This window comes from [Flexibacter] sp. ATCC 35208, assembly GCF_001975825.1.
Lineage (GTDB): Bacteria > Bacteroidota > Bacteroidia > Chitinophagales > Chitinophagaceae > Chitinophaga.
The window spans coordinates 1-57671 of record NZ_MTKN01000048.1 but is presented as its reverse complement, the minus strand read 5'-3'; the positions used below and the strand labels follow the sequence as shown (position 1 = coordinate 57671).

The 57671-nt window shown below is 44.9% G+C and carries 41 protein-coding genes (1 of these 41 running past the window's edge); 15 read left to right on the top strand and 26 right to left on the bottom strand.

Features of this window, described 5'->3' with window-relative positions; genetic code table 11:
* Positions 1-862, bottom strand: the start of a protein-coding gene (locus tag BW716_RS25135; protein WP_083727252.1) for a malto-oligosyltrehalose synthase. The gene continues 1949 nt to the left of window position 1, outside the view; only the first 862 of its 2811 coding nucleotides appear in the window; its start codon is at positions 860-862; its stop codon lies off the left edge, out of view.
* Positions 849-2669, bottom strand: a complete 1821-nt coding sequence (gene treZ, locus BW716_RS25130) for a malto-oligosyltrehalose trehalohydrolase (RefSeq protein WP_083727250.1) — start codon at positions 2667-2669, stop codon at positions 849-851. Before treZ ends, BW716_RS25135 begins: the two co-directional genes overlap by 14 nt.
* A 113-nt stretch (positions 2670-2782) precedes the next feature.
* On the opposite strand from treZ, the gene BW716_RS25125 reads away from it, so the two are divergent.
* Positions 2783-4522 carry an alpha-glucosidase gene (locus BW716_RS25125; RefSeq protein WP_235643944.1) on the top strand — a complete coding sequence of 580 codons (1740 nt, stop codon included), beginning with the start codon at positions 2783-2785 and terminating at the stop codon, positions 4520-4522.
* 66 nt (positions 4523-4588) lie between these two features.
* On the opposite strand, the gene BW716_RS25120 is transcribed toward BW716_RS25125, so the two are convergent.
* Positions 4589-4999, bottom strand: a complete 411-nt coding sequence (locus BW716_RS25120) for a hypothetical protein (protein ID WP_083727246.1) — start codon at positions 4997-4999, stop codon at positions 4589-4591.
* A 149-nt stretch (positions 5000-5148) separates the two neighbouring features.
* On the bottom strand, positions 5149-5649 hold the full coding sequence (locus tag BW716_RS25115) for a GNAT family N-acetyltransferase (protein ID WP_083727244.1): 501 nt from the start codon (positions 5647-5649) through the stop codon (positions 5149-5151).
* Positions 5650-5742: 93 nt separating this feature from the next.
* Between BW716_RS25115 and BW716_RS25110 the strand changes: the two genes are divergently transcribed.
* Both BW716_RS25110 and BW716_RS25105 read left to right on the top strand, forming a co-directional pair.
* Entirely contained in the window at positions 5743-8019 is a 2277-nt protein-coding gene (locus tag BW716_RS25110) for a GH92 family glycosyl hydrolase (protein WP_083727242.1), read from the top strand.
* Between the two features lie 131 nt (positions 8020-8150).
* Complete coding sequence (locus BW716_RS25105) at positions 8151-8660, top strand: YdeI/OmpD-associated family protein (protein ID WP_083727266.1); 510 nt, start codon at positions 8151-8153, stop codon at positions 8658-8660.
* A gap of 30 nt (positions 8661-8690) precedes the next feature.
* Here the strand turns inward: BW716_RS25105 and BW716_RS25100 are convergent, their stop codons facing one another.
* Positions 8691-9677 (bottom strand): ion channel, encoded by a 987-nt coding sequence (locus BW716_RS25100; RefSeq protein WP_083727240.1) that lies wholly within the window; start codon positions 9675-9677, stop codon positions 8691-8693.
* A 58-nt stretch (positions 9678-9735) separates the two neighbouring features.
* Between BW716_RS25100 and BW716_RS25095 the strand changes: the two genes are divergently transcribed.
* The 3 genes from BW716_RS25095 to BW716_RS25085 all read left to right on the top strand — a co-directional run bounded on the left by BW716_RS25095 (position 9736) and on the right by BW716_RS25085 (position 14722).
* Positions 9736-10572 (top strand): S1 RNA-binding domain-containing protein, encoded by an 837-nt coding sequence (locus tag BW716_RS25095; RefSeq protein ID WP_083727238.1) that lies wholly within the window; start codon positions 9736-9738, stop codon positions 10570-10572.
* Positions 10573-10819: 247 nt separating this feature from the next.
* Positions 10820-13222, top strand: a complete 2403-nt coding sequence (locus BW716_RS25090) for a cellulase family glycosylhydrolase (protein WP_083727236.1) — start codon at positions 10820-10822, stop codon at positions 13220-13222.
* Between the two features lie 87 nt (positions 13223-13309).
* The gene (locus tag BW716_RS25085) at positions 13310-14722 is read left to right on the top strand and encodes a T9SS type A sorting domain-containing protein (RefSeq protein ID WP_083727234.1); all 1413 of its coding nucleotides are present in this window, start codon (positions 13310-13312) and stop codon (positions 14720-14722) included.
* Positions 14723-14964: 242 nt separating this feature from the next.
* On the opposite strand, the gene BW716_RS25080 is transcribed toward BW716_RS25085, so the two are convergent.
* The 10 genes from BW716_RS25080 to BW716_RS25035 all read right to left on the bottom strand — a co-directional run bounded on the left by BW716_RS25080 (position 14965) and on the right by BW716_RS25035 (position 29653).
* The gene (locus BW716_RS25080) at positions 14965-16083 is read right to left on the bottom strand and encodes an efflux RND transporter periplasmic adaptor subunit (protein ID WP_235643943.1); all 1119 of its coding nucleotides are present in this window, start codon (positions 16081-16083) and stop codon (positions 14965-14967) included.
* Positions 16084-16087: 4 nt separating this feature from the next.
* Positions 16088-19327, bottom strand: coding sequence for an efflux RND transporter permease subunit (locus tag BW716_RS25075; RefSeq protein ID WP_083727230.1), 3240 nt, complete (start codon positions 19325-19327; stop codon positions 16088-16090).
* Between the two features lie 4 nt (positions 19328-19331).
* Positions 19332-20720: a TolC family protein gene (locus tag BW716_RS25070; RefSeq protein ID WP_083727228.1), complete on the bottom strand. Its 1389-nt coding sequence runs from the start codon at positions 20718-20720 to the stop codon at positions 19332-19334.
* 27 nt (positions 20721-20747) lie between these two features.
* Positions 20748-22088 carry a HAMP domain-containing sensor histidine kinase gene (locus tag BW716_RS25065; RefSeq protein WP_083727226.1) on the bottom strand — a complete coding sequence of 447 codons (1341 nt, stop codon included), beginning with the start codon at positions 22086-22088 and terminating at the stop codon, positions 20748-20750.
* A gap of 8 nt (positions 22089-22096) precedes the next feature.
* Positions 22097-22780 carry a response regulator transcription factor gene (locus BW716_RS25060; protein ID WP_083727224.1) on the bottom strand — a complete coding sequence of 228 codons (684 nt, stop codon included), beginning with the start codon at positions 22778-22780 and terminating at the stop codon, positions 22097-22099.
* A 386-nt stretch (positions 22781-23166) separates the two neighbouring features.
* Positions 23167-24210: an NAD(P)-dependent alcohol dehydrogenase gene (locus BW716_RS25055; RefSeq protein WP_083727222.1), complete on the bottom strand. Its 1044-nt coding sequence runs from the start codon at positions 24208-24210 to the stop codon at positions 23167-23169.
* Positions 24211-24411: 201 nt separating this feature from the next.
* A complete protein-coding gene (locus BW716_RS25050; protein WP_083727220.1) occupies positions 24412-26361 on the bottom strand; it encodes a gliding motility-associated C-terminal domain-containing protein in 1950 nt (649 codons plus the stop codon).
* A 31-nt stretch (positions 26362-26392) separates the two neighbouring features.
* Positions 26393-28840, bottom strand: coding sequence for a PKD domain-containing protein (locus tag BW716_RS25045; protein ID WP_083727218.1), 2448 nt, complete (start codon positions 28838-28840; stop codon positions 26393-26395).
* A gap of 135 nt (positions 28841-28975) precedes the next feature.
* A complete protein-coding gene (locus BW716_RS25040; protein WP_083727216.1) occupies positions 28976-29281 on the bottom strand; it encodes a protease inhibitor I42 family protein in 306 nt (101 codons plus the stop codon).
* A 63-nt stretch (positions 29282-29344) separates the two neighbouring features.
* A complete protein-coding gene (locus BW716_RS25035; protein WP_083727214.1) occupies positions 29345-29653 on the bottom strand; it encodes a hypothetical protein in 309 nt (102 codons plus the stop codon).
* A 426-nt stretch (positions 29654-30079) separates the two neighbouring features.
* Here BW716_RS25035 and BW716_RS25030 point away from each other — a divergent pair, with 426 nt between their 5' ends.
* From BW716_RS25030 to BW716_RS24995, 8 genes are all read left to right on the top strand, one after another.
* Positions 30080-30655 carry an RNA polymerase sigma factor gene (locus BW716_RS25030; RefSeq protein ID WP_179091261.1) on the top strand — a complete coding sequence of 192 codons (576 nt, stop codon included), beginning with the start codon at positions 30080-30082 and terminating at the stop codon, positions 30653-30655.
* A 91-nt stretch (positions 30656-30746) separates the two neighbouring features.
* Positions 30747-31742: a FecR family protein gene (locus BW716_RS25025; RefSeq protein ID WP_083727210.1), complete on the top strand. Its 996-nt coding sequence runs from the start codon at positions 30747-30749 to the stop codon at positions 31740-31742.
* 86 nt (positions 31743-31828) lie between these two features.
* The gene (locus BW716_RS25020) at positions 31829-35464 is read left to right on the top strand and encodes a SusC/RagA family TonB-linked outer membrane protein (RefSeq protein WP_083727208.1); all 3636 of its coding nucleotides are present in this window, start codon (positions 31829-31831) and stop codon (positions 35462-35464) included.
* Positions 35465-35482: 18 nt separating this feature from the next.
* A complete protein-coding gene (locus tag BW716_RS25015; protein ID WP_083727206.1) occupies positions 35483-36859 on the top strand; it encodes a RagB/SusD family nutrient uptake outer membrane protein in 1377 nt (458 codons plus the stop codon).
* A gap of 7 nt (positions 36860-36866) precedes the next feature.
* Positions 36867-38825, top strand: a complete 1959-nt coding sequence (locus BW716_RS25010; RefSeq protein ID WP_083727204.1) for a TlpA disulfide reductase family protein — start codon at positions 36867-36869, stop codon at positions 38823-38825.
* Positions 38826-38918: 93 nt separating this feature from the next.
* A complete protein-coding gene (locus tag BW716_RS25005) occupies positions 38919-39995 on the top strand; it encodes an alpha/beta fold hydrolase (RefSeq protein ID WP_083727202.1) in 1077 nt (358 codons plus the stop codon).
* Between the two features lie 8 nt (positions 39996-40003).
* On the top strand, positions 40004-40519 hold the full coding sequence (locus tag BW716_RS25000; RefSeq protein ID WP_143709018.1) for a hypothetical protein: 516 nt from the start codon (positions 40004-40006) through the stop codon (positions 40517-40519).
* A 282-nt stretch (positions 40520-40801) separates the two neighbouring features.
* Positions 40802-41026, top strand: coding sequence for a hypothetical protein (locus tag BW716_RS24995; RefSeq protein ID WP_083727198.1), 225 nt, complete (start codon positions 40802-40804; stop codon positions 41024-41026).
* Between the two features lie 179 nt (positions 41027-41205).
* Here the strand turns inward: BW716_RS24995 and BW716_RS24990 are convergent, their stop codons facing one another.
* Entirely contained in the window at positions 41206-41844 is a 639-nt protein-coding gene (locus BW716_RS24990) for an RloB family protein (protein WP_083727196.1), read from the bottom strand.
* 4 nt (positions 41845-41848) lie between these two features.
* Entirely contained in the window at positions 41849-43024 is a 1176-nt protein-coding gene (locus tag BW716_RS24985) for an ATP/GTP-binding protein (protein ID WP_143709017.1), read from the bottom strand.
* A 189-nt stretch (positions 43025-43213) separates the two neighbouring features.
* Between BW716_RS24985 and BW716_RS24980 the strand changes: the two genes are divergently transcribed.
* Positions 43214-45583, top strand: coding sequence for an ABC transporter permease (locus BW716_RS24980; RefSeq protein WP_083727192.1), 2370 nt, complete (start codon positions 43214-43216; stop codon positions 45581-45583).
* Between the two features lie 49 nt (positions 45584-45632).
* Here the strand turns inward: BW716_RS24980 and BW716_RS24975 are convergent, their stop codons facing one another.
* The 9 genes from BW716_RS24975 to BW716_RS24940 form a co-directional block, all read right to left on the bottom strand.
* Positions 45633-46580, bottom strand: a complete 948-nt coding sequence (locus BW716_RS24975; protein ID WP_083727190.1) for a zinc-binding alcohol dehydrogenase family protein — start codon at positions 46578-46580, stop codon at positions 45633-45635.
* A gap of 71 nt (positions 46581-46651) precedes the next feature.
* Complete coding sequence (locus BW716_RS24970) at positions 46652-47236, bottom strand: Crp/Fnr family transcriptional regulator (RefSeq protein WP_083727188.1); 585 nt, start codon at positions 47234-47236, stop codon at positions 46652-46654.
* A gap of 336 nt (positions 47237-47572) precedes the next feature.
* A complete protein-coding gene (locus tag BW716_RS24965) occupies positions 47573-49522 on the bottom strand; it encodes an FAD-dependent oxidoreductase (RefSeq protein WP_083727186.1) in 1950 nt (649 codons plus the stop codon).
* On the bottom strand, positions 49522-50961 hold the full coding sequence (locus BW716_RS24960; protein ID WP_083727184.1) for a RagB/SusD family nutrient uptake outer membrane protein: 1440 nt from the start codon (positions 50959-50961) through the stop codon (positions 49522-49524). Before BW716_RS24960 ends, BW716_RS24965 begins: the two co-directional genes overlap by 1 nt.
* 21 nt (positions 50962-50982) lie before the next feature.
* Positions 50983-54237: a TonB-dependent receptor gene (locus BW716_RS24955; protein WP_083727264.1), complete on the bottom strand. Its 3255-nt coding sequence runs from the start codon at positions 54235-54237 to the stop codon at positions 50983-50985.
* 289 nt (positions 54238-54526) lie between these two features.
* Entirely contained in the window at positions 54527-55702 is a 1176-nt protein-coding gene (locus tag BW716_RS24950; RefSeq protein ID WP_083727182.1) for a FecR family protein, read from the bottom strand.
* Positions 55703-55756: 54 nt separating this feature from the next.
* Entirely contained in the window at positions 55757-56353 is a 597-nt protein-coding gene (locus tag BW716_RS24945; RefSeq protein ID WP_083727180.1) for an RNA polymerase sigma factor, read from the bottom strand.
* A gap of 392 nt (positions 56354-56745) precedes the next feature.
* Positions 56746-56985, bottom strand: a complete 240-nt coding sequence (locus BW716_RS36260) for a hypothetical protein (protein ID WP_143709016.1) — start codon at positions 56983-56985, stop codon at positions 56746-56748.
* Positions 56986-57343: 358 nt separating this feature from the next.
* Positions 57344-57529: a hypothetical protein gene (locus BW716_RS24940; RefSeq protein ID WP_083727178.1), complete on the bottom strand. Its 186-nt coding sequence runs from the start codon at positions 57527-57529 to the stop codon at positions 57344-57346.
* Positions 57530-57671 lie beyond the last annotated feature (142 nt).

Sequence of the window (57671 nt, the reverse complement as noted above, 5' to 3'; positions counted from 1 at the left end):
CATTAAACACCTCAGGCGTCTCCATCCTCAACGTAATCAACTCATTCACCGTAAAGAACCGCCTGTAATTGATCGCCTGATCCGCATCCCCCCAATACGTCAGCCGGTAATATTGTTTCCCTAAAATTTTACCCAATAGCCCCAGGTTATTATTCACCTTATCCATCAATGCCTGCAACATCGAAAGATCCCGTACCTCCGCCATCAATGCCAACTTCTGATTGCTCCAGTCATCAAGTGACGTTCCCGCCGTAGCCCGCTGATACAATGATGAAAACAACTTAATCAACGGCAATGCATCGCTGTCAGCAAGCTGCTCACTAATCAGATCATACGCCGTCACCGATAACGGAAACACTTGTTCAAAATACTTCACCGTAAACCCTGCCGAAGATACCCCCAACTTTATCTCTCCATCACGAATACAATCCTCTAAAGGCTTTCCCAAAAAAGGTGTCATCAGCTTGCCCGCAAAATCAGGATGATGCCAGTCAATATCAAAATAAGCGTAGTAAGGAGAAAGCGGCCCTCGCTCCATCACATCATACAATCGCGTATTCTCTGCATGAAAAGCCATGTGATTCGGCACTATATCCTGCAGCCAGGTCATACCATGCTCCCGCAAAAGCACATGAATTTCACGTAACTCATCTATCGTTCCGATAGCCGGATTGATACAATGCGGATTCGTCACATCATACCCATGCTCACTACCCGGCGCCGCTTTGAAGATAGGGGACGCATATATGGTCGAGATACCCAGCGCATGCAAATACGGTATGATCTCTTTCAATTGCTTAAATGTAAACCCCGCATGAAACTGAATACGATACGTAGCGGTTGGCGGATTATACGATCTCATAAATTATAGCTGAGTATGGTTGTAAAGTAATAGCAATACCCTCCTTAACTTCATCCGGCGCCGTAGGCCCAGGCCCCTGCCAGATAGCAACTGAAGAATCAAACTTTTTATGTAATAAATGAGGACGATTATGCACAAACACTGCCTGCTCTTCACTGCAATTAAACAGTAACAACAAACGGTCATCATTGCCCGCTCGTTCTACTGATAATATAACATCTCCGGGTTGCGGCATGTTCACCCATATATTATCTCTTTCTGTATTCAACAATGCCCTTCTCGTCTTCCGCAACGCGATCAGATAACGATAATATTCTAATAGCGGCCCCGGCGCTGGCCACGAAAGAATGGACTGCGAGAATGTATGATTTGACTGTGGATCAGGTACATCGCCCGCCCATGAAAATGCTTTAAATTCATTTTTACGCCCCTCACTCACCGCCCTGGAAAGATCCTCATCCCCATGACTCGTGAAATACAAAAACGGCCGCTTCTCCCCATATTCCTCCCCCATAAACAACATCGGCGTATGCGGAGATAACAGCAACATCGCTGCCGCCAGTTTATTCGCTTCCAATGGTAATTTTGCTGCCAACCGGTCTCCTGACATTCTATTACCTACCTGATCATGATTTTGTGTAAACACAATAAACCTGTCATAAGGTATCGCATGTGGCACCACACCAAACTTCCGCTTTCTGTGTGGAGAATATTGCCCCGTATACACATAACTATCTCTCCATGCTTTCGCCAGCGAAGGCAATCCATCAAAGTCTTCATAATACCCATCCTTCTCTTTCGTTAGCACCACATGCAGCGCATGATGAAACTCATCTACCCATTGCCCATGCATGCCATATCCACATTGATCTGTTGGCGTGATATACCTTGGATTGTTGAAATCTATTTCTGCTATTAGAATTTTTTTCCTGCCTGTGGCATGCGACAATGCCGTCACTGCCTCACCCAGTTCTTCTGTAAAATGCTTCGCACTGCTATCCCAGATGGCATGCACCGCATCCAGCCGCAATCCATCTATATGATACTCTTCCAGCCACATCAGCGCATTGCGGATGAAGTAAGCCCTCACCGCATCTGAATACTGATCATCAAAGTTGATCGCTGCACCCCACGGTGTTATGTATTTCTCCGTATACCACGGACCAAAATCTGAAAAATACGCTCCCTCCGGCCCCAGATGATTATATACTACATCAAGTATCACTGCAATCCCATATTGATGTGCAGCGTTTACCAGCGCCTTCAGTTCATTCGGTGTACCATATGTATTATGCACTGCATAAGGATATACACCATCATACCCCCAGTTACGATGACCGGGGAACTGAGCAATGGGCATGATCTCGATGGCATTTATCCCCAATGAGCGGAGATAACTGAGCTTTGAAAGCACGCCCTTGAAATTCTGCAACGGTGTGAAGGTGCCTGTATGCAATTCGTAGATAATCATCTCGTTCAGGTCGCGTCCTTTCCACCCTTCGTCGGACCATTTGAAATTGTCCTCTACCAATGCTGACGGCCCATGTACACCTTCAGGCTGATAACGCGATGCAGGGTCAGGACGTTTCAGCTGTCCATCCAGTATATAGTTGTAAGTCATACCCGGTGAAACCGAAGGCACCACTACCTGCCAATAGCCATCGTCATCCCGCTGCATGGGGATTGTGGCGGACTCCGGTGTTATCACAGACAATGCAACAGACTCTCTGAATGGCGCCCAAACACTAAATAACCCGGCTCCATTGTCAAGAATAGTAGATCCGGTAAATGTATATGCTGTTCTCAATTAAGTCAGTTTTAACAACTTACTGAAAATAATATGCCAGCGGGTTTACGATGTTATATTTCTACAGTATGACCGGCTTAAAAATTGCATCTTCATTAGGAAAAATAATTTCTATGTGGTGGAAAGAAAGTATCATTTACCAAATATATCCCCGTAGCTTTAAAGACAGTAACAATGACGGAATTGGTGATCTGGCGGGTATTATATCGAAACTGGATTATCTTGAAAGCCTGGGTATAGACACCGTATGGCTCAACCCGATTTTCGGTTCTCCTAACGATGACAATGGCTATGATATCAGCGACTATTATGATATCATGAAAGAGTATGGCACCATGCAGGAGTTCGATATCTTATTGCAAGGACTGCATCAACGAAAAATAAAATTGCTGTTGGACCTGGTCGTAAATCATACCAGTGATGAACATCCATGGTTCAAAGAAGCCCGTCTGTCAAGAGAAAATCCTTATTACAACTATTACCACTGGTGGCCCGCTGAAAAAGGAAAACCACCTTTCCGGTTCAGTCATTTTGATCCATCAGGCCAGGCATGGACTTACAACAAAGCGACTGATAGCTATTACCTTCATTACTTCTCTGCAAAAATGCCGGACCTGAACTGGGAAAATCCACAGGTGCGAAAAGAAGTATACGATATTATGCGCTTCTGGATCAAAAAAGGGGTTGATGGCTTCAGACTGGATGCTATTTGCTACATTAGTAAAGATACCACCTGGCCTGAGATCAAGACCCACGACTGGGGAGCGTACTACGCACATGGACCTCATCTGCATGACTACCTGCAGGAGATGAATAAGGAAGTGCTTGAAGGTACTGATATCACTACCCTCGCCGAAGCCGCAGGTATCACGATTGACGAAGCTTTACACTTCGTTGAAGAACACAGGAAAGAACTCCACATGCTCTACCATTTTGAAGGCATGAACCTGGGCTATCTCAAAGATGCCTACAAACGTCCTGATCCCAAAGGTATTGACCTGGTAGCACTGAAAAGCCTCTACACAAGCTGGGACAACATCTACGAAACAGGTGGATGGGGTACTATTTACCTTACGAATCATGACCAGCCAAGAATGGTGAGCCGCTGGGGTAGCGATATCGAAACTTATAGAGAGATCTCCGCGAAAATGCTGATTACTTTTTTGCTCACTATGCGCGCTACGCCCATCTTTTACAACGGCGATGAGATTGGCATGACGAATATCCGATTTGAATCTATCGATGACTACAAGGATATCGATACCATCAATATGTACAAATACCTGCAAAGCAAAGGGGAGGATACCACCCGCTTTTTACTGGATCAGCAAATGGCGGCCAGGGATAACAGCCGTACGCCTTTTCAGTGGGATGATAGTAAATACGCAGGCTTTACGGATGGCACGCCGTGGATCAAAGTAAACGACAATCATACCTTCATTAATGAAGCTGCGCAGGAAAAAGACGAACGGTCTATATTACAGTTTTTTAAACAGGTCGTTCTGCTGCGCAAACACCAACCGGTATTGGTTTATGGGAAATATCAGTTGTATGATGCGGAGCATCCCCAGGTATATACGTATACGCGCACGCTGGACAAGACAATGTTTTTAATGGTGCTTAATTTTTCAAAAGAAACCATTGTGTACAAGCTGCCATTCCTGATGGAGACGGATATAGAACCTTTAGTAAATAATATGCTGACTTTTGAACTGGAAGGTGGGAACTTAACCCTGGCGCCTTATCAGGCGCTGATATTCGGACCTTTGCCACCAGTAATGCCCACTGCCGCGGCAGCGGAGGTAAAAGCAGCTGTATTGCCACTTGAAGAATCCGGAGAGCTGGCTGTTTAAACAAATCCAATAAATACATAGCCGTTCACAAGATCTGCTAATAAAGCACATCCAATGGATGCATAGCTATTCAAAAAATCTGCTATTAAGGCAAACCCAATGAATGCTCAGCCGTTCAAAAAATCTATTATTAAAAGCACATCCAATGAATACATAGCTATGCAGAAAATCTGTTATTAAGACAAATCCAATGAATACATAGCCGTTCAAAAGATCTGCTAATAAAGCACATCCAATGAATACATAGCTATTCAAAAAATCTGCTATTAAGACACATCCAATGAATACATAGCTATTCAAAAAATCTGCTATTAAGGCAAACCCAATGAATGCACAGCCATTCACAAGATCTGCTATTAAAGCACATCCAATGAATGCACAGCCATTCAAAAGATCTGCTATTAAAGCACATCCAATGAATACATAGCCGTTCAAAAGATCTGCTATCAAAAGCACATCCAATGAATGCACAGCCATTCCCAAAATCTGCTATTAAAAGCACATCCAATGAATGCACAGCCATTCCCAAAATCTGCTAATAAAGCACATCGAATGAATGCACAGCCATTCAAAAGATCTGCTATCAAAAGCAAACCCAATGAATACACAGCCATTCAAACCATCCACTATTTAAACAAACTCAATGGATGCTCAATCTCCGCCAACATAACCGTATCAGAAAATTTCAACCCTAATTTCGCCAACAACGCCAGCGAATGCTTATTATCCGCTCTCGCTATTGCCACAATATGTGGTAGCTGCAGCGTATTATATCCATAATCCATTACCGCTTTCGTAGCCTCGTACGCGTATCCATGTCCCATATATTCCGGCAGCAACGCAAAACCTACATCTACATATTCCAACCCATCCCTTTTTATTAATCCACTCATCCCAATGGGCACTCCACTATCCTTCATCGCCACCAAATACAATCCAAACCCTCTTAGTGCATAACTGGCCAACGGGCCATTGGTCAGGTATTGCTGGGCATCTGCCAATGTCTGAATATTCCTGTCACCCAAAAACTGAATCCAGGTCGGAGAATTGAGCAACGACCAGATAAATGGAGCGTCGTCAATAGTAAACTTGCGTACAATCAGGCGTGCTGTTTCGCAGATTAACATATTTTGCTGATTATTTTATTATTTTTGGCAATAGTCACGTTTTGAAAGCTATTTGCCAACTTATTTTATAAACAGGTCTAAATTTAATGTGAATTGAAGAAGAATTGCACAGTTTCAACGTTATTTTCAACTATTGTACTGGCATCCAGCCTGTTGCCACTGGCAGGCCATGCACAGGATAAACCACTTACTCAATACGTTAATCCGTATATCGGCTCGCAGGGCCATGGACACGTGTTCGTAGGTGCAAACGTGCCTTATGGCGCCGTGCAGCTCGGACCCAGCCAAACCATGCAGACCTGGGATCAGTTCAATGGATGGGATTGGTGCAGTGGTTACAATTACATCAGTGAAGATATTCTTGGATTTACTCATACCCACCTGAGTGGTACCGGTATCGGAGATCTCAATGACCTGATGATCGTACCTGCCAGCGGTCACCTGGAATTACAACCCGCTCACCGCCTGGATATGAACACCGGTTATGGCTCCAATTTCAAAAAGGCCAGCGAGGTGGTAAAACCGGGTTACTACGCTGTATACCTCGACAAATACAAGGTGAAGGCGGAGCTCACAGCGACTACCAGAGTAGGTTTTCACCATTACCATTACGATAATACTGATAGTGCTCACCTGCTGATTGACCTGGAATTTGCCATGTGTTGGGATGCTCCGGTAGAAACAACTATTAAAAAAGTAAATGATACCACTTTTGTAGGTTATCGCTTCTCCAAAGGATGGGCTAATGATCAACGCCTGTTCTTCGCAATCAAAACATCTCAGCCTATCACACAATTAAATCTTTACGACCTTAACAACGGAGTAGCCGGAGGAGCTGTAAAAGGTAAAGGTGTCAAGGCCGTGATGTATTTTGATGCAGCTAAAAATGCTGACATTTATCTGAAAGTAGGTATTTCTCCGGTGAGTGAAGAGAATGCACTGGGCAACATCGCTGCCGAAATACCAGGATGGAACTTTGAACAGGTAAAAACAGCTGCTGATCTGGCATGGAATAAAGATCTGAACAAGATCGATTTCTCTGCAGATGATGCAACGAAAACAACCTTCTATACTGCGCTGTACCACAGCCATTTCTTCCCCTCTGTGTTCAACGATCACAATGGTGATTACCGTGGCACCGATAAAAAAGTGTACACCAACCAGCAATTCACAAATTACACCGGCATGTCTCTGTGGGATACCTATCGCGGTCTGCATCCTTTGATGTCCGTGATCGATCCTTCACTGGTAAAAGATATAGTGCACTCCATGTTGATGATTTACCAACAGCAGGGACGCCTGCCGGTATGGCCACTGGAAGGTTGCGAAACTGATTGTATGATTGGTAATCCTGCTATTCCGATTATTACAGATGCTTACCTGAAAGGTCTGATTGATCCTGCGGACGTAGCACTGGCATATGAAGCTGTAAGGAACACTGCCATGAGAAAAGTAAGCGGCTTACAGTTTGTACAGGAATTGAAATACATTCCTGCTGATAGTATGACGATTGAATCCGTTGCCTGGGGACTGGAATATGCGATCGCTGATTTCGGTGTGGCACAGATGGCCAGGAAACTGGGTAAAACAAAAGACGCTGCATACTTCACCAAAAGAGCGGGTTTGTATAAGCAATACTGGGACGCTTCAGAAGGTCATTTCGTAGGTAGACTGGCAAATGGTAGTTTTAAAAGACCATTTGATCCGCTGGAAGCAAAACACCGTTCAAATGACTTCTGCGAGGGGAATGGCTGGCAGTATACCTGGCTTGTACCACAGGATGCAAAAGGGCTGGTAAACCTGTTTGGTGAAAAGAAATTTCAAACTACACTGGATTCTTTCTTTAATATGTCTTCTTCCCTGGGACAAGGTAGCTCTCCTGATATCTCTGGTATGGTTGGCCAGTATGCACAGGGTAATGAGCCTAGTCATCACGTAAGCTACCTGTATGCGGCGGTTGGCAGGCCCTGGAGAACTGCGGAAATTGTGAGAGAGGTAATGTCGAAATATTATACCAATGCGCCTGATGGATTGTGTGGTAATGAAGATGCAGGGCAGATGAGTGCATGGTATGTATTGTCTGCAATGGGCTTCTATCCGATGAACCCAATGAACGGTACGTTTGTATTCGGTTCTCCATTGATGGATGAAGCAGTGATTAAATTAGCAGGGAATAAGAAATTTGATATTGTGGTAAAAGACAATAGTAAAGAGAACAAGTATATCCAGAAAGTAGTGCTGAATGGTATCAACTATAATAAGTCTTTCTTCCTGTATAAAGATGTAATGAAAGGTGGTAAGATGGAAATTTATATGGGCAGCCAACCTTCCGCTACATTTGGTGTGAAGAAAACTGACAGAGCAATATAAACTAATTGGCCTACGGCAGCAGGGAAGGTCTCTTTCTTTTGGCTAGCGCCATTGAACGTTTTTATTTTCAACAGGAATGTTTTTTAAACGGTTTTGCCACATGGCAAAACCGTTTTTTTTATATTTACCTTATGATAAAATTCAAAGCCACCATCAAAAAGTTCGAACAAATGGGGGAGAAGACTGGCTGGTCGTATATCGAGATCCCCATTGAGTTGTCGGAAAAACTGAAGCCCGGGTACAAGCAGTCCTTCAGGGTAAAAGGCAAGCTCGATAAATTTGAGATAGCAGGTATCGCGTTGATACCTATGGGTGAGGGGCATTTTATCATGGCAATGAATGCCGATCTGAGAAAAGGTGTGGGCAAGCGCGCGGGTGCAGAGTTGCAGGTGCAGATCCAGGTAGATGATAATCCTGATCCGGTGAGCTCTCCTGAATTTATGGAATGCTTGTCAGATGAACCGGATGCATTGGCCTTTTTTAATACGCTTCCTAAGGGCCATAGGAATTATTTTATGAAATGGATTGAAAGTGCCAAAACCCCAGGAACCAAAGCCAAAAGGATTGCGATGGCAGTGACCGGACTGGCCAGAAAAATGGGGTACTCTGAAATGATCAGGGCGAATAAAAATGTTGGCTAACTGAATTCACGGGCATATCCATCCATCTTCTCAGCTCACCGCACTCACCGCCATCATCCCCCCATTCACCTCCACTTCCACCGTATCATGTATCTTATTCATCTCCAGCACCGTCCCCCTCGCCGTCTCCCTATACATTGGCACAAACTTATGATTATACTTTATCTCCTGAAAAGTATACGAAGTCCTTTGCTGCACCACATTTGAATAAATATCATTAAACCCTCTGATCAACACATACAATTCCAGATCCGCCACCTTAATATCTTCCGCTGTAAACCCTAACAACGGACTTTGATCATCTATCACATGCACCACCGTCCAGTTCATCGGCAAACTTTGTATCTTATGCCTTTCCAGCGGTAACTCATAATACCGATACGTTTGTTTTCCATCCTCATGTATCCGCATTGCCGCATTTACCTGCACCGTCACGTCAGTAAGCGTATGACCATCTTTATAACAGGCAAACCGGAACATCAATGCATTACCACCCTTAAATGGTGTAATAAGCGCATGATCACTAAAAGCCAGATGCGCCTTCGGCCGGGCAAAACGTCCATAAATCAACCCCGTTACCACCGCAAAAGACAGAAACCCACTCATCGCCTCAATTGAAGCCACAAAATTAGCCCCGTCACCTACCGGGTTGACACGGCCATAACCCACTGTCGTAAACGTTTCTGTACTGAAATAATAAACCTCCCTGAATATCCCCCACGTATGATGTGAACTAATCCCCTGTAACTCCGCCGCCCCGATCAGCAGGTAAATACCCGTATAAATAAGATTTACCACAATAAATGCCCCCACTATTACCAGCACAAAAGCCCAGATTGGCAGGTTTAGCATAATATGGAAAAGGGAATACCTGTCCCATATACGATTACCCTCTTTCCGGAGGTTGAAACTCCCGTCTTTATTGATAAAACGATCCCCATAACTACTGATCGTAGCGCTGAACCCGGTATCTTCATTTGTTTTCGAGAAAGGATTGATATGTTTGAGTAAGGCCATAAACCTGCGTTTGACCACAAATCTACTTACCTTTGCGAATATCCAAATATTATATTACATGTATAAGGTAGGTGAATTTAACCTTTTAAGAGTGAAGAAGGAGAGTGAGTTCGGCTTGTTCCTCGATGGCGTGGAGCAGGAGATACTGATGCCAAAACGTTTTGTTCCGGAAGGCGCAAAGCGGGGGGATGAGCTCAGGGTGTTTATTTATCATGATTCGGAGAATCGCCTTACAGCCACGAATCAGGAGCCTTATGGTATAGTGGGGGATATTGTGAACCTGAAGTGTACAGGATTGACCGAACAGGGTGCTTTCCTGGATTGGGGACTGATGAAAGACTTGTTTGTACCGGCGAGTAAACAGATGACCAAAATGGTGATTGGACAGGATTACCTGGTCAAAATTTGCCTGGATGAACGTACCGGCAGAGTCGCGGCTACAGAAAAATTAGATCCGTACCTGAGTAATGAGGAACTGACGGTAAAAGAGCAGGATCCGGTGGAACTGATTATATATAGAAGAACGGATCTTGGTTTTGTATGTATTGTAAATCAGAAACATACAGGACTATTACATTATGGAGATGTGTTTGGCACAGTGGATATCGGCGATAAACTGAAAGGTTTTGTAAAGGCGGTAAAAGAGGAGAATAAGCTGGATGTTTCTGCGGGTGAGATGGGGTATAAAAGAGTAGAGAATGAAGGGGAGAAGATCTTAAGATTACTCAAAGAAAACAACGGCTATCTGCCTTATCATGATAAGTCGGATCCGGAGGAGATCTACTCGTTTTTTAGTATGAGTAAAAAAACGTTTAAGATGACCACAGGAAGTCTTTACAAAGCAAGAAAGATTGAGTTTACAAAAACAGGTATCAAGTTAATAGAAGAAGAATAGGATATTGCCCTGCGGCAGCAAGGCAGTCATCTCTCTTTCGGCTGGCGCCGGAGGTATTATCCTTCTAAATCATTGAAGTATCATCCTTCTCAATCATTCAAAAAGCCGGATCGCCCAACGATCCGGCTTTTTATTATATTAAAGAAATTTTCCTCCTGACTGGTACTATATTCCCTCCCAAACGACTCCTTATCTGACCTAAGCGCTGTACCATTTTTTATTCAAAAAACCATTTAACAAACCCTCTATGATGATCCATTACAAAGACCGGTTGTACGGGCTACTCCGCCGTGTACAGCATTCCTTTCTCGTTATGGTCTGTCTGTTAGCATGTCTGAAGCTAACACCAGCCACCGCCCAACTTTCCCGCCTCCATGCCGATGGCAAACGAATCGTCAACGCCTCCAACCAGGAAGTGATCCTGAAAGGCGTCGGCCTCGGTGCCTGGCTCCTTCAAGAAGGCTATATGATGAAAGAAGGCGGCGATGGCCCTCAGTGGTCCGTCAAAAAGTATCTTTACGACCAGGGGCAAACCGATGCCCAGGTAGAAGCCTTCTACCAGTCCTGGCGTGACAATTTTATCACCAAAGCCGACATCGATTACATCGCCTCCCTCGGTTTTAACTGTGTGCGGCTCCCCATGCACTACGAACTCTTTCTCACGGCTGCCCAGAGGGCAGAACGCCTGAAAGTGATCCATGCCAATGCCAGCGCCAGTTCTGTATCCACGTACATCAGTGCACTCACCACATGGTATAACAACAATACCCTGTTCACAGACACGAACACCGAAGGTTTCCGGTTGGCAGACAGTCTGCTGAAATGGACGGCTGCCAACAACATGTACGTCATCCTCGATCTCCACGCCGCCCCCGGCTCACAAGGCCTGGACCACAACATCAACGATGGCTTTGTCGGCAATGACCTGTACAACCAGGCCATCTATGGCAACATGACCGTTCGTTTATGGCAGGCGCTTTCCCGCCATTACATTAATAACGATGGCGTGGCTTTTTATGACCTGATCAATGAACCTCACAAGGTACCCAGCAACACAACCGTACATGACATTTTCGAAAGACTGATCAACGCGGTGCGTGCCGAAGGCGATACCCACCTCCTCATGGTAGAAGGGAACGGCTATGGTAATAACTATGGTAGTATGCAGCCGTATACTTTTACCAACCCCACTAACCTCGTGTATAACTCACACCGTTACTGGAATTCCACCGACGTTACTGTAGGTAACACCGATCCTAACCAGATCTCTGACCTCGCCAATATCGTTGCCTGGAGAAATACCTACAATGTACCGGTATGGGTAGGCGAAACCGGGGAAAACAGCAACGACTGGCTCTCCGCCAATATCGCTGCTATGAACAGTATCGGTGTAGGCTGGTGTCACTGGACGTACAAACGACTCACAGCTGGTGAAAACGCTGCACTGCTAAGGCTCACAGGCCCTTCTGTACTGGATGGGGCGGGTAATATGGCTGCTGTGCTGAACAACATCAAATTTGCTAATAATATCAAAAACACAAACACAATTGCCGCCGTAGCTCCCGGACAAGCTGCCAACGGGCCTGTCGGCAAAACGATCTGGCTGAAAGGCTTTAATGGGAAATACGTGAGTTCCAGAGGGGGCAGCGGTGCAATATGGTGTGATAGTAACTCAGTAGGCACCTATAATAAATTCTACGTAGTAGATGCCGGAAATGGCAAGATAGCATTGAGGAACAGTGCACTGTTTGTCTCTTCCGAAAACGGTACACAGGCGATGACGTGCAATCGGAATGTATACCAGGGATGGGAAAAGTTCGACTGGATCGTAAATACAGATGGAACGATCTTTTTAAAAGCCAGCAATGGGTTGTACGTTTCTTCTGAAAACGGTACACAGGCTATGACCTGCAACCGGCCTACCGCTAGTGGGTGGGAAGCTTTCTCCTGGGGAGAAGTGAGCAGCGCAGCGCCTATAGGGCAAACGGTGTGGTTACAGGGAAATAACGGTCAGTACGTAAGTTCCAAAGGTAATGTGAATCCGATGTATTGCAATGCTACGGTGGTACAAAGCTGGAACCAGTTCCTGATAGGTGATGGCGGAAATGGCAAAGTGACCCTCAATAATGGTGGGTATTTTGTTTCTTCTGAAGATGGTACAACGTCTATGAATTGTAACAGGGCGACAGCACAGGATTGGGAGAAATTTGACTGGATAGTAAATGATAATGGTACAGTATCATTAAGGAGTAGTAATGCGTTGTATGTTTCTTCTGAAAATGGTGCGGCAGAGATGACCTGTAGCAGAACGTATCCGCAGGGATGGGAAGCCTTCTCATGGGGAGAGGTATCCACTGCAAGAATAACAGCAAGTGCAGATAGTGTGGTAAGTTTGAAAACCGAAAAGGGATTGGTCGTATACCCCAATCCTGTCAGCAAGGGTACCGAACTGACCATAAACGTAGCAGGATATGACGGAAAAACCCCCTTGCAGGTATTCGTAAAAGATATCTATCAACGAACTTTAATTAATAAGAAAGCGGGAACTGCCCGCGTTAATATTTCCACTGGTAACCTGGTCCCCGGGATGTATGTAGTTGTGATCACCTATGGCAATCAGATATTTACAAAACAGGTCCTGATACTGTAAAAGGTATCCTTACAGGACCGGTCATTGCGCATATGACCGGTCCTGTGTTTCCACGAATTTTTTATCACCCCCTTATAAACAATAACCATGAAAAGAAAAGTACTGTATGCGCTTTTATTGATGGGCTGCTCAGCCTTTAACCGGGTAGAAGCACAGACGCCACCTGCTACCTGGCAGGAGCACTGGTTTGAGCACAATCAATTATTGACACGGGTATTTTACGACAACGATGTCGCTGTGTATTACGACAGTGACGTAAGCACTGCTGTTACCTGGCCCTACCAGTACATGGGCGATGTATGGCGGTACACCAGGAAGACCTATGGCTGGTTTGGCTCCGATCCGCATTTATTTGCCATACTGCATACCAACAAGTACAGTGGTGGGCATCCTTCCGGTTATTTCGATGCCAGTCATGACAACCGCGACGTGGCGGACGTAGGTCCTGGTCCATGGACAAGTGCCTCTGGCGGCGATCATGACCTGCTCACACACGAAGTAGGTCATATCGTAGAAGGTGATTCCAAAAATGCGCATAACTCTCCTGCATTCGGCATATGGGGAGATAGCAAGTGGGCGGAAATCTACATCTACGACGTATACAATGGTCTGGGTATGACCAGCGATGCGGCCAGAGTTTATACCACATTTACCAATACGACTGACAACTTCCCTGTTGCCGGTACACATTGGTTCCGCGATTGGTTTTACCCTATTTACAGCCAGTATGGTGGCAGCAAAGTACTGAACAGGTATTTTGTATTATTATCTTCTTATTTCCCAAAGAGCGGTAGCGATTATGCCCGTTCACTCAACATGGGTGAGTTTATTCATTTTTGGAGCGCTGCGGCTGGCGTAAGTCTGAAATCACAGGCGACCACCGCATTCGGCTGGAATTCCACGTACGAAAGCCAATTTAACCAGGCACAGATTGATTTTCCAATCACATATGCACCAGTGACGATCGCTGCGTACATGTACCAGGACATCAATTATGGCGGTTATGGTATCTCATTGCCAGTTGGTAGTTATAACCTGACGGCTTTAAAAGCATATGGTGCTATCAATGACGACATTACATCTGTAAAAGTAACAGCTGGTTATAAGGTGACTCTTTATGCAGATGACAATTTCTCCGGTGCATCCCTGGTACTTACATCAGATGTATCATTGCTGGATGTAAGCACCTGGAATGACAAGGTAAGTTCAGTAAAAGTAGAAGCGGTGACTACAGCGGCGGCAGAAAAAGAGAGTGCAGATGTGACGGTATATCCGAATCCTGTATTGAAAGGAGGTATGCTGACAGTGAATGTGGGTAAGTATGATGGGAAGGAACCGGTATATGTGTCAGTTGTAGATGTGAATAAGAAAGTGGTGGCAGAGCGGAAAGATAATGCGGCCAGGATTGCGCTGGAGGTGAAGGATTTGCCTGCTGGGGTGTATGTGGTGATTATCACGAATGGCAGGAAGAGTTATACGAAGAAGATAGTGATTCAGTAAATTTTTACTTTTAGTAAAAAGAGGGTGCTCCGATTTTTCGGGGCACCCTCTTTTTTATCCCGATTGATTCATTCAAAAAAAGAAAGCATCTCAATTGAGATGCTTCCCTTTCCGATGCTTTTTCCTGTCTTTCGTTCCTTATATTCTTTCTACTATTCCCCGATGGTTTCCGTTTATCAATATCATAACCTGTTGAGTATTTATTCCTTTATAGTCATCTTAACCAATCGGTACCTATCTAATTATTTATCCTTCTGTAATTCTGTCTTCTTTATTTCCTGACCATCCCTGTTCTCTTCTGTCGCTGTCGCCACAATAATATCACCTGCCTTCAGATCGCCAAACACCTCTATCTTACCATCTACTTCACGACCCGTAGATACCGGTACATGTACCGCCTTGTTATTTTCTACCTTCACTACAAACACCTGCACTGTAGAATTCACCACCGCTGTCTTAGGCAGAATAAAAGCGCTATCCGCTGTATTCATCGGGATGTTCACTTCTGCAATCATACCCGGCAACAACTTCTTGTCATTATTCGTCACATCCATTTCTATACGTTGTGAACGCAGTCTTGCATCCAGCGCACCGGCCAGACGGTTCACCTTAGCGGTGAACTGCTTACCCTGGAACGCTTTTACTGTGAAATTCACTTCACTGTTGCTACCCAGATAGCTGGTGTAAGACTCAGGCACTGAGATAACGAGACGCAGTTTTCGCTGTTCCTGCAATGTTACGATAGGTAATTCAGAACCTTTACCGGTAGGACCTACATACGCACCCGCACTCACATTACGCGCCGTAATGATACCTGCAAATGGTGCACGGATCTCCAGGTAATTTCTGGTATCAGACACTTCTCTGTAAGAAGACTTGGCTGCTTCCAGGTTAGCAAGGTCTGAATTCATCTTCGCCTTTGCCTGATCCAGGTCGTTTTTAGACACTGTACCTGGTGTAAGACTGGTCGTATATAAACGATCATAATTCGCTTTGCTGGCCAGGTAAATCGCCTCCTGTGATTTCAGCCGGGAATCAGCCGCATTCAGCTGAGCCGTCATTTCAGGTGCTTCCATGGTCACCAGCAGATCGCCGGTGTTTACTTCGGAGCCTACATCCACATTCAGCTTCTTTACAAAGCTGCTCACCTTTGCATAGATATCTACCTGCTGAAAAGCAATCAGCTCTCCCGGCAGCTTCAGGGTAGATGAGAGCTTTCCTTTCTGAATGGCTACTACTGGTGTAGCCGGAGCTTCAGTTGCGGCACTTTCTTTTTCTGATTCACCTTTTGTGTGTCCGCAACTGTTCAACAGCAGCATCGCGGGTAAGCTGCACAGTAATATTATTATATTCTTTTTCATATGACTATTCATACAAGGATGGTACATAGTTTTTACTTTCTTTATCTTCCGGATCCAGTGATACGGACTTAGTGCTTGCCTTACCCTGTGCCCATGCGAATACCAGTGGTAGTAAGAAGAGGGTGCTAAAGGTAGAGGCTATCAAACCACCAATTACCGCACGACCCAGCGGAGATGTCTGGTCACCGGTTTCTCCCAGGCCACTCGCCATTGGGATCATACCCGCCACCATCGCCAAACTCGTCATCAGGATCGGACGCAGACGCAGTGCAACAGCTTCTTTTGCAGAGAGCAATGCGTCGCCATTATGACGGCGTAACTGCTCTGCATTCGTGACCATCAATACCGCGTTGGATATCGATACACCCACTGACATGATGATACCCATATAGGACTGAAGGTTCAGCGTTGAACCTGTTATTATAAGCAGGGAGAGCGAACCTAATAGTACTGCAGGTACGGAAGCCAGTACCACCGCCGATACCTTGAAGGACTGGAAGTTGGCCGCCAGCATCAGGAAGATCACGATGATCGCTATTACCAACCCATTCTGCAAACTATCCAGCGTATCTGTCAGCGTTGATGTCAGACCTATCAGGTCTACGTTCAGACCACGTGGCATTTCGCCCAGTGATTTGATCGCTTTGTTCACCTCTGTAGTCGCAGTACCCAGGTCAATGTTATTGAGGTTGGCTGTTACTGACAGGGTAGGCATCGCACCAAGGTTATCTGCTTCACCCAGTGTGGTATCAGGTGTGATGGTCGCTACATCGCCCAATACCGGGCGTGCACTGTTTGGCAGTAATGGTAATTCCTCGATGGCATGAATGTCTGTCATTTTATTTTCCGGGATCTCTACCTGTACGTTGTAGCTCAGGTTCTGCTTTTCATCTACCCATACGTTTTTCTCTGTATAGCGGGAAGATGATGTAGAAGCCGTGATGGTACGGGAGATGGTTGCCAGGTCAATACCCAGTTGCGATGCTCTTAAACGGTCAATCTCTATCTTCAGGGAAGGATACTTGGTAGATTGTCCCAGTTGTACGTCGCGGAGGAAAGGAATTTCTTTCAGACGCGCGATCATTTTATTTGCATATTGTTCCGCCTGTTTCCTGTTTCTGCCAGAGAACCGTACCTCGATCGGGGTAGGTGAACCCTGGCTCAGGATCTTTTCAGTCAGTTCAATTGGTTCGAATGATGGCTTCACATCTGGCTCTACCTGTTTCAGTTTTGCCCTGATCTTATCTTTCAGTTCATCTATGTTCGTTTTATACTCTTCTTTCAGGGCTACCTGGATAACTGCTTCCTGCGGACCTGCCATCCACAGGTAGATAGGTGCAGTAGAGAAGAGACCCGGGTGCTGACCGATATAAGCAGAGGTGATAGACACATTCTCAGGACCCACCAGGTCTCTGATCATATTGATCGTCTTCAGTGTTTTAGCTTCTGTTACTTCGGCACGGGTACCATCCGGTGCCCGCAAACGAAGCTGGAACTGACCACCATTACTATGTGGCAATACATCACGACCAATGTGGTTCAGTAACAATACAACCAGACCCAGACCGCCAATAATATATACGGTAACAATCAGCTTACGCGCCGGGAAGATACGCTCCATGAAACGCATAAAGCGGTTGCGGAATTTATCGAATTTAGTCAGCGGTGCATCGTGACCACCATGCGGATGTTCAACAAGCATTTTCTTTTCATCCCATGTATCTTCTTCCAGACCATCAGGTTTGTAATCCTGTGGAGTGCCATGACCATGTTCTTTCATAAGCCAGTTGGCCATTACAGGTACAAAGGTCTGCGCCAGGAAGTAAGAAACGATCATCGCAAAACCAATCGCAAGCGCCAGTGGCAGGAACAATGAACCTGGGATACCCCCCATGGTAAATGCTGGTGCAAACACGGCTAGAATACAGAAGAGGATGAGGAGTTTCGGGAAGGCGATCTCCTTACACGCATCCCAGATCGCGAGGCCCTTCGGCTTACCCATATCCAGGTGCTGGTGTATGTTCTCTATCGTCACCGTGCTTTCATCCACCAATATACCGATGGCCAGCGCAAGCCCACTCAGTGTCATAATGTTGATCGTCTGCCCTGCTAACTTGAGACAGAGTACTGCCGCAATGATAGAGGTGGGAATCGTGAGGATTACAATGAGTGCACCGCGTGGATCACCCAGGAAGAGTAATACCATCAGACCAGTGAGCACTGCACCAATTGTACCTTCACTGATCAGACTCTTTACAGCGTTGATCACATATACGGACTGGTCAAACTCAAAAGACAGCTTTACATCATCTGGCAACTGTGCCTGGAATCTTGGAATAGCTGCTTTCAGTTTTTGTACCACATCCCATGTAGAGGCGTCACCATTCTTTGCTACGGAGAGGTAGATAGAACGACGGCCGTTTACCAGTGCATAACCGGCAGTGATGTCCGCACCATCTTCTACCGTCGCAACGTCGCGAAGGAAGAGTGTTTGTGCACCACCTCTGAAGAGCGGAATGTCTTCGAAATCTTTTATAGTATGGATGGTCGTGTTTACGGGTGTGATAAAGTTCTTATCACCTATACGCACGTTACCGGAAGGAGACACCTGGTTGTTGAGGCGAAGGGCTTCAACTACCTGGTCAGGTGTCATATTGTGAGAGCGGAGCAAAGTAGGATCCACTTTGATCACCACGGTACGGATATTACCACCAAAAGGAGGGGCGGACAAGAGACCTGGGATCTGTGTAAAGGACGAACGCACATAAGTATTTGCGAGGTCCAGCAGTTCGTTGTTATTACGCTTGTCGCTGCTCAATACCAGGTTACCTACAGGCAGGGTAGAGGCGTCAAAGCGAAGAATAAACGGCGGTTGCGACCCAGGTGGAAAGATGGCCTGGGCCCGGTTACAGAAGGCTGCGAGCTCCGCCTGTGCCTGTGCCATGTTAGTACCCGGATAAAAACTCACTTTCAGGAGTGAGAGACCCTGTATATTTTTCGTCTCTATGGTTTTGATACCATTTACATAGAGGAGGATGTTTACATATTGTTTACCAAAGAATGCTTCCATCTGGGTAGGTGTGTAACCACCAAACGGGTGCGATATATACATCACCGGAAGGTCCAGCTTTGGAAAGATATCCACCTTGATGGTCCTAACCGCGCCTACGCCGAAGAAGAACAGGGCGGCCACGATCACCAGGATGGTGATGGGTTTGCGTAATGCTGATCTTATCAGGTTCATCTAATTAGAATTCATTTATGAAAAGAGAAAAATTACCACTGGCGGCTGCTTTCAGGAGCAATGCCTGCCATACGTTCGTGTACGCGATGTCACGGTCTGTTTCTGCACGGTTCAGTGTGTATAACACCTGTGTCACATCCACGATCGTATTCAGCCCGTTTTTGTACAATACAGTGCGCTGGTTGTAAGCATCAGATGCTGATGCTACCTGGATAGGCGCTTCCATGTAATTGTTCAGTGCATTCTTCATCCTGGTTTCTGACAGTTTTAACTGCGCGGTGAGCTGTTGCTTTACGAGATCATATTGATCCTGTATACCTGATGCAGTAAATTGCTGGGCAGATACCTGTTTATTGACCCTGAGTATAGAAGTTAAGTTCCATGTTACGCCGATACCCAGCAGATAGTTGCTACGGCTGGGCTTCACACCATCCCAGTAAGCATGTGTATAATCTGACTGATCTGCGGCGTAGTTGGTACCAAACCCGGAACCTCTCGTTTGCATCGTACCGAAGAAGGAGAAGGTTGGGTAGTATAGTCTTTGCAAATACTTAGCCTGTTCCTGGTTCACCCTGAGTTGTTGCTCATAGTACTTTAGGGTAGGGTTGTTCGCGATGTCTGCAGAATCTGCAACAGAAGAAGGGATCTGCTTGATGAACACTGTATCGAGTACGAACTCCTGTACCGGCACTCCCATGAGCACTGCCAGGTTGTTGGCCTGTGTCTGCTCATTGTCTTTTGCATTTGTATAGGCGATACGTGCATTGGATACTTCTGCATTGGCGAGAGAGGAATCTACGCCGGCAATCAGCCCATTGGTCACACGTGTCACGACTACAGCGCGGAAGGTATCCGCCCTGTCAAGGTTGTTCTTCCAGCTACGGGTGAGGCGTTGTGCAGCGAGTAGGTTCAGATAAGCGGCAGCTACTCTTACTTCGTGCTGAAATTTTTCCTGTGTCAGGTCAGCAGAGTCTCTCTGAACAGTAGCCTGCGCGGTTTTGATCTTTTCCTTGATACGACCAAAGGAGAAGAAATCCCAGTTTACATTGGCCAGGTACAATCCACCAAAAGCGGAGTTCCAGTTGTTCTGTGCCAGGGTAGGACCTGAAGATGCTACGGCAAGACCATTCAAACCGTAGGAGGGACCATAGATACCGTTGATAGTACCGTAATCCTGCTGTCCGGCCACGTTCACGTTAGGCAGGTATTCCCGCTTCACGGATTGCGCTGTTGACTGGGACGCTTTTAAGTAGTTGGCTTTAGCCTTGATGGTCCCGTAGTTGGCGAGGGCAGTCTGCACTGCATCCTTTAGCGTCAACACCTGTGCGTGCGCCATCTTCGCTGGTCCGTACAGGAGCAGGAGAAAGAGACAGACGAGTTTTTTTCTTTGCATGATAATTGAACATTAGACCATAGTACTTCAATGTAGGAGTTTGGGACGTGGTGTGAGCACTTCCCCGGTGGTCGCTGACTTTAAAGTACTTATTGATTCATCGAAAATAATTTGAATAATGTGCCATCCATGGGCATAGTCATACTGGATGGTAAAGTGGTTGAGATCGCAGATCTGTTTTACGATTGCAAGGCCAATACCGATGGAATCACTTCTTCTGTTGCCTTTTTTGAAGCGGTGGAAGAGTTCACTGGTAGGGACTTCAGGAGTGACACCTGTATTACTGATCACAAATTTTTCCCTGGTGAGGTCGACGGTTATCTTTCCATTAGCGATATTATGACGGATGGCATTGCTCATCAGGTTGCCCAGGAGAATGTCTGCAAGGGCGGGGTGCAGCTGAAGTGCGATACCTTTATATATATTGGAGGACAATGAAATGGATTTCATATCCAGCAATTCCGAAAAGCTGTTTAATGTTTCTGTTACAAGGCCGGAGAAGGATATGGTGCGTTTATCATCATATTCATTATTCTCCATTTTGGCCAGCAGTGTCAGGGAGCTATTGATCCTTGATAATTTCTCGATGGCATTCTGCATATCACTGATGAGTGACATGACGGTGTCTACGTCTTTGCCATGCAGGTATGATTCTGTGAGCAGTTCCAGTTTGCTGCGCAATATAGCCAGTGGAGTCTGCAATTCATGGGAGGCGTTCTCTGTAAACTCTTTCAGTGCACGGTAGTCATCCAGTGCTTTGTCTGTCATGTTATTTAAGAAACTATTGAGGGCTTTCAGCTCTTTGGCATTGGGTACCGGCAATGAAAGTCTTTGTTTCTGTTTTACATTAAAGCGCTGTATTTTTTTCAGCGTTCTGTTGAATGGTGCCAGAATGATACGGGATACGAACCTGGCAGACAATGCTGTGAGCAGGAACAGGATGGAGAAGATCCAGATAAAGGAGCTGGCCAGTCCTGTAAGAATTTCGTTTGCCTTCGTAATATAATTATAGGAGCAGATGCTATAGTAGGTGCCATTTATATTATAATAAGAGGTAACCGTGAGGCGACATTCCCTGTGTTTAAGCAGCGTGTTGTAGAAGGTATGTTCGTATACTTCATACTTATTTACAGGCACTTCGTTTTTATTCAGCATTTTGATTTCGGCGGGTCTGCCACGGAGATAAGTATCCGGACTCACACCGTTGCGCATAGTCTGGGCCATGAGGTCATTGTAGACCTTCAGACGGCTTATTTCCGCCTCATCTATCTCTGCTTTCACCTTATAGTAGGCAATGCCTATACCTGCCAGCATTGCGGCCAGCGTGATACATAGATACCATAAAGTAAATTTGTTGACGAGTTTCATGACCTTTGTTATGATGCGGTTGTATTGAACTTATAGCCTAATCCGTACACTGTGTTGATGTAATCACCTCCATTTGCTGCATGAATCTTTTTACGTAAGTTTTTCACGTGCTGATACACAAAATCAAAATTTGAAAGGTTGTCGGTATAATCACCCCACAGGTGTGCTGCTATTGATTGCCTGGAAAGTACTCTGTTCTTATTGACAAGGAAATACAACAACAGGTCGAACTCTTTGGGGGTTACGTCGAGTGCTGTATCATTAACCAACGCTTCCAGTGTATCTGTATTCAGCCGGATCTCATTATAAGTGACAATATTACTGCCTTGTAGTTTCTTCCTTCGGTATACTGCTCTTAGTCTTGCGTGTAATTCAGGAAGGTGGAACGGCTTAGTCAGATAGTCGTCGGCACCTCCCTCCAGTCCATTGATCTTGTCATCCAGTGAATTCTTTGCGGAGATGATGACCACACAGCTGTCGAGCTTTTCGGCATGGATCAGTTGTAAGAGGTCAAGACCATTTCCATCCGGCAAAGTGATATCGAGCAGGATGCAGTCGTATTGAAATGAGATTAATTTATTGTGCGCGTCATTGCTGGTGTAGCTTACCTCACACAGATATCCTTCTTTTTCAAGGAAATTGGTGATGCTGGCAGCCAGCTCTATATTATCTTCAATGAGCAGTACTTTCATACAGCTGCAAGATTCGTTTTAAAATTTGAAGCAATTTTGAAGGTGGGTAGAAAACAAAAAGGACCCAGTTGAGAAACGTGGATCCTTTTTGCCTTATACTTTTTGAAAATTGCAATCATGACGCAAAGATGGTAAGAATCCTGGCGATTTTTATTGTGCTATTCAAACAAAAAATTGTAAAATTCAAAGATTTTGAAAATAGTTAAGTCACTTTGTTAAAATCCCGTGACAATTCGGCCAGAATTAATGTTTCCTTAAAAAGCGATTAAAATTTCGGGAGGGGTTGGGTTGTAAAAAAGGAATATATGGGTGGCGGAATGGGTGGATGAGTGGTAGGGTGTTTGGAAATTAAAATAAGCAGGCTAAAAGCCTGCTTATTTTAATTTTTATAGTGTTGCCATATCAATTACAAAACGATAACGTACATCGCCTTTCAGCATTCTGTCGTACGCATTTTGTATATAAGGCATCTCAATCAGTTCGATATCAGACACAATGTTGTGTTCGGCGCAATAGTCCAGCATTTCCTGTGTTTCCTGAATACCACCGATCATAGAACCTGCGATCGACTTACGGCCTGCAATCAAAGCAAAAGCATGCACAGAAGCCGGTGTTGGAGGTGCACCCACACAAATATGTACACCATTAGTCTTGAGCAGACCCAGGTACATCCCATAATCATGTTCTGCAGAAACGGTATCGATAATGAAATCAAATTTGCCTCTGGCTGCATTTACCTGTTCCTGGTCGCTGGTGAGCAGGAAGTGATGGGCGCCCAGGCGCTCAGCATCTGCTTTCTTGGATGGAGAGGTGCTCAGCATGGTCACTTCTGCGCCAAAAGACACGGCAAATTTCACCGCCATGTGGCCGAGGCCGCCTAGACCCAATACACCTACTTTATGGCCTTTACCGACCTTCCAGTGGCGAAGTGGTGACCAGGTAGTGATGCCTGCACATAATAATGGAGCGACTGCAGGCAGGTGCAGTTTGTCCGATACCAGTAATACGAAGTCTTCGCTTACCACGATCTTGTTGGAATAACCACCGTAGGTAATGGTTTTCTTATCCTGCTCATAGCTGTTGTAAGTGCCGGAAGAACCATTCAGGCAGTACTGCTCCTGGCCATCTGCGCAGTTTTCACACTCACGGCAGGAGTCTACCAGGCAACCTACGCCTACGAGATCACCGGTTTTGAATTTCTTTACATGTGCACCTACCGCAGTGATACGGCCTACGATTTCATGGCCGGGTACCATTGGGTAGATGGAATTTCCCCACTCGTTTTTGATCTGATGTAGATCTGAGTGACATACACCACAATATAAGATGTCGAATTGTACGTCGTGAGGGCCTGGTTCTCTTCTTTCAAAATTGAAAGGTCCTAGCTGCGCCTGGGCGTCAAACGCAGCATATCCTTTAGCTGGAATCATTTCTTTGTAATTAATAAACGTGAGGAAATAGAAGTTGCTTCTCTACGAGCGCGAAGTTACGGGGGATGGGGGGATTAAAAAGGGGGGGGAGGACTATTAAAAAAGATAGCGGAGAAGGATCCCTTCCGCCGAAGGCAGAAGTGATCCTTCTCCGCAGGAAAATTAATTTTGTGGGTCATGGCCTACAAAATTAATTTTTATTTATCTCAACAGATTGATTGCACCTTTCTTCGTGATGATCGTTTTATCGTTTTGTATCACCCGGATGGTATACATATACACCCCCGTCGGTTGTTTCTTCCCATTATAAGTCCCATCCCAGCCAGTGCCTGACGTTGTAGTATGGAAAATCAATTCTCCCCACTGATTGAACACCATCATATCCAATGCGGCAATCGTATTGCCTTCTGCTTTGAATATATCATTCAATCCATCTCCATTTGGCGTAAAGGCATTTGGCACATAAATCGGGTCTGCTTTCAGCTTTACTGTCAGACTATTCGCATTGTTCTCACAATTCAGTGCACCCAGTGCTACTACTGTGAGTGTCACACTATCTATCATCTGTGCAGTGATGGTATGTGTAGTGCCTGTAGACCCTGAACTTGGATCGGTATATGCACCGCCATTTACAGATACGAGATAACCGGTAGCATCCGGTACCGGATCCCAGGTAAATGTGATCGTACTGCCGGATGTATTATCTGCTTTTATTTTCGGCGCATCTACTTTTTCAAATGGGGTCACTGTCACTTGCGTACGCTGACTCACACAGGAACCATTCACCGCTTCTACAAAATAAGATGTGTTGCCAATAATAGCAGGTGTTGTAAAGCTTTCACCTGAACCGAGGTTATCCCCACCAGAGATCATGGGATACCAGTTATATGTGAGACTATCTACAGGATTAGTGACCAGTAATGTTGCTGTGCTATCCGGACATACTGAAGGCGCTGTAGCAACAGGCGCATCTGGTTGTGCATTCACCTTGATTTCAACACTGTCTTTTACAATACAACCAAAAGCATCTTCTGCCGTCACTGTATATTGTGTAGATGCGACAGGTGTGATGATCGTGCTGGAATCACCAATGGCCCCGGGTTCCCAGGTGTACTTTACAATCTGGCCACCTGTAGGTACTGCATATATCGTAGTAGATGCCCCCGCACAAATTGCCGCAGGTCTTGCCTTCGCCGCAATCGTGATCGGTGAGTTCTGCGAGAGGGTGGTATCAAACTGCGTTACACAACCATTCCCATCCATGATACTTACTGTGTACGCACCGGCAGCCAGATCTGTGGCTGTATTGGTAAACTGGGCTGGATTTGTATTCCATGCCAGCGTTATTGGCGAAGTACCTCCACTTACTGCTACTGTAATACTACCATTGGAATACCCACAGGTAGCAGGCACCATGCTCGCTGTCGCTGTCAACGGTACAAATGGCACCGCAGAGATAGCCGCTATCACAGCACGTGAATCCACACTATTGCCAACGATATAATCAAAGGTAACAGACGATAAAAACTGTGATTGATTATCACATGGAACAGGAATATCCACTGCATACATGCGCGGATCATTGCTGCTTAATCCCTCTACAGTATAAGGAGGCGCCGTCAATCTTGGTATACGACCAATGGCATTGATCATAGGGTTACTACCACCAAACCAGTCCGCCACTGTGAATGTACCCACATTGATATCAGGTGCATTCACAAAGTGGAGCGTCACATTGAACGTACTGGATTGCTCTGTAGACCATGCCAGTATACTGATCTTGGAATAAGCCGCAGGTGTGAGCAACGTATAGGTACCTGTAGTGGTACTACCCGGTGCAGTCGCATTGGCAGAAAGAAATATTGCATTCAAACTATCATAGTTCTTCAGCTGGTAAGTACGCGTACCGTTTACAATCGTCCCGTTATCCGGTAACCCGGCTGCAAGACTATTGGTGGCTGCGAAGGTAGCTGTATACAATACCTTTAGCTGGAGGTCAAGTCCGACAGTGGTCACTGCCGATGCATCGGTGCCTGTTTCTGCAAAGGCATCGATGGCATACCCGGTAATCGGTACGGGGGTATACGTTTGCCCATAGGATTTGCATAGGCAGAGTAGTAAGAGAAGAGAGGCGAAGTAGATTCGTGTCATGGAAATATATTATTATAATTATGGACTAACATCAACGAAGCAGGGTCACCCATCCTGAATAGGTCTTTTCCCCGGGGGCTGGTTTTATGATATAGTAATACGTACCAAATGGCATCAACTGTCCTTTCCAGGTACCGTCCCATTGTGAGTAACCAATACCTTTGAATACAATCTGGCCATAGCGGTTAAAGATTTCGGTTGTCGCATTCGGGCGGGCTTTGAGCCCATCTACTTCCCAGCGGTCATTGATGCCATCGCCGTTCGGACTGAAAGCATTGGGGATCTCAAGCACCAGGTCAGGGATCACTTTGTAGTAAGCGCGGCTGATGCTGTCTGTACAGCCGATATCATTGGTCACATAGAGGGTAACACGAAAGTCGCCGGTCATTTCATATTTATGTTCAGGTGAAAAATCAGTTGAACCGGTTCCATCTCCAAAGTCCCATTCATAACTGCCGCCATTCTGAGAATTGTTTGTGAAGAAGAAATCCGCATCCTTGAATTCGACCGTGATGTTTTGCCCCGGTGCTGAGCTAAACAATGCAATGGGCATGGGAACAATGCTGATGAGCGATGTCTTTGTAATGGTGATCGGGCATTGGCCCTGTGCGGTAGCAGTGAGTGTGACAGTATATACGCCTGTATTATTATAAGTATGCGAAGGATCTTCCATCACAGAGGTCGCACCATCACCGAATGTCCACTGGTAACTATCTGCATTGCTAGATGTGTTGTTAAAGGTAATGGCAGCAGGTGCACAGCCTTGTGTGATGTCAGGTGTGAATGCAGGCACGGGTAGTTGAATCACCTTGACAGTATCAGGTATGGCGGTCGCTGTACACGCACCATCCACAACGGTCAGGTTGATAAAACCTGTGTTCGCATATTTTACATCATAAGGCCCAAAGCCTGTACCTGTTTGTACAGTTCCACCTCCCCAGTCCCATGTGGGTACAGCATCAGCAGAAGTAGTACCAGTAAAGGAAATGGTCGTCGTTTCTCCTGCGCAGATGGGTGATTTACTTACAGTGATATTTAATTGTGGTGGGGCAGATACGGTCACCGGTTGTGTAGTAACGGTAGATACACAACCATCATCTGTGACCTGTAATTGCAGATTGAAATCACCTGCACCTGGAAAAGAGATCTGGTAAGGTCCGCTATCTGCACCGCTTTGTACAGTGGCGCCGGCAAAGTTATTCCAGTTGTAGGTTGCCGCCGTAGTCGCCGTGCCATCGAATGTTACTGTGTTTGTACCACCCAGACAAATAATAGCAGGTGTGACTGTAAACGATGATGTAGGCGTCGGCTTTACCACTACATCTACCGTATCTTTTATGATACAGCCAAAAGCATCTTTTGCCGATACAATATAAGAGGTGGTATCCGTTGGATTGTCCGTAACTGTTTGTCCGGTGAGGGTTCCAGGCGCCCAGGAATAATCGGTGACCGTGCCGCTGACAGGTGTGGCAGTCAATGTAACAGGATCTCCTGCACAAATAGCCGCTGCACTGGCACTCGCTGTAATAGTTGCGGAGGAAATTAATGCCACTGTATCATTCACCGTGAATACACAACCATTCGCATCGGTCAGTGTGCCTATGTATGCGCCTGCGGGTACATTTGTAGCAGTCGCTGTAGTTTGTGCAGGCGTGGTATTCCACCTGAATGTATAAGGGGTAGAACCATTCGTTGCCGTCAGGGTAAGTGTACCATTGGCACCACCACAGATGGCATTTGTATGCGTGCTGCTGTAAACAATAGGTGTGTATTGCACACCTGCCAATGCGAGGATGAGTGCTCTCGAAGTACCACCAGTGGCGGCTGACTGCGTAAACGTAACGGATGCCAGTGACTTACCCAATACCGCACAGGGGATGTTGAAATCAAAACCATAAAAGCGTGGATTAGTAGTCAATCCATCCACGGTCATAGGGGCATTGGTACGTGTGATGCGCCCATAGCCGGTCACTACAGCGGGTGTACCATTGAACCAGTCTTTGATAGTGATGGTGCCTGCATTGGAAGTAGTACCATCCGTAAAGGTGAGCAATACGGATACCGTAGCGGTACCTTCTGTAGCAAATGCGAGCAGACTTAATTTACTGTAGATGGCTGGTGTAGTGAGTGTTAGTGTTCCTGTTCCAACAGTATTAGGTACAGCATTCGAGGGTACCGCCATATACAAAGCATTGTTTGCGTTGAAGGCGGCCATCTGCCATGTTTTGGTACCATTTACAAAATTCCCGGTAGGTGTAATCCCTCCGGATACGCCGTTAGCTGTAGCGAAAGCTGTAGTATGAATCACGTGATTGCTACCATCAATGACTGTAGACGTTGCAGCCAGTGCGCTGTTCCCGGCTTCTGCTACAATGTCTGCATTAAAGCCGGAGACAGGAATGGGGACAAAGGTCTGGGCAAATAGGGACTGCCAACCGGTTAACGCGGTCAACAGTATCAGGGTAAAGAAGTGCTTCATGAATGGTCATTATAGGTTAGCTATAAATGAAAATATGCGACGGCATAGGCCGTAGCAGGAAATAGATATAGTGCGTCTAAATAAATACTGTGCGAGAAGGAAAAAGGGTGGGGAGGCTTAAATATATTTTTTATTCTAATGATTAACTACGGTTATATCGAGTTGTTTGGTATTGAGGGGTGGGTTCATTTTTTCCCATATTCTTTTTTGTTCGAATAAGATGGTGGTCTGACCGGGTGCTTTGGAGTGGATCATGAATACAACGTCTAGACTATTACCAGCTTCCATGCGCATGGTATCGACGGTATAGTTGTAGCGCACGACTTCTACACAGTCAGGATTGGAGACTGTAACAAACCATTGAAAGCCGGCAGTGCCGAGGCCTGGAAGCACAACAGGGAGGGAAGTACCAAGGGTGAGTTCTTTGATTTCAGCGTTCATCGGATATAATTTAGGAAAAAATCGCTTCCGCCCTGAGGCAGAAGCGATTTATGGGGAGGTATTTTATACATACCATTTGTGGTACATCTGAGAGTCGGTGCCTTCCACAAAGCAGTCCAATCTGCCAGCGGCCCAGGAGGAAACGCCCACATCGGAGGAGAGCACACCACCAAGGTTCTCGTCGCCACTCCAGTTGTGACCATCCCACCATTTGTGCATCATATTGTAGGTTTGGCCAGGGTAGAATACGTCTATGCGGTTTGGACCCCATGATACGGCAGGCAGTTGAGAGACGGTGGTTTCTCTTGCCTGCCACTGGGTGCTGGATTTTTGTAAATCAGCTACCAGATCTGAAATCTTAATGTTAGACATTTCCTGTGGTGATTTTTTGGGAGTGAACGAAAAATATGCGTCTTAATATTCAGGGTGAATTCAATTGGGACAGCAAGGTATCGCGGCATTGATCGGAACCGCTGTCAGGAAACGAAAAGATATGGAAGTGAATAATGCCTTAGCTAGTGGATCAGTGTTTGGGGTGATGTATAATTAGTGCCATTCACAGTGACAAAATTGGTATTGCATGCATGCAATTTAAAGGTATAAATATGTTGGTAATCAACAAAATAAATTGTGAACGCAATTGATTGCAAGGGGAAAAAAAGGTATTTGTACGTATAATATGTTAATTTTGAATGGGCTGGTTTGAATCGAATTTGGCCTGCGGCAGCAAGGGGAAAAATCTTTTATATTTTTTTTATAATCAGATAAAAAAAATACAATCATAAAAATCTGCTCAGTTTGTCAGGAGAACAATCATTATGGGATGGCATTCGTGAAAGTCATGTAAACAGTCTTGAAGCGTTATACCTTCAATATAACGATGAGTTGTACAGTTATGGCAGGAAATTTACCAGTGATATGCACCTGGTAGAAGACGCTGTGCAGGAGACTTTCATCTCCCTGTGGAAATACAGGCAGTCTTTGCAGGTAAAAAGCGGTTATAGCTTCTACCTTCTTAAATCATTCAGAAACCACCTCTTCCGCTTACTTAAATCCAGAGCGAATACAACTTATACGGATGAACAGCCGGAATTTCATTTCGAAATCGGCGTAGACACTCACCTGATCGCCGGAGAAGAACAGGCCATCCTGCAAAAGAAAGTACAGGAAGCCCTCCTCCAACTCACCAGCAAGCAAAGGGAAATCATCTACCTCCGCTTTTTTGAAAACCTCTCCTTCGAGGAAATCGCGGATCTGATGAACATGCAGGTAAGAGGTACCTACAAGCTTACCGCCCGTGCACTGGCTGCGCTGAAAGAGCTGATGGGTGGGGCCGCAGGCACCGCACTGCTGCTGACTATCCTGAAAGGATAAAAAAAATTTAAAAAAAAGTTAAAGAACGTGGGGCACAATTGACCCTTTTTTGTCTTTATATATTCAAAGGGCCTTAAAACAGAACGAACGGATGCACCATTCCATATATAGTTATCGTAATTATACCAGCCACCAACTGGCTACATCACCTTACTTCCTGGAGTGGGTTAAGTTCCCTGACGCAGCTAATACCGCATTCTGGCAATCATTCGTGACTGCCTACCCGGACAAAGCTGCCGATGTGGATGCCGCCGTGTCTATCGCCCGTAGCCTGTACGTTGTGCATGAGCGCCCAACGCCGCTGCAACAACGTGAAATGTGGGATGAGATCTATAATAATATAGGTAATAATAAGATCTATGTGCGCAAAAGTCCGCTGGTATACATTGCCCGTGCCGCTGTCGCCGTAGGCGTTATTGCCGCCGCTTCCTGGCTGATCTTCCGCCCGGGAAACAAAGAGGTGAACATAGCCTCCAACTTTGGAGAAATTAAAACCATATACCTGCCAGATAGTACTGAAGTGACATTGAATGGGCACTCTGCTATCACGTACAAAAAAGAATGGACCAACCGGGAAGTGTGGATTGAAGGAGAAGCTTTTTTCAATGTCAGAAAGAGTGTACACCAGCAGTTTGACGTACACAGCAATGGCGTGGACGTACATGTACTGGGAACATCTTTCAACATTCGCAACCGTAGAGGGGTTACCGCTGTTGTATTAAATACAGGCAAAATAATGGTAGCTGCTTCTGCGGAGAAAAAGCTGATCCTGTCCCAACCGGGTGATATGGCCCGCTATGACAATGAACAAAAGGATTTAGTACAAAAGAAAGTACCCGTGTCCAAAGTAACGGGCTGGCAGCAGCACAAACTGCAACTGGACCAGACCCCTGTAGCCGACTTTTTTGGTGTACTGGAAGACGACTGGGGATACCAGATTCAGGCAACTGATTCTTCGCTCTTAAAAAAGACCATCAGCGGAGAAATCGAAATGACCGACAAAGAAGTTCTTATGAACGCGCTTGCTGTAATATTAGATGCAAAAGTGACACAGCAGGGATCAACCATCATAGTAACACCCAACTAATTTTAAGGACAAGGGACAGCCGAACTGAAGTTTCGAAACAGGTACGCTACCATTTTATTTTTTGTAAATCAAAATTGCTTACAGGCATGATCAATCTGAAAAAGGTTGCGGCCTTCTGTTGTCTGATGCTTGCCATCAGCCTGCAGATGTTTGCTGCCGTAGCCAGCCAAAATCAACCAACACTCACATTGAAAGAAGCGTTGAACAAAGCTTCAAGGCAATTTCATGTTTCCTTTATCTATGAAGATGAACTGATCAGTAATAAGCGGGTGGATAACCCTGCCGATGACAGTTTTAAGAAGGTAGAAGATTACCTATCTGTTGTATTGAAGCCATACAATCTGAAGTTCAGGAAACTGGGCGGCTCACAGTATGCTATTTACGGCACTTCTGATAAAACTAAAGAAAAGGATAAAACCAACCATGTGGCTCCTGAAGAAGCTGTCTCTGATCAGGCAGCTTCCCAGAAGCCTGCTGTACAGATGATACAGGTGCAGATTAACAGATCTGTTGATACCAGTGGTGCAGATTTGAGAGTGCTGGTAGGTGTAGTGACCGATGAATCTATGGCCCCTGTTTCTTCTGCAACTATCATGGTGCCTGGTACAAAGTACATGACCGTAACAGGCCGTGGTGGGGATTTTGCCATAAAGGTGCCAGTGAACGCTACTAAGATCCAGGTATCCTGCATCGCATATGAGAGCCAGGTGCTGCCTGTGAACAATGCAGTGTATTACAGAGTGGCATTGAAAGATAAAACGGGTTACCTGAAGCCGGTTGAAGTAGTATCTACCGGTTATGTAAACCTGCCTAAAGAGCGTGCAACTGGTTCCTTCGGCGTAGTCACGGCGAAGGAGCTGGAAAAAATTCCTTCAGCAAATGTGATTAACCGCCTGGAAGGTATGGTACCTGGTTTACAGATGCAGCTTACCGCGGGGGATAACTCCTTTGTGTACGACAACGTCACCCCTGCTCCTGCAAGTAATACCCGTACCATCGGCGCAAATAACTACAATTTTAATATCCGTGGTACAACTACCCTGCAGAGTGAAACCTCTCCACTGGTAGTCGTAGACGGTTTCCCAACTGAGTTCGATCTAAAGACCCTGAATCCTAACGATATTGAACAGATCACTTTTCTGCGCGATGCTGCTGCCGCTTCTATCTGGGGTGCACGTGCTGCCAACGGTGTAATCGTGATTCAAACAAAGAAAGGCCGTTTACGTACACCGGTTGTGAACTTCGGTGTAGCATACAGCACGCAGGCACGCCCTGATATTGGTTACCTTAAACTGATGAACAGTGCACAGGCGCTGGCATTCGACAAGGAGCTGGTCGATAAAGGTATCGTGACTGCGGCGTCTTACAATCCCTATACTTCCGGTATTAAATATTATGTAGACAAAGGTGTGGACCTGGCGTTTCAGCTGAAGTCCGGTCGTATTACACAGAGTGAATATGATACAAAGGTCGCTGAGCTGAGCAAAAGAAATAACTATAGCCAGCTGAGTGATTACCTCATGCAGTCTGCCAATGCACAAAACTATAACCTGTCAGTAAGCGGTGGTACAGATGTACATACCTATTACCTGTCAGGGGCCTATTCCAAAGAAAATACCAGCACTGTTGGTAACTATGGAGAACGTATCAACCTGGTTGCTAATCAGGAATTTAAGATCCTGAAAAAAATCACACTTGGCGTAAGTCTGAAGGGTGCGTTTTTTAACTATGCAAATAATGGTATTGGTCTGACCCCACTGGCGAATGGATCGAATACTTTTATGCCCTACGATGATATCCACGACAACTTCTATTATTCCATTGGAGAGCACTACGCAGATTCATTGGAAAACCTGGGCTACAGGAATTGGTCTTACAACTACCTTGATGAGCTGAAGATGAATAGTAAGTATACCCATGATAACAATTATTCAGGTACCATCACGCTGGACATTCCGATATATAAAGGTGTAGGCTTCAATGCTGCTTATATGCAGGAACGTGATTTCTTCACGATCCGAAATATGCAGAACGTGAATAGCTTTTATGTCAGGAACCTTTACAACAAAGGAACGGTGATGGATGGTACGACGCTTACAAATAATTTCCCTGATGGAGGTATACTACAGGCGACCAACAATAATATGAATAACTATAGTGTGCGTGGTCAGTTTACGTATAACAGGTCTATTAAAGAAGATCACCAGATTAGTGCGCTGGCAGGTATGGAGGCCAGACAGACACTAAATTCGGCCAATAGCTATACGATTTATGGATACAACCCGCAGACTGGTATAGGTGTTACTACAGCATACGGTACCTATTATGAAACCATGGACTATTCAGGTGGTTACCTGGGTGGCTATCCTACCCAGACAGATTACCTGAAGCGTTATTTATCTTACTATGGCAATGCTGCATATACCTACAAGGGTAAATATACATTGTCTGGTAGCGTACGCTATGATGATTATAACAATTTTGGGCTGGATAAAAAATATCGTGCGCGGCCTTTCTGGTCTTCTGGCCTGAGCTGGAATGTAGGAAAAGAAGGATTTATGCAGGATGTGACCTGGGTCAATTCTCTGCGTGTGCGTGGTACATTTGGTGTGAATGGCAATATCAACCAGGATCTCCGTCCATTTACAAATATTGCTTTACTGGGGTCTGATGATCAGACAGGTTTGCCATATGCTACTGTTACTTCTCCGGCTAATCCGGCACTGAAATGGGAGAATACGTATGTTACGAACTTTGGTATCGATTATGGTTTGTTGAATGGCCGCCTGAGTGGTACAATAGATTTGTATAATAAGAAAGGATCAGACATTATTTATTACCTGGAGGTAAACCCTGCTTTGCTGGGCGCTAGCAATTCAGTATATAGAAATGGGGTAACCATGAGCAACAGGGGAATTGATCTGGGCGTAAGCGGTGCGATTGTAGATACAAAGAATTTGGGCTGGAATATGGGAATCAACTTCTCTTATAATATAAACAAAGTAACGAGCAACTTGCTGAAACCTACAAGCTCGTTTTATTCCAGTTTTTCCGGTGTGATAGTAGGATATGCATCTGATGCGGTATTTGCCTATAGGAATGCAGGCCTTGACAGTTTAGGCTGGACCAGGATCTATGACCAGAATGGGAATAAAGTACGTGCCAATTCGACGGTGACAGATATGGGTGCTGTTAAATATATGGGTCGCAGATCAGCGCCTGTATATGGTTCCCTTCAGAATACTTTCCGGTATAAGAACTGGTCGATGTTTGTACTGGCTACTTATAGTTTTGGTTCGGTATTCCGTGCGCCGGTTGCCACCCAATATCCTACTTCCAGGAAGCTGTACTACAATACCTCTGCAGATATTGCCAAAAGATGGCAGAAAGCAGGGGATGAAGCCAATACGATCGTTCCGGGTATAGCGGGTTCTTATGCAGCTGTTTCCGTATTCCGATATGCTTATTCTGATGTAAATATTCAGCCTGGTGATTATATTCGTCTGCGGGAGATCTCCCTGTCTTACCAGTTGCCTTCGGAGATGGCCGGAAAAGTGTTTGCAAAAAATATCAAAATCAGTGGTGCAGTGCGTAACCTGGGATTGATCTGGAAGAAGAACAAGCTGGGCCTTGATCCTGATTATGTACCGGCATTGGCGAGTACGGTGCTGCACCTGCCAGCTACACCGCAATACAACCTGATGTTGAATGTAGGCTTCTAACCAAAATTTAAAATTACAATGAACAATAAATATCTCTCAATGCTGTTGTTAAGTGGTCTTGCGCTGACCAGCAGCTGTAGTAAATATACGGATGTAAAAACACAGGGTAGCCTGATACCGAGTGCCATTGATAATTATCGTTACCTTTTGAACGGTACCTCCACTTTTGAACCGGGGGGTATGATGACGGACCTGGCAGCAGCGGACGTGGCCATTGTGGATAGTGCACAGCAGGAGACAATAGAAGGATACAGTGACTATTTATTTATCAGGAATGTTTATACCTGGAAGGCACCGATCTTTGAAGTGACCACCAGCCATGATCCAGACTGGGATACTTATTACGGGCGTATTTATAATTGTAATATAATTGTCAACGAAGTTCCTACTAGTACGGGGGGAACTGATTCTGCAAAAGCGGAGCTGATAGCAGAGGCGCTGACACATCGTGCAGATGCTTATCTTAACCTGGTGAATGAATACGCTAAACCGTACGGTACCACTTCATCATCAGATCTTGGTGTGCCGCTTGTGCTGACACCGGATCTGAACCAGAAACTGAATCGTGCTACGGTCGCTACTGTGTACAACAAGATTGAGGCAGACCTGAAAATTGCCCTACAATCCCTGCCTACAGCAAGCAGTTATAACACCTTGCCTGATAAGGCGGCCGCTTACTCGCTGCTGGCACGTTTTTACCTGTTGAAAAGTGATTATGTAAATGCTGGCCTGTATGCAGATAGTACACTGGAATTGCAAAATACATTGAACGACCTGGGTACTATTAATACCATACCTTACAGGAAGAGTGATCCGGAAATCATCTTTGGGAAAATAGCCGCCTCCGGCTTTACCTATTCTCCTTACATCCTGCGTCTGAGTGATGATATCCTGAACCTGCTGGGTACTAGTGATATGCGATACCAGTTGTTCACAAATGATGCTGCCAGCTATTTTGGTAGTGACTATACCGGCCGGTATTTTAGTCGTGAGCAAATCAACTATGAAAACAGGAATATTGGTACATCTGTTCCAGAGATGATCCTGATAAAGGCAGAAAGCCTGGCACGTGCTGGTGATGCAACTGGTGCCATGGAAGAGGTAAATGTGTTGAGACAAAAACGTTTTCAGGCCGCTGACTACGTAGCAATGACTGCCACTGATAAAAACGATGCGATTGTGAAAGTGATAGAAGAGCGCAGACGTGAGTTCATGTGTCGCCTGCTGCCTTGGATGGATCAGCGCCGTTTGAAAGATGATCCTTTGTTTACAAAGACATATACACGTACCTGGCAGGGGCAGACTTATACACTGGACCCATCCAGCAACAGGTATGTATTCCCGATTGCTACGTACAATATCAGTCTGAATCCTGAGATAGAACAAAATCCGTGATTATATAATGAAAGGAATGAAATTTAGTGGCCTTGTTCTGCTTGCCCTGTGTGCTATTACCAGCACACAGGCGCAGAAGAGGTTGAAGATGACACCAGAACGACCTTACATTGGAGATACCGTTCACCTGTTGTATCATCCTGATGCTGACATGTTGAAAACAGGCAAGTCTGTACTCGGTGCTGTATATATTTATGATACTACCTATCACTGGATAGCACTGGACTTACCATTGACAAAAACAGACAGCGGATATACAGCTACAGTACCCCTGACCCGCGATAAAGGGCTGTGGGCATTTAAGTTCAGAGCGGGTGATGCAACTGATAATAATAATGACACCGGTTACATCATAATGGGGTCAGAGCCGGGCAGGCAGGCGAAAGGTGCGTATGCCGGTTATGGTTCACTTCGTGCACGTGATTACCAGATGGGAATACCAGGTTATTACAAAGATTTTAGTATCGGCGATTCTGCCATGTTCTTTTGGATGGGGCAGGAGATCGGTTACTGGAAAGCGGGCAGAACATTGATCTGGCCTTATGCAAAAGCAAGGGCAGCTATGGAGCGGCAGGCCGGTATGAATCCGGAAACTTCTTCTTCCATCAATAATGCAGCGGCTTATATGCTGCATGCCCCCAATCTTTCTCAGAAGGATTTATTTACACTGGCCCTGATTAACGAGCGCTATCTTCTCAGGAAAGAAAGAAGCGATTCTATCCGTGCGGCTATCAGTGTACAATATCCAAATGGGATAATAAAGAAACTGAGTGATTACAAAGCCATGGTGAATGAGCGGGATGCAGATAAAAAACTGGCACTGTCTGAGCAGTTCCTGAAAAATTATACACCTGATAAAGAACTGGATGACCTGGCAGGGATCGATTATGACAGGGGCGTGTGGAGAAACATCTTTGCTATTTCAATTGCAAAAGGTGATACGGCTGTACTGGCAAAATATATTGATGCCACTAACCTGAATCAACTGGCATTTGCCTATTACAAGATGGTAGAAATCCCTTATGCTGATTGGAAGACCATGCCGGCAAAACAGGCGTATCCATTTTCACAGCGCATTATGAATAAACTGGCTTACCTGAAAGCACATAAACCAGCCGAATATTATTACTATACGCCATTAGAATTTGAAGCTTATATAGACGGTCTTTTCAAGCATGACTATATCACCCATACAGCCATCCTGAAAGAGACGGGCAGAGAAAAGGAAGCTTTGCCACTGGCATTAAAACTTCAGGAAGATCTGCAATATAGCAATGCTACCCTGAATCAGCTGGAAGCAGCTTTGCTGGAAAAAGCCGGCAGAAAAAAAGAACTGACGAAAGTACTGCACAACAGCTTGCGCATGAACCAGGCTTCTGCACAGATGCTGGACATGATGAAAAAGGAATACCTGCAAACGCATAAGGATACAGAAGGATTTGATGATTACCTGAATTCCATGAAAGACGCACATACAATGGAGTTACTGCGTGCGCATGTACTGGAAGGTAAAATGGATAGAGCAGCAGTACCATTTGAGATGAAAGACCTGGAAGGGAAAACGGTTTCATTAGAGGCTCAGAAAGGCAAGATAGTAGTGATGGATTTCTGGGCTACCTGGTGTGCACCCTGCAAGGCGGCAATGCCTGGTATGCAGCTGGCACAGGAGCATTTTAAGAATGACAGTAATGTGGTTTTCTTTTATATTGATACGCAGGAGCGCGATCCGGAGTATAAAAAGAAGGTAGCGCAATTTATAAAAGAGAAGAAATATCCATTTAAAGTGTTGTTTGATAATGGAGATGAATTTTACAGCAAGTATGCAAAACTGATCCAGACATCCGGTATTCCTTTTAAGGTGGTGATAGATGGAAAAGGACAGGTACGATTTGCTCAGACTGGGTATATGGGTAGTCCAAGTGGTCTGGCAGATGAAATTGAAACCATGGTTTCCCTGGCAAAATGATAATTGATAATTGATAACAAAGAGTGATGAACCACGGTTGCAGGCGCTTCTTCTTAACCGGGGGAGCGCTGCTTCTGTTTAAAGATAAATGACATGAGATTATTATTGATATTACTTTTGATCAGTATACAGGGAATGGGGCAATACATTTCCAAAGCCGTAGATTATTACAATGCAGATAGCAGTATACATTTTGGGGGTACGTTAACAATACCATCGGGGATGGAATCATTTCCGGCGGTGGTCATTGTATCAGGTACGGGCAGGCAGGATCGCGACGGTACCATGGCGGGGCATAAAATGTTCAAAGTGATCGCTGAATACCTGAGTACCAATGGAATAGCAGTATTAAGGGTAGATGACAGGGGGACCGGTACTACTACAGGCGACTATGAAAAAGCGACAACGGCAGATTTTGCGGCAGATGCAGTGACGGCAGCAGCATTTTTAAAGGCGATTACGGGCGTGAATGGCGTTGGTCTGATTGGACATAGTGAAGGGGGAGCAGCGGCTTATATGGCGGCTGTAAATAGCAAAGACGTAAGGTTTGTAATTAGTCTGGCAGGTTTGGCTACGACCGGGTTAAAGGCATTGCAGGCACAGAACAGGGCGATCGTGGCAAGTGCTGGGATTCCTGTATTGATGCAGCAGCGGTTCAATGCCATTAATGATATTATGTTTGATACGGCGTATGCGTATGCTGCATCGCCGGACGTGGAGCATCATTTGAGGGGTGCTTTTGCAGCATGGAATTCGGCTGATCTGGCAAAGGGAGCGCAGGATTCGGTATATGCCAGGAGCCGGGATCACTTCTTTTTCCCTTTGGAGTCTTATATCAGGCAGGCGACAGGGCCGTGGTATAGGTATCATATCCGTTTTGACCCGGTTCCCTGGTTGAAACAGGTAAAAGTGCCTGTATTGGCTTTTAATGGGGATAAAGATATCATGGTGGACGCAGATGAGAATTTAGGAAATTATAAAAAATATGTTCATCTGGCAAAGGTGATTAAGGAGCCGGGATTGAACCATTTGTTCCAGCATTGTGTAACCTGTACCATGCAGGAACCAGCGTCATTGAAGGAAGATTTTGCCCCGGAAGTACTAAAAGAGATGGTTTTATGGATAAATGGAATGAAAATTGATGTAAACGGCGTTCAGGTTATAAAGTGATCATCAATATGAAAAAATTATTAATACTGGCGGCCATATTGGGCCTGTCAGCCTGTTCAAACCCAACCCCGGAGAATTATTTTGATACAGCTGTACTGAATACTAACATTATTAATGATTTTGGGAGCGATGCATTGACGAAAATGCTGGTTGCCCAGAATGTGAAATACAATGGTACTTTGCCAAATGGTCCGAATGCGGCGGCGAAGATGATAGATGGCAAGGTACAGTATATAGAGAAGACGCTGGTGAAGGTAAAGGATCTGAAGGAGACGGAGGAAACGAAGACGATGCTGAAAACGTCTGAGGCTTTGTTTGAGTATGTGCTGCCGGTATATAAGAATGAGTACAAGGCGCTGGCGAAGATGAGTGATGATGGTGGTACGCAGGAAGACGTGTTATCGTTGGGGAAGGAGATAAATGAGAAGTATGGAGAGCGGTTTGATTCTTTGTTTGATGTGTTGACGGCGGAGGGGAAGAAGTATGCGGCGGCGCATGATATAAAGGTGAACTGGGGGAATTAGTGAGGGGTTAGATTTTTATGAGCGATTTAGTTATTTAAATTGGCAATTTTTTGATTTTAATATTAGCGGGCAGGGAGTTTTTCCTGCCCGCTTTTGTTTTACAAAAGAAACTATTGAAGTATTGAAAGTTACCTTATGAGGGAATTGATGAGAGGGAGAGTGATTATCGAATAGAATATAAAGGGATTTTTGGTATTAATTTGTTTTGTTAATTGATGAGAAAGTATTATATTTATTATAGCCATAGCATAACAATTGTTTTTAATTTAAAAACCTTATTCAATGCTGGCTATTGGCCCGGATTGGGCAATAGAATCAGTGGAGGTGCACATCATCTCCCAATTGTTTAACCTAACCCTTCGTGAAGCAAAAGAATGGATAGATTCCTTACATGTTATTCTCGGAAAAGAAAGAGGAGAACAAGTTAACCTATGCGAATTCTGTACCTACCATGGATTTGATATTGACATATTAATTCCTGATTTCATTGCGCTCACTGGGTATTAAAAAACTAAACTCACATGGGAAAAAAATGTGAGCTGTTCACTGCGGTGAACAGCAAAGTCGTCAATCGTTAAGACCAGCTGGTCTTAATGGCGAATGGCATGGTAATGTTTCCATTCGTAGCCGGCTGGTAAAAGTATTTTTTACCTGTTATGGCAAAATTAAGGATAAGCCTAAGTGGCTTATCCTTTTTTATTTGAGATCAATTTCTGGAAATAATTTTCTCCCATTATTTTGATAAGTCTATTAACCAGCATATATACTTTGGTCGTATTGTCAGCAGGGAAAAAATAGTTTGCGTTTTTTTCCAGTGAAGCCGCATTTTTTAAAGCTTTCTTTGTATAAGGTAAGATTTTTTCCGGCTGATAGCCGCCTTCGATTATGGTTGGAAGAATATGCTTCAATTCCTGTGGCTTCATACGAATGTTTGGAAGTTTTTTTTTGAAATGTATATAAAGCCATACTTCAAAGCAGGGATTACTTAATACCAGCTGCCAGTTCTTTGCTTTACAGATTTCGTATAATTCTCTGAATACATTTTCTTTATGATGATCTACATCCATTACCAGGTATACTTCATCAATTTCTGCAAGCCCTACTTTTTCAGCATGTGCTTCTGCCCGGGCAAGTACCCATTTCGGTGCTGACAGGGTTGGATTATCAGTATCCTTTCCTGCGATAGTCACTGTCAGTTTGGGCGAAGCTGCTTCGAAATGTTTGAAGTAATTAGGCTCTGTCAGTGCGCCTTCGCAGGCTATTACAATTCGGGATGCATCCCGGTAGGGGGGATGTTTTACATACGAGAGGTTTTCAATATTCATCGGGTTACCATTTTAATAATTCAAGAGGAGCAGTGAAAGGAATGGCGCCAAAGCGATTGATCAGATAGCCTTTGCGGATATCCAATTTGTTGTTAATAATGAAATCATTCAAGCTATAAAGTCCGGTAGCACCGGTTTCCTGATCTTTTACAGCAAACCATATTTCATCGTTACGAAATATATCGGGGTCGAGTAAATTTGATTCATGAGTAGTAAAGATGAGTTGGCCCTTTGATTTAGTGTAGTGCATGATTTTCTTTATCAATGCAATAATCAGAACAGGGTGAATACTTTGTTCGACTTCATCTATTATAATAGTGGCAGGGCTGTGTATCATTGACCAGCATACCGGCATCAATTCCAACAGTCTTTTTGAACCTGTGGATTCTTCCATGAGATCGAAGGGGAAGTTGTGATGGAAGGCGGTTATTAAATTAATAATTATCTGGTCATTCTCTTTGGTAGTAAATATTCTGCGGTTATTAACGGTGAAAATCTTACGGGGTTCAAGTAAAAGTTCCGGATGCTCATCTTTCGGATCATACTCAGCCATAAACTCAGTGCGTGGTGTTTTTTTAAGTGTGAGAAAATCAATACCGGTATCTAATGTTCTGAGTAATTCATTGCTAAATGAAAAGAAAGCCGGATTGATGCAAAGTTCATGCAGGCACTCAATGAGGCCGGTATTATGACGGATAATAATTAATTGAGTGGTGATCCAGGTGTATGCTTCTTTATGAGTATATAGACGGAGTTTATTTTCATGGTGTTTGAATAAGAGAGATGGTTCTTTATCAATACCCGATTCATACAGGTATTCTTCAAGAACGTTGTTATCATCAATAGTAAGGCCATATAAGAAAATTTTTTCAGCGGTAAAGAATTCAATTAAAAATGAGGATGGTTTGTCCTGATTTTCTATTTTTAACCTGAATTTTTGACGGCTATTACTCGTACTGATATAGCCAGCTTTAACCCAACATTGCAGATTCTCAAGCACATCAATGAGATTGGATTTTCCTGCACCATTAGCGCCATAAATAGCCGTTGATTTAAGCGCCTTTACTTTGCCCCCGTCATAAATGTGATGTGGATGACTGGTGCATGGCCCGGGAAAGGTATTAAACTCGGTGATTGCATCAAAGGACAGGAAGTTGGATATAACAAATCTTAAGAGCATACAGGAGATATAGGTTATTTTGAGTTTCGGGTTATTCAATGAATAGTAATATATGTATTTTAATTTATTTATGTCCGATTGTGAACAATATTTTTTTGAAACCGAACATTGTTAGAATAATTGGTTATTGATTCTCAATCCATTCACAAAAGGCATTTTTATTGACTATCTGCCTGCAAAACCCAGCCGATGTTTAAAAATTACCTCCGTATCGCTTTCAGAAACCTCTTCTCGAACAAAGTATACGGTCTCCTCAATATCCTTGGCCTTGCCCTCAGCATGACCTGTGGTCTATTGATCTTTGTATTGGTAAAATATCATCTCAGCTTCGACAACTTCCACAAAAATGCCAGCCGCATCTACCAGTTCGTTACCGAACAACACAGAGAAACTGTTTCTTACACAGGCAGCGTACCTCCCGCATTCGCACAAGCATACAGACAGGATTTCGGAGAAACCGGCGTAGTAGCCCGTGCCGCCACATACAGCGAAACCCTCGTTACCTATGACTTAAATAAATTCATCGAGGATGAAGGTGTCTCATTTGTAGATCCTACTTACTTCGATATTTTCAATTTCCCTTTGCTGGCTGGTAAGAACATGCTGGCAGAACCTAATACGGTATTGATTACTACTTCGCTGGCAAAGAAATACTTTGGCAATGAAGATCCCATTAATAAAGTAATCAAAATTGAAAACAGACTGAACGCCAGGGTAACCGGTGTATTGAAAAACCTGCCAGGCAACACCGACCAGCGTGCAGGTATTTTCATCTCCTTCAAAAGTGTAAAAGACTTTGATGAATTCGTAGGTAAAGAAAATAACTGGAATGGTATTACAAGTGTATTAAAAACATATGTACGCCTCCTGCCCGGTGTGTCAACAGCCAACCTGGAAAAACAATTTCCGAAATATGGTGAGAACAGAAAAGGAAGTAAGAATAAACATGTATACCACATGCTCCCTTTACAAGACCGGCACTTTGATGCACGCTATGGTGGTACCATGGAAAAACGTAGCCTCTGGATCCTGGTATTTGCAGGTCTGTTCCTGATTGTTACCGCCTGTCTGAACTTTATCAATCTCTCAACCGCACAGGCACTGAGAAGATCCAAAGAAGTAGGTATCAGAAAAGCATTGGGTAGTTTCAGACTACAACTATTCTGGCAGTTCCTGATGGAGACCGGTCTCATTGTAATAGTGGCCACACTGGTAGCTATTGTACTCGGTGCATTGTTGTTACCAGATGTGAATTCATTGTTTAATGCGAAGATGAGTTTAGCAAGTGTGATTGATATAAAGCTGCTCGCTTTTATTGTAGGTATGATTCTGATAGTCACCTTTTTTGCAGGCAGTTACCCCGGTTTGATCCTGTCAGGATTCCGGCCGGTACTGGCATTGAAAGGAAAGGTATCTATGCAGCAGGTAGGGAGTTTCAATATAAGACGCACACTGATCGTGACCCAGTTTGCCATTACTTTAATATTGATCATTGGCATGCTGGTCATCACCAGACAAATGCAATATACCAGGCAGACGGATCTTGGGTTCAATAAAGATGCGATCCTCATGGTGCCTATGGGCGCAGATTCTTTAGATGCGAATGTGACAAGTCTGAAAAATGAGTTGATGCGGCAGACAGGTGTAAAGAACGTATCTGTTTGTTTTGAAGCGCCTTCTTCCTTGAGTAACTGGAACACAAATATTCGTATGGTTGGCGATGCAGAAGATGAACCATTTACCGTGGATGTGCGCGCTGCAGATGAGCAGTATGTATCGACCTTTGGATTGCAGCTGATCGCAGGCCGTGATTTATTTCCTGATTCTGCAGCAAGAGAATGTATCGTGAATGAGATGTTTATCCATAAGCTAAACCTGAAATCCCCGCAGGAACTGATAGGACGGCAGATAAACTTTAATGGCGACAATCAGGCTACCATTGTAGGTGTGGTGAAGAATTTTCATATACGCTCATTGCATGCTGATATTGGCGCAGTAATGATTACACCATTCAGTAAATTCTACCAGAATTTCGCTGTGAAATTAAATATGGGACAATTGGCCTCGACTATTCCGGCCATTGAAAAGCTGTGGTCAGCAAGGTTTCCAGATAAATTATTTACGTATAAATTCTTTGATAAACAGATCGCAGAATTCTATGAAACGGAAGAAACGATGTTGCAGTTAGTAAGTATCTTCTCTGTGATCGCCATCTTTATAGGTTGTTTGGGACTGTATGGGTTGGTGTCATTTATGGTGATGCAGAAAACAAAGGAAATCGGTATCAGGAAGGTATTGGGTAGTAGTATCGGGGAAATCCTTTGGATCTTTGGGAAAGAGTTTGCCGTACTGATCCTGGTCGCATTTTGTCTGGCGGCACCGGTAGCATGGTGGATGATGAGTACGTGGCTGGAAGACTTCAAATACCATGTCGCTTTAGGCCCGGGGATGTTTGTAAGCGCTGTCGGATTGACAATGATAGTGGCTGGACTAACGGTGAGTTTCCAGAGTGTAAAGGCGGCCATGATGAATCCGGTGAGGAGCCGGAAGATGGAGTGATTTCAGGCCCCTCCGAATGTTAGGTAACCAGTCATTTGATGGCTGATGATTATATTGTTACAACCAGGCGTTCGCCATTGGAGACATCTTTATCCCAAAGGGTAGAGATGTCTTTTAATTTTACGGTGGTGGTGGAAACAACCAGTTTGCCATTTGCAGCGAGTTCAAACATTTCAGGAAGGATCTCTGAGAAGAGTAATCCAACCTGGTGTTTAGGCCATGCGCCCAGACCAGAGCCGGAGAGCTGAAGGTCTACGCTGCGAAGGATAGCAGAAGATAATGTAATGGTATCTCCTGCCATGCTGCCAACAGATACGTAGCGGGTGCTGTGTGTAAATTTGCCTTTACCTTTTAGGGTGGAGAGGATCTTCTCGGCAGTATGCCCCCAGAGGTAGTCGATGACAATATCGAAAGGACCGTTTAATTGGGTGTGAAAATCATCAGAGAGTGGGATGATCTCATCTGCACCAAGTGTTAATAATTCATTTAGAGAAGCCAGATTCCTACCTGTCGCCACCACTTTTTTGGCACCATAATGCTTAGCGATCTGTACGGCTATGCGACCAGTGAAACCGGTGGCGCCGTTGATCAGGACGATATCTCCCTGTTGAATATTAGCTTTGAAACGAAGTGCCATGGCTGCGCCAATGACTGCGTTGGGCAGTGCCGCTGCGGTGGCGTCGTCGAGTGAATCCGGAACGGGCACTATCATGTTTTTCTCAATAGTGGCCTTTTCAGCCAGCATACCACTGGTGCCTACTGCATATACCCTTGTGCCATCGGGTAGCAGGCAGATGCCATCTCCACCTATTACACGGCCGTTTTCTTTAGGTGCATCACTGGAATAGTGCTTGCCGGAGGCGACTGATTTATCGATGTGTTTTATGGCCACTGCTTTGACATCAACAGCTATTTCATTTTCGTTCTGAGGTGCTGGTGCAGGAAAATCTGTGTATTGAGGCAATTCTCCCGGTTGATATAATACTGCTGCTTTCATGTTATCTCGTTTTTGATAACACAAAATTAGGATAGGGGAAGTGCCTGCACGATAACATATGTTATCAACTGTCAGAAGTGAGATTTCCCTTTGGCCAGTTTGGCTTTGATACGGCTGAGGTGCACTTTGCTCACACCCAGGTAAGAGGCGATGTAGTGCTGCGGCACCCGTTGGATGATGTGTGGGCGGTCATTGATCAGGTTTTGGTAGCGCTGTTCAGGCGTATCCCTGATGAGGGAGACAAATTCATTGATATAGTGCGTCTGGCGCTGCACGGTCATCTGAAGGATCATGTTTACAAACCCCTTTTCGTGGCTGAGATCATCAAGGAGCTGGTTCACATGTTCCTTCGCAAGCAGGTAAACGACAGAAGGTTCTATGGTTTCGATGGTAATGGGACTGGGGGTATTGTTGATAAAGCTGTCGAACGAGGAAAGTCCTTCATTTTCAAAAAAGAACTGAACGGTGATTTCCTCCCCGTTTTTATTGAAGTAGGTGCGGATAAGGCCCTTTTCGATGTAGATGTAGTGCTGCGACTTTTTACCTTCATCAAGAAGGACGGTTTTAGCAGGTACTTCAAGACGTTGCTGATAGGGAAGGTATTTGTCCCAATAGGCATTTAGCTGAGGAAATTGATGGCGGAAATGAAAAAGCATGCGTTAAGATAGGGAAATAATTAAGGCTGGCAATATTGCCAGCCTTAATTATTTTATAATGAATTAGTTACGAAGGGTTGTGTCACCTGTTGCAACTATTCTGATGTGATTAATTGTTGCTATTTGCTCCTAAAGGCATCGATTCTAGTGAATTCTCAATGAGGGTTTATGTGATAACAAATCCCATGTTTGGTAGTCCTATCAGACATAATTTTAGATTTCGCAGCTAACAGACAGTCCGGTAATCTTACCGGACTTACTACTAAGATATTTCATTATCCAAACAAATCTAAGATTGATAGGGAACAAGGTCTGGTATTCTTACCGGACTTTAATTTACTGAGGGTAGAATAGTACAGCATCTGCTACCACTTCACCATCCTTGCCTTCGTTGGTGATTTCTACAAATGCCTTACCGCCTTTGGTCAGTTTGATAGTGCCGAGGTCCACCCATTCACCGGAGGTCTGCCCTTCCACTTTAATGGAGGCAGGCGTGTAGGAAACCTGTTGGGTAGTTTTGCCGTCGGCAGACAGGCGGATATGCGTGCTGGATGGCAGATCACTGCGCTTAGGTACATAGGTATACACTTTGTAAGTACCGGTGCGGGTTACTTCGGGTGTATAGCGAATGCTGCCGGCACTGTTTGAAATAAACATAGTGGGGCCATACGCACCTTTGGTTTCCTTTTGCCAGTCGCCTTTCATGATCACATGGGTAGCATCATCATTGTCTACCAGGATCTCAGGAGTGGCGTCTGTCGCCAACGGCTTTTGGCGCAGGAGGGCTTGTAGCTTTGAAACATCGACATCCTGTACAGACTGATGACTGTCTATCGCTATAGATGCGGCTACGGCAGCTGACTGCGCCAGTACCATGAACACTGGTTCCATTCTGATAGAGCCATAGGCAATGTGCGAAGCAGACATGCAAACAGGTACGAATACATTGCTGCAATCTTCCGGTTTTGGAATGATAGAACGATACGCAATCGGGTAGGGGCCGAAACCGCCAATCTGCACATCGCCTTCATTTTTGACCATGCCATTTTCTACAATACGCTGGCAGTTGTGAGAGTCCATGGTATATGCAGCCATACCGATACCATCCTTCACGACTTCCCTGCTTTCGCAATTGGCCTGTGTCATTACGTAGGCGCCAACCATTCTTCTGGCTTCGCGGACATACATTTGTGGCGACCAGTTGCCGGACGCTGGATATTCGTCTTTCGGATACCCCCATTGCAACATCTCTTTACGCAGATGTTCCGGCATGCGGGGATCATGACCGATGAAGTAAAGGAGTCCTTTGTTGTACAATTCATGATCCTTTGTGATCTTTTCCCGGGTAGCGTAGTCTGCTTCAGGGTAGTTATAGTTCATACCGATCATATCTGTGGAGAAAGGACCATTATTGTTGATATCTGTTTTGTGATTGGGCATGAGGTCTATTTTCAACATGCCGCTTAGATGCTTAGGTTGTAATTTCTGTACTACGCGAAGGAGGAGCTCATACCGCGCAGGATTGTAGTCTTCCGGTTGTGTAATGGGTATCAGGTTGTCAGGCTGATTGGTCAGACAGATCCTGAAATTATACGCCTGTATCTTTTTATTACCGGCACCTTGTTTTTCCACCTGTTCCGGACTGATACCCCAGAGCAGGCCACTGGCTGGCTGGCCGGGTTCTTTATAAGGATCTATACCATCGGGGAACTGGTGTTTTTCGCGGAGCTGTACACCATTATAGGTCTCGCCATATTGCGCATTGTCTTCACGGCCTACGGTGTAAGAGATACCGGCTTTTGCCATCAGGTCTCCTTCGTAAGAGCAGTCAATGAACATCTTTGCACGAATGATGGTTGATCCCGTTTGTATTTCCGTGATACGGTTACCTGTTTTTTTAGCACCTGTGATGTGTTGTTGGTACAGGACTTCTACACCACCTTCTTTGATATATTGCTGGAAGGTGCGTTCTGCAACACCGGGTTCAAATATCCATTGTTCAAACCGGCCATAGTGCTTTCCGATACGCCTGTAGAAGTCCCGGGAAATGCCGGTAATGGCGTATTTGTTACCAATATCTGTATAACCAAGGCCACCGGATGTGAGGCCACCCAGTCTTGTGCCGGGTTCGATGATGAGTACGGATTTATTCATTTTTTTAGCTGTATAACCAGCTATTACGCCAGCGGAAGTACCGCCGTAAATACAAATGTCTACTTCCCGTATGTTTTGTGCGAAGAGCTTTCCGGTCATTAGCAGGCAAAGCAATACTATTATTTTTCTCATCAGTATCCAGGGTTTTGATCAGTAGTTGGGTTAATGGCAGTATTGTAGTTGTATTCCACAGTGGGAATAGGCCATAGCAGGTGACGTTCTGTAACGGTTTTGCCTTTTACAGCGGCTATCACCTGTTGGGCGATACCCAGGCGTTTCAGATCCAACCACCTTTTCCCTTCTCCACAATTCTCGTACCCTCTTTCCTGCACGACGCGGTTAATGAATGATTGTTGGTCCGTCAACTGAAAATCAATAGATGCATCGGCAGTGAGTGGATCTTTGCCATAAGCCCTGCGGTGTACCATGTTGAGTTTTTCCAGTGCATCAGCGGAGGGGGCACTTTCTGCCTGTGCGACCGCTTCGGCATAGAACAATAAGATATCTGCATAACGATACATGGGATAATCATTGCCGCCGGCGGTGACAGCGCTTTTATCACTGAACTTTTTCAACAGGATAGTCGTAGCGCCCAGTCCAAAGGTTTGTGCATACCAGTCATAAGCGTAACGAAGATCATTCTTATCCCAGTTCTTTACAAAGCTGTTCTGTTCGGAGTCGCTGTAGAAAGTATAATAACCGCCGGGCGGATAATAACCGGAGTTAGGATAATGCGCGTAGATAGGATAGGGGAAACCTTGTCCTGAAGGGGTACGCGCATATTTAAGATAAAAGATCTCTTCTGTGGAATTGGAGATGTCAGGACCAAATAACTTATCGAAATCAGCTGCTACATTTACTTTTACGAGGGAGTATTTGCCGGAGTTGATCACTTCCAGTGCTTTGTCTCTCGCCTTGTCGTACTGATGCAGGGTCATGTATACATCGGTCAGTACTGATTTAGCAGCCCATTTGGAAGGTGCGCCCACCAGACGTGGATTGTCAGGTAAGTTTTGTTCTGCCCATTCAAGGTCTGCTAAGAGATAGTTATACACATCTGTTGCAGTAGCCCTCGCGAGGTTGATGGAGTCCATATTATTTTCTGTACGTAATGGTACGCCATTCCAGTTACGCACCAGGTAGAAATAACAAAGACCACGGAGGAAGCGGGCTTCGCCTACATATTTTTTCAGATCATCTTCTGTCAGTGACTTACCCAGCGGTGCTTTTTCTATCACGATATTAGCATCACGGATTGACTCATAGAAATCGGTCCACATACTATTGATACGGGTCATATTCGTATTGTCCAGACCATTATAGTCATTGAGTGGTGCGTGACTGCCACGGCCATAGAGGTATTCTGCATATATTTCCTGCTGGCAGAGATATAATGCACCAATAGTGCTGACTCTCCTGATAGGAATATAGATCGCGTCAAGCCCGGCTTCTACTTCGCTGGGGGTATTGTAGAATACTTCTGCCGCAATAGACTTTGGATGTTCTTCCAGTTTTTTTGAGCAGGAAGTGATCAGGAATATAATGAATAGATAGAGAATTGACTGTTTCATTGGTTGATATTTTAAATGATTTTAGAAGCCACACCTGATACCGAACGTTACAGATTTGAATGTTGGATAAACAGAGTAGTCGATGCCTTGCCGAATGGAGTTGGAACCACCGTAGGCATTCACTTCCGGATCATACCATGAATATTTTGTGAAAGTGATCAGGTTCTGGCCGCTGGCATATATCTGTGCAGATTTCAACCAGTTCCAGCCGAGTTGTTTGGCCGGTATGTTGTATGCGACCTGGATATTTTTAAAGCGCAGGTAGGAGCCGTCTTCAACAAACCTGTCAGAGATATTGGCAGAGAGTGTTCTGCTGATCTTTGGATATTTAGCCGTAGTATTTTCAGCAGTCCAATGACTTTCGTAGACTTCTGCCGGCAGGTTGAGACCCATACCAAGGTCAAGAGAAACGGCTTTGTTCAGGTTGAGGATTTTGTTACCCTGAGAGCCTTGTATGAAGATAGTGAGTTCAAACCCTTTCCAGTTTAGTACGGAGTTCAGGCCGTATGTAAAGTCAGGATTAGGATTGCCGATGTAGGTTTTGTCAGCAGCAGTGATCGCACCGTCTTTGTTCATATCTACATATTGTATATTGCCGGTGGCGGTGTAGCCATTTTCTTTGTATCCGTAGAAAATGCCTAGTGGCTGTCCTTCCCGGAGAATATTGACATAGTCGTTTAAGGAGCCGGTATAGATGGCATCACCATAGATATCCTGACCATTGTACAGTTTCAGCACTTTGTTGCGGTTCACGGCGATATTGGCATTTACATTCCAGCTCAGGGTACCTTTCAGGATGGCAGCGTCAATACCGAGTTCAACACCTTTGTTTTGTATTTCACCTACATTTTGCAGGGTGGTGGTATACCCCATGGAAGCCGGCAATTGCACGGTGTTCAGGAGGTTCACTGTTTTCTTTTTGTAATAATCCAGTGTGATGAAGAGGTCATTGTGCAGGAAGCCGATATCTGCGCCGACGTCCAGCTGGTGCGTGATTTCCCACTTCAGGTCTCCGGGCAGTGTAGTGCCGGGTGCGTAGGCTACATAAGCGGCATCGCCAAAAATAGTATTGCCTACGCCAAGTTGGTTCAATGTCTGATATGGATTAATAGATGTATTGCCAGAAAGGCCATAGCTGGCTCTTAGTTTTAGATCAGCGATCACCTTTGACTGTTTCAGGAATTCTTCATTGGCCACCTTCCAGGCAATGGCGGCAGAAGGGAAGTTCGCCCACTGGTTATTCTTTGAATAGCGGGAAGAGCCATCACGGCGAATGCTGGCAGTGAACAGGTACTTGTCATTATAGCTGTAATTCGCTCTGCCAAGGTAAGAGAGCAATACCCATTTAGCATAACTACTATTTGGAATACCCGGTGTAGAAGCGCTTTCAATATCGCCGGTACCAGATACATCACTGAGAAATCCGGTGCCGGAAGCATTCAGCGTAGTATTGGTATTATCCTGATAAGTGAAGCCACCCATGATGCTAAAGGAGTGTTTATTGAGCGCATGCTGGTAGGTGATCACGTTCTCATTCAGGAGGCCTGTCTGTTGGGTGGTTTCTATATTGGCATAGCCAACAGAATTGACGGTAGGTTCTATGTTGTTGTAGGCATCAACGCGGTCATTCAGGTTGTCGATGCCACCGGAGATCCTGATGGTGAGTCCTTTAACGGGCTTGATCGTTAATGCCGCATTTGATAACACACGATCTCCTTTGATCATGTCTGACTCTTCGTAAATATGTACTAACGGATTGACGATTACATTAGAAATAAAGGAATAAGCGGTATTCAATCTTCTATACGAGCCATCCGCCAGATAGGGCGTGAGTGAGGGCGGCGCCATTAACATACCTGATATCAGATCGCTTCCTCTGTTGCCAAGGGAAGAGTTTTTGCGTGAGCTATTGAGTCTTGTCAGGATGGTATTTAAAGAGACGCTGACCACCTTGCTGATATCATGTTCAATATTACCACGCACGTTATAACGTTTGTAGTCGCTGCCTTTGATGATGCCATCCTGTAAGTAGGCAGAGCTGGACAGTGAAAACCGGGTGTTGCTGGTGCCACCGTTCACCGTAGCGCTAATATTATACAGCGGTGCTTTGCGAAGTACGAGGTCCTGCCAGTCAGTGCCGGCATTCTGTCCGAGGCTGTCAATCTTTGCCTGCGTGAAGTAGGGGGATAAGCCATCGTTTGCAGCCTGCTCATTGTATAGTAATGCGTATTGCTGTGCATTCATGAGCTTCATTTTTTTAGATACACGTTGAATGGTGTAACCAGCATCTACTTCCACAGATGTGATATTGGTTTTTTTACCACTTTTGGTGGTGATCATCACTACGCCATTGGCGCCTCTGGAACCGTAGATAGCGGTGGAGGAAGCGTCTTTCAGTACTTCAATGCTGGCAATGTCGGCGTTCTGGAGAAAGGTTGGATTGCCATTGTAGGGAAAGCCATCTATCACATAGAGGGGTTCATTGCCACCTAAAATGGAGTTCGTACCCCTGATACGCAGGCTTACACTGGCACCTGGGGCACCGTTGTTTTGCATGACGCGTACACCGGCAGCTCTGCCGTTGAGCGCCTGCATGACATTGGTAGAGGGATAAGCGGTAATGTCTTTAGATTTGACCTGGCTGAGTGAGCCGGTGAGATCGCTTTTCTTTACAGTGCCATAGCCGACTACCACAATTTCATCCGTGAGGGTGGCGGCTTCGGCGAGGCTAAAGTTTTGTGGCTGGTCGTTAGTGATCTCAGCTTCCTGGCTTTTGTAACCGATAAAGGAAACGACGATAGTGGTATTACGTTTGACTTTAATCCTAAAGTTACCTTCTGCATCAGTGACCACGCCATTGTTGGTGCCTTTGGCCATTACAGTGGCGCCGGGCAGGGGTTGGCCTTTGTCGGTGAGCACCTTTCCTTTTATATTCAGGAGGGTATCTTGTGGCGGCGTTGGATTCACCGGTTGTGCAGGTGCTTGCCGTGGTTTGATAACGATGTTTTTATTTACGATAGACCATGATAACAACTGGTCTTTCAGACAAAGGTCCAGTGCTTTTTCCAGCGGCGCATTTCTGAGATCGATAGAAACTTTTGGCGCCTGATCGATAAGTTTGTGATCATAGAAAAATACAAAGCCTGTTTGTTTTTCGATATTGTGGAAAACCTTTTCCAGTGGCGCGTTCTTTTCAGAAAGCGATACAAACTGGGCATATCCTTTAGCATAGATCTGCATACAGGCTGACAACAAAATAATTACGGATAACTTCATAACAAGGAATGTTTTGATGTACAGTCGCCGTTTAGAATTTAAATGCATACATTTGATTTGTTAGGGTAAATAATGTCCCCTCCTGGCTTTGGGCCAGGATTGTGGAATTTGAGAAAGCAATTCATCAGGTTTGCCCTTGCATTCGCCGGAGCAGACTGCAATCAGCTCCGGTTATTTTTTTGTCGGGCAGTAAGTACTATTTTTTCATAACGGGTGATATTATTAGGTTGTGATAATTATTTTCTTCCTGAATAGAACAATGTATCCCCTTTTTTAGGTAAATCAGATATTAAGAGGTGATTATAATTTTCCTTTCTTTAATCTTGTAATGAACATTGCTGAGTTCAAGTATTTTCAAAACGTCGTTTAAGCTGCTATTGCGTTCGATTTTCCCCCCGAATTCCCTTTCAGGTATATTTGCTTCATAAATAACTTCTACGTCGTACCAACGGCTTATCTGGCGCATTACGCCGGGTAGTGATTCATGGTTGAAATGAAAATAGCCGTTCTTCCATGCGACTACCTCATCTACATCTATATCTTTTTTTACAGTCATGTTTTCTCCTTGCACGGAAGCTTGTTGGCCTGGCTGGAGGCGCACGCCGGCGGTATTGTGTTGTACACGAACGGCACCTTCCAGGAGGGTGGTCTGGGTGCTGTTTTCGTCGGGGTAGCCCATGATATTGAATTGGGTGCCTAAGACCTTGACTTCCATGTTGTTTACATTGACGATGAAAGGCATGTGGGCGTTAGGGGCAATTTCAAAATAGGCTTCACCGGAGAGTTGTACTTCCCTGCTATTTCCGCTGAAAGCGGTAGGGTACCTGAGAGAGGTGGCGGCATTGAGCCAGACTTTGGAGCCATCCGGCAGGATGATCATGAATTGTCCTCCCCTGGGTGTGACCAGACGATTGTAATGCAGTTCGTTTGTGCCGGCTGCGTCGGCTTTATAGGCGAGTTGACCATTGTTGAGTTTGATGACCTGGACGTTGCCCTGGTGGGCAATAGCGCCGTTGTTGGCGCTGTCGAGGGTGATCTGGCTGCCATCTGCGAGGGTGAGAATGGCTTTGTTACCACCGGGTGCAATTGTATGAGGTTGCGTGGTGGCAATTTGAATAGGTGCTTGTTGGTTATTGTGGGTAAGGTAGAGAATGCTGGTGGCCAGTAGGGCTAATAGGGTAGCTGCTACGGCGTAAAGTATTATTTTATGTGGTATTTTCTCCTGTGTGTGGGCTGTTTGTATGTTTTCCTCCAGCGTTTGGGCAGATAGTATATTTTTCTCCTGTGTTTGCGCAGGTAGCATGTTCTTCTGCGCTTGCGCTGCTAGCATGCCGGCGATGGCCTGCTCCCATTGTAGTCGCATGGCATCGTCTTCCAGTGAGTCCAGCAGGCTGGTGACTTCGTCCTGGGAGATGCTGCCCCTGAGGTATTTTTCTAAAAGGATTGAAAAGGTATTCTGATCCATAACAAGGTAAAGACGCACAACCTGGACAGAGGGAGGTGGTGTTTTGAAAATAAATTATGGGAGGAAGGAAAGTGCCCACAGGATGATGAGGGAGCGGGCGGGGTGATTGGCCAGTGCCCTGCGGAGGGTGACGATGGCCTGGACGATGTAGCTTTTGATAGTAACGGGGGATAAGCCCATGTTTTGGGCGATTTCCTTGTGTTGCATGCCCTGGAAGCGGCTAAGTGTAAAAGCTTTTTGTTGTTGGGGGGAGAGGTTGTGTATAGTACGGAGAATGGTTTGTTCCAGTTCTTTGTATTCCGCCTGTTCCTGTGCGGTGGAGGCTTGCTGCTCCTGGAAGCAATGTTGGATGTATTGTCTGTAAGCCTTGTCGCTGGCCAATTTGCGCAGACGGGAATAGATGATATTACGGGCGGTGATGAAGAGGAAGCCTTCGGGCTTTTCGATAGCGGGAAGGGTGGCGCGTTTTTCCCAGAGCATGGTGAATACATCCTGTGCGATGTCTTCGGCAAAAGCGGGGGATTTGGTAAGGAGGAGGGCGGTATTATAGATAGAGATCCAGTATTTTTCGAATATAAGTTGGTATGCATGCCGGTCTCCCTGGGCGATCAGTTTCAGCAAATCAACGTCACTATGTGGAACTTTATGCATAATATAGATAAGGAATGTTTTGGGCTGGTGATTTAAAAGTAGTAATAAAAATAGATTTTGCAAATCAATAATTCAAATTAAGTCTGGTTATATTAAGCCCGGCAAGATTGCCGGGCTAATACTTATGCGTGAAAAATGAAGGATGTCTGGCAAGAATACCTGACATGTCTGATATACATTTAACCCCTAATGAAATATCGGATGTAAGAGATATGAAATTGTTAACTCGCTACAAAGGAATTGAAAAGTTCAATGTGAGAATAGTTGTGGGTGGATGTGCAACCCTTGGTTGTGGTTTGATAATCAGGGGATTGTTTTGATAAAAAAAGCCAGGTAAGAATACCCGGCTTGTTTGATAAATATGAATGTGGCAAAAAATGAAGAGGTTGAGGTTAGTTTAGGGATGATTTATCGAAGGTGGGGGTTGGATAACTGTTTAGTTGGGAACAGTTGATGGTGATATTGAAGTTGGAATATTTGGGGATGTGGCGGTAGTTGAGGAGGAGGAGCATGACGAGGCGGAAGGTGGAGGGCTTGCTGCCTTTGGTGATGATGCGTAGGTGTAGGGTTTTGTACCAGTTTGATTCCTGCTGGTGCAGGGAGAGGGTGAATAGTTTTTGTTTGTTGTTCATGATTTTGGGTTTTATGCAAAGAAAGGGGATGGGAGGATGGGAGAGTAGTTGCGGAGGGGTGTGCAGGTGGGGGGAAGGGGTTGATAATGTGGGTGGTAGGGGTGAAAAAAAAGCCTCACGGGGGTGAGGCTATGTTGTTATTTTTCTTTGAATAATTCCATTGGGATGGTGGATTATTTCTTCCCTTTAAGTAATTCGACAGTGATAGGATGCTTTTCTAATATTTCTCTCATATGTTCCTGTTTATTAATCCGGAAAGGGCTATTGTGTAAGTCTTCTGCTGAAAAGCTTAAACCTCCTTCAACGGCTTTGTATTTTTTGTGAAAGGTTTTGGAAAATACTGATGTTGTTTCATGGTTTAGTTTTTGTTTTCTTTAAACAGATGCATTGGAATGGGATACTTTTTCAATGTAGCTTTAGCATTTTCCAGCTTTTTAATAATAAATGGGCTTTTGCGTATATCTTCGATTGAAATGCTTACCCCTCCTTCAACTGCTTTATACTTTTTGTTTAAGGTTTCAGAAAATACTGATTTTTTTTTCATGGTTTAAAATTTTAAACTTTTTTAGTTGCTAAAAATGATGAATAGTTTGTACCATTTTTAAATATCTCCCATCCTTTATCCGTTAATCCTTTGACTTCGAAATACTCGTCAATTTCTTCTTTGTAAGAACATGTTTAAAAAT

Excerpts from the sequence above, each read along its gene's own strand:
- BW716_RS25040 (WP_083727216.1), bottom strand. The coding sequence starts at position 29,281 with ATGAACGCTGAAATCAAAGAACTCACCCTTGGTACTTCCCTCCCTGTT.
- BW716_RS25100 (WP_083727240.1), bottom strand. The coding sequence starts at position 9,677 with ATGGCCTTACTCAAACATATCAATCCTTTCTCGAAAACAAATGAAGAT.
- BW716_RS25075 (WP_083727230.1), bottom strand. The coding sequence starts at position 19,327 with ATGAACCTGATAAGATCAGCATTACGCAAACCCATCACCATCCTGGTG.
- BW716_RS25105 (WP_083727266.1), top strand. The coding sequence starts at position 8,151 with ATGATAAAATTCAAAGCCACCATCAAAAAGTTCGAACAAATGGGGGAG.
- BW716_RS25085 (WP_083727234.1), top strand. The coding sequence starts at position 13,310 with ATGAAAAGAAAAGTACTGTATGCGCTTTTATTGATGGGCTGCTCAGCC.
- BW716_RS25050 (WP_083727220.1), bottom strand. The coding sequence starts at position 26,361 with ATGACACGAATCTACTTCGCCTCTCTTCTCTTACTACTCTGCCTATGC.
- BW716_RS24980 (WP_083727192.1), top strand. The coding sequence starts at position 43,214 with ATGTTTAAAAATTACCTCCGTATCGCTTTCAGAAACCTCTTCTCGAAC.
- BW716_RS25045 (WP_083727218.1), bottom strand. The coding sequence starts at position 28,840 with ATGAAGCACTTCTTTACCCTGATACTGTTGACCGCGTTAACCGGTTGG.
- BW716_RS24965 (WP_083727186.1), bottom strand. The coding sequence starts at position 49,522 with ATGAGAAAAATAATAGTATTGCTTTGCCTGCTAATGACCGGAAAGCTC.
- BW716_RS36260 (WP_143709016.1), bottom strand. The coding sequence starts at position 56,985 with ATGAACAACAAACAAAAACTATTCACCCTCTCCCTGCACCAGCAGGAA.
- BW716_RS24975 (WP_083727190.1), bottom strand. The coding sequence starts at position 46,580 with ATGAAAGCAGCAGTATTATATCAACCGGGAGAATTGCCTCAATACACA.
- BW716_RS25010 (WP_083727204.1), top strand. The coding sequence starts at position 36,867 with ATGAAAGGAATGAAATTTAGTGGCCTTGTTCTGCTTGCCCTGTGTGCT.
- BW716_RS25120 (WP_083727246.1), bottom strand. The coding sequence starts at position 4,999 with ATGGCTGTGCATTCATTGGATGTGCTTTTGATAGCAGATCTTTTGAAC.
- BW716_RS25000 (WP_143709018.1), top strand. The coding sequence starts at position 40,004 with ATGAAAAAATTATTAATACTGGCGGCCATATTGGGCCTGTCAGCCTGT.
- BW716_RS24945 (WP_083727180.1), bottom strand. The coding sequence starts at position 56,353 with ATGCATAAAGTTCCACATAGTGACGTTGATTTGCTGAAACTGATCGCC.
- BW716_RS24960 (WP_083727184.1), bottom strand. The coding sequence starts at position 50,961 with ATGAAACAGTCAATTCTCTATCTATTCATTATATTCCTGATCACTTCC.
- BW716_RS25115 (WP_083727244.1), bottom strand. The coding sequence starts at position 5,649 with ATGTTAATCTGCGAAACAGCACGCCTGATTGTACGCAAGTTTACTATT.
- BW716_RS24995 (WP_083727198.1), top strand. The coding sequence starts at position 40,802 with ATGCTGGCTATTGGCCCGGATTGGGCAATAGAATCAGTGGAGGTGCAC.
- BW716_RS24950 (WP_083727182.1), bottom strand. The coding sequence starts at position 55,702 with ATGGATCAGAATACCTTTTCAATCCTTTTAGAAAAATACCTCAGGGGC.
- BW716_RS25005 (WP_083727202.1), top strand. The coding sequence starts at position 38,919 with ATGAGATTATTATTGATATTACTTTTGATCAGTATACAGGGAATGGGG.
- BW716_RS25015 (WP_083727206.1), top strand. The coding sequence starts at position 35,483 with ATGAACAATAAATATCTCTCAATGCTGTTGTTAAGTGGTCTTGCGCTG.
- BW716_RS25095 (WP_083727238.1), top strand. The coding sequence starts at position 9,736 with ATGTATAAGGTAGGTGAATTTAACCTTTTAAGAGTGAAGAAGGAGAGT.
- BW716_RS25080 (WP_235643943.1), bottom strand. The coding sequence starts at position 16,083 with ATGAAAAAGAATATAATAATATTACTGTGCAGCTTACCCGCGATGCTG.
- BW716_RS24970 (WP_083727188.1), bottom strand. The coding sequence starts at position 47,236 with ATGCTTTTTCATTTCCGCCATCAATTTCCTCAGCTAAATGCCTATTGG.
- BW716_RS25055 (WP_083727222.1), bottom strand. The coding sequence starts at position 24,210 with ATGATTCCAGCTAAAGGATATGCTGCGTTTGACGCCCAGGCGCAGCTA.
- BW716_RS24985 (WP_143709017.1), bottom strand. The coding sequence starts at position 43,024 with ATGCTCTTAAGATTTGTTATATCCAACTTCCTGTCCTTTGATGCAATC.
- BW716_RS24990 (WP_083727196.1), bottom strand. The coding sequence starts at position 41,844 with ATGAATATTGAAAACCTCTCGTATGTAAAACATCCCCCCTACCGGGAT.
- BW716_RS25125 (WP_235643944.1), top strand. The coding sequence starts at position 2,783 with ATGTGGTGGAAAGAAAGTATCATTTACCAAATATATCCCCGTAGCTTT.
- BW716_RS25025 (WP_083727210.1), top strand. The coding sequence starts at position 30,747 with ATGCACCATTCCATATATAGTTATCGTAATTATACCAGCCACCAACTG.
- BW716_RS24955 (WP_083727264.1), bottom strand. The coding sequence starts at position 54,237 with ATGAAGTTATCCGTAATTATTTTGTTGTCAGCCTGTATGCAGATCTAT.
- BW716_RS25060 (WP_083727224.1), bottom strand. The coding sequence starts at position 22,780 with ATGAAAGTACTGCTCATTGAAGATAATATAGAGCTGGCTGCCAGCATC.
- BW716_RS25090 (WP_083727236.1), top strand. The coding sequence starts at position 10,820 with ATGATGATCCATTACAAAGACCGGTTGTACGGGCTACTCCGCCGTGTA.
- BW716_RS24940 (WP_083727178.1), bottom strand. The coding sequence starts at position 57,529 with ATGAAAAAAAAATCAGTATTTTCTGAAACCTTAAACAAAAAGTATAAA.
- BW716_RS25020 (WP_083727208.1), top strand. The coding sequence starts at position 31,829 with ATGATCAATCTGAAAAAGGTTGCGGCCTTCTGTTGTCTGATGCTTGCC.
- BW716_RS25035 (WP_083727214.1), bottom strand. The coding sequence starts at position 29,653 with ATGTCTAACATTAAGATTTCAGATCTGGTAGCTGATTTACAAAAATCC.
- BW716_RS25070 (WP_083727228.1), bottom strand. The coding sequence starts at position 20,720 with ATGCAAAGAAAAAAACTCGTCTGTCTCTTTCTCCTGCTCCTGTACGGA.
- BW716_RS25065 (WP_083727226.1), bottom strand. The coding sequence starts at position 22,088 with ATGAAACTCGTCAACAAATTTACTTTATGGTATCTATGTATCACGCTG.